This window comes from Shewanella sp. 10N.286.51.B2, from assembly GCF_041469265.1.
Classification (GTDB): domain Bacteria; phylum Pseudomonadota; class Gammaproteobacteria; order Enterobacterales; family Shewanellaceae; genus Shewanella.
Map to the genome: position 1 here is coordinate 57,672 of NZ_JBFRKH010000009.1, position 57,671 is coordinate 115,342.

The window sequence follows — 57,671 nt, forward strand, 5'->3', positions numbered from 1 at the left end:
AGCTCGCAGCAAAACGCATATCCAAGCTCTGAACAAAAACATGGCCAATCAAACCACGGGCAGGGCGATAAATGACAGCCATTGATGCCACACAATCAGTGAAGCTAGCAAAGCAGATGAGTTTAAGTTTTAAGCATAAGCTACTGCTGTTTGTTACTGCCATAGTGACCTTCGTTACTCCAATCGCCGCGGCAAGTTTCGGCGCTGCTAATATCAGTTTTGAACAAGTCGTTAGCTTGTTTGCTAATTTGGCATTAGGTACAGGTGAAACAGATTCACTAACGCAGCGGATTGTGTTTGAGCTGCGTTTTCCAAGAATTATTTTAGCCTTTGTGGCAGGCGCAGGTTTGGCGCTTGCGGGCAGTGTATTGCAAACGGTGACACGTAACCCGTTGGCGGATCCCTATTTATTTGGTATTAGCTCTGGGGCGTCATTTGGGGCGGTATTAGTGCTGAGCTTTTTTGGCAGCCAAGGCTTAGTGCTGCAATGGTTAGCAGAGTCTTCTGGTCATCTTGCCAATGCCATTTTACGTTCAGGCTTATTCAGTAATGATGCCTGGTGGTCTTGGTCATCCATTAGTTTACCAATTGGCGCTTTTATTGGTTCGAGTTTATCTGTGCTGTTGGTATTAGGTTTATCTGGTTTTGGTCGTGCTAGCCAAGTTGAGCGGATGCTATTGTCTGGGGTGGCCACCTCTTTCATGTTCGGCGCGCTAACCAGTTTGGTACTGTATTTTTCAAGCCCTCAAGCGGCGGCTTCAGTATTATTTTGGAGTTTGGGCAGCTTTGCTAAAGCTAGCTGGGCAGGCCTGATTATCCCATCTGTGGTGGTAGTTTGCAGCATATTAATTATTTTAGCTTTTAAGCGTCAGGTATTAGCCATTCAAGCGGGGGATGAAACGGCGCACTCCTTAGGGGTTAACGTCGCCAAAATTCGCTTAGCTATGCTTATTTTGTGTTCATTAATCACCGCCACGCTGGTGGCAAGTTGCGGCGGCATTGGCTTTGTTGGCTTGATGATCCCTCATACCGTGCGGCTGCTCTATCCTGGGCAACAACCTATTATGATGACGGCATTAGTCGGCGGCATATTTATGGTATGGATTGATGTATTAGCCCGTTGTTTATTAGGCAACCAAGAGTTGCCGGTAGGTATTATCACTGCCGCAATTGGTAGTGTATTTTTTCTTTTTGTATTACGTCATCGTCGATGAGATTGCAGTTTTGGAGAGTAAGGGATGTTTGCGGTAGATCCAGTTAGTCATAAATTTGATGATCAAATACAGCATAAAATTAATCAGAAAACTAAGCCGCTAGGGGCGCTAGGGTTACTCGAAACGCTAGCAATGCAGATTGCGCAAGTGCAACTAACGCCACAAGCTAATATGAAACCAAAGTACAATATTAGGCATAAGCTGAGTATTAATAAGCCCGCTATGTTGGTGTTTGCTGGTGATCATGGTATTGCTGCTCATGGGGTATCGATTGCCCCCAGTGAAGTTACTCAACAAATGGTGGCTAACTTTGCTAATGGCGGCGCTGCGATTAATGTCTTTTGCCGTCAAATGGGTTTAAACCTTGAAGTGATTGATTGCGGCATGTTGCAGCCAGTTGATGACCCTCGTATTACTCAGCATCGTTTAGGCAATGGCACTCAAGCCATTCATCAAAAAGCGGCTATGAGTTTATTAGCGGTTAAAGATGGCTTTAGCTATGCAAGTGAAGTGGTGCAACGTCACTATGATTCAGGTTGTAACCTGATTGCGCTTGGTGAAATGGGCATTGGCAATACCTCGTCAGCTGCGGCGATTATGGCCGCATTATTAGGCTTAGATATTAAAGAGTGTGTCGGCCGAGGTACGGGGATTGATGATAGAGCCTTTGCTCTTAAAACCGAGTTATTGGGGGTAGCGCTTAACCTGCATAGAAGTAAATTTACCGATCCGGTTAATGTACTTGCCTGTGTTGGCGGCTTTGAAATTGTGCAAATGACAGGCGCTATTTTAGCGGCCGCTGAGAAAAAGATGCTGGTGGTTATTGATGGCTTTATTGCAACCGCAGCGGCATTAGCCGCAGTTAAATTACACCCTGATGTAAAAGATTACTTAATTTTTGCTCACCAATCAGATGAGCAAGGCCATATTAAAATGCTAGCCGCAATGGATGCTAAACCATTATTGCAATTAGGGTTTAGACTAGGTGAAGGTACAGGCGCTGCGCTATCACTGCCAATCATTGAAGCGGCGGTGAACTTCTACAATGATATGGCTAGTTTTGAAAATGCCGGCGTAAAGTCAGTGGTGTAATTGCGCTGCGAATCGAGAAGTAAATCGAGAAGTAAATAACGCAGTAAATATTAACGCTGTGATAGCCAATTAGCTGTGATAGGCAATTAAAGGAAACGTCATGGAGCAACAGTCGTCATCTGAGGGGGCAAAAAATCAGTCTGATGAAACTGATTATCAAGCGCCTAAAAGTGGAAGTACACTAAAAAAACAACTGAATTTATTGCTTATTGCGTTAAGTTTCTTCACTCGAATCCCTGTGCCAGCTTGGGTTGAGTTTGACAGTGAAAAGCTTAATCAAGCTAGCCGTTATTTTGGCGTAATAGGGTTATTTGTTGGCAGCATAAGCGCAGCGGTGTTTTGGGTGAGTCAGTTTGTGTTGCCTAATGGGGTTGCGGTGATCTTGGCGATGATAACCGGCGTATTAGTCACAGGAGGCTTTCATGAAGATGGCCTTGCTGATACCGCTGATGGTTTTGGTGGTGGCTGGAAAGTTGCTGACAAGCTGCGCATCATGAAAGATTCAAGAATAGGCACTTATGGCACCTTAGCCTTAGTGCTTTGCCTATTATTAAAGTGGCAATTGTTAGTCGAAATTGCCCTTTATAGCCCGATTAATGCGGTCGTCGCCATTGTTGTTGCCCATGGTTTAAGCCGCGTGTTAGCAGGGAGCATTATCTTTTCAGGCCAATATGTTACTGAAGATGATGGCAGCAAATCAAAACCTCTGGCGCAGCATCAGCACATCAATGATTTATTGATTTTATGCTTAAGTGGCTTTGTGGTACTAGCCTGCTTAAACGGCGTAGTCGCCTTTGGGTTGTTATTGCTATTAGTGTTATTACGACAAGCCTTGATATGGGGCGGTAATCGTCAAATTGGCGGCTATACCGGTGACACGTTAGGCGCTGCACAACAGATTGCTGAACTACTGTGTTATGGCGCAATTTTAGTCATAGGGCTAAATTAAATTTTTGAAGTAAAAATTTTAGCTTAGATGAATGTTAATAAAGGAAAAACTGCATGATCCATCTGGTGCTTGGTGGTGCCCGTTCAGGTAAAAGCCGTTATGGTGAATCCCTTGCTGAGCCTTTCGCTTTGCAAGGGCATCGTTGCGTCTATATCGCCACCGCCACCGCACTTGATGATGAGATGAAGCAGCGAATTTTACGTCACCAACAAGACAGAGATAACTCAAATATTGATTGGCAGCTGGTTGAAACGCCGCTAGCCATTGCCCATACCTTAGTTAAATATGACTCCCCGAATACGGTATTGTTTGTCGATTGCCTCACGCTGTATTTAACTAATCATCTTGTGGCCAGTGAAGAGACCCACCGTGATGGTGTTGATGAATTATGGCAACAGCAAAAGCAGGCGTTATTGGCATGTTTACCCACTCTTGAAGCGCAGGTGATATTAATCAGCAATGAAGTGGGCTCAGGCATTGTGCCACTTGGGGAATTAAGCCGTCGTTTTGCTGATGAAGCCGGTTGGTTAAACCAAGCTATTGCTAAAATCGCTGACAAAGTCACCTTAGTGGTTGCAGGCTTACCCGTTGAGCTTAAACGCTAAACCTATGGCTAAGCTATATTCTTACAACAGCGATTGTATAAGCATGGTTAACACTGCCAATACCTCATTCACTTTCTCTAATGTCACGCCATAGCAGCTTAAATGACAGATAAAAATCAACCATGATGCAAATTAAAAACCAAACTAAAACTAGCACAAGCAATACGGGCAGTTCTGGCCATAGCTATCAAGCTGGAGCGGCTAAAACCTTAATGGTGCAAGGCACCACATCAGATGCGGGTAAAAGCACCCTAGTTGCGGGTCTTTGTCGGGTATTTGCTCGCCAAGGTACTAAGGTGGCGCCATTTAAACCACAAAATATGGCATTAAATAGCGCAGTTACCGCAGATGGCGGCGAAATTGGCCGCGCCCAAGCATTGCAAGCCGTGGCGTGTAAGCTTGCGCTGCATACGGATTTTAATCCAGTATTATTAAAGCCAAGTAGTGATACTGGCTCCCAAGTGATTATTCACGGTAAAGCCTTGACCACATTAGAGGCAAAAGCTTTTTTTGGCCCGGAAAGCCGTAACTATAAAACCCTCGCTATGGATGCGGTATTACAGTCTTTTGAGCGCTTGACCCAGCAATATCAGCTGGTGGTAGTTGAAGGGGCAGGTAGCCCTGCAGAAATCAATTTGCGCGAAGGGGATATCGCCAATATGGGCTTTGCAGAAGCGGTCGATTGCCCTGTCATTATTATTGCTGATATTGATAAAGGCGGCGTATTTGCCCACCTTGTGGGCACCTTGTCACTGCTCAGTGGATCTGAGCAACAAAGAGTTAAAGGCTTTGTGATTAATCGCTTTCGTGGCGATATTAGCCTATTACAATCTGGCATCGACTGGCTGGAAAACTACACCCAAAAACCGGTATTTGGGGTTTTGCCTTACTTACATGATTTACATTTAGATGCTGAAGATGCGCTGATTGACTCCCATGGGAAAGTCACAGGTTCGGAAAAGGACTTAGCCATTATCAATCATAAGCTCAAAGTGCTGGTGTTAGTTTTTCCAAGTATCAGTAATCATACCGACTTTGACCCTTTACGGTTGAATCCTTACATTGAGTTTCATTATCTTAGCCTGCAAACCCAATCCAGTAATCCAGATTTCCCCAAAGTGGATTTAATCATATTACCAGGCAGTAAAAATGTCAGAGCAGATTTAGAATTTATGCGTCAACAAGGCTGGGATCTTGAGGTTAATAAGCACTTACGTTATGGCGGTAAAGTCATAGGCATTTGTGGTGGTTATCAAATGTTAGGCCAATATATTCATGACCCCGATGCCATTGAAGATGTGGCAGGTAGCAGTAAAGGCTTAAGCTTACTGCCCATTGAAACCACACTGACGGCAGATAAAACCCTATGTAAAGTAAGTGGTCACTTAGCGCTTAATGAAGCTAAAGCAAGCATTGAAGGTTATGAAATTCACTGCGGGGTGACTCAAAAGCTAACTTCTGCAGATTTGCTAGCGCCTATCAGTCTCACATCACAGCAGAGTGATACGCAGTACGCAGAAGGCCTACTCAGTGATGATAACCAAATTTTGGCAACCTATGTTCATGGTTTATTTGATAGCCCAGATGCCTGTGAGCTTATATTGCAGTGGGCAGGGCTTGCTCAAGCCAAAAGCATTGATATAAACCAAATACGTGAACAACAATTAGAACGATTAGCAGATGTGCTTGAAGCGCATTTAGATATGGATAAATTAACAGGAAGTCTCTCATGAGTGATAATGAAAACCAAAACGAAAGCCAGAGCCAAACCAGTAATATCGATGCCACTAAAGCCCAGCGTCATAAGGCGCGTCAGCAAAAAGTAAAACAAGGGGTTGATGCAAAAATTGCTGCCGCCCAAGATGAAAAAGGCATTTTGCTAGTGCTTACTGGTAACGGTAAAGGTAAATCGACTTCAGGTTTTGGCTCTGTTGCTCGCGCCGTCGGCCATGGACACAAAGCCGCAGTAGTGCAATTTATCAAAGGCACTTGGGCCTGTGGCGAGCGCAATCTGTTAGAAGGCGCAGGGGTTGAGTTTCATGTCATGGGCACAGGCTTTACCTGGGAAACCCAAGATAAAGAAAAAGACACTCAAGCGGCGATGGAAGCCTGGCTTGAAGCTGAAAAACTCTTACAAGATGAGTCAGTTAATTTAGTGCTATTAGATGAGTTAACTTATATGGTGAGCTATCACTACATAGAGGTTGAGCGGGTACTGAATGCGTTAAAAAATCGCCCAGCCATGCAACATGTTATCATTACCGGCCGTGCCTGCCATCGTGAAATCATTGAACTTGCCGATACAGTGTCCGAAGTTCAACCGATAAAACACGCTTTTAATGATGGCATTAAAGCGCAGCTAGGGTTTGATTATTAATCAAATTTATTTGTTGCTTTACCCTTGGTAACATTATGCAAGCCAAAGTGCTTAATACAACAGAATTTTAATAATTTAAAAAGAGAGATAATGATGAAAACAATGACCTGTAAACAGCTTGGTGGCGCTTGTGATGAAGTATTTCGCGCAGAGACATTCGAGCAAATGGTCGCGCAAAGTAAAATGCACGCTATGGCGATGTTTCAGCAGCAAGATGCCCCACACATGTTAGTGATGTCGCAAATGGCGCATTTGATGCAAGATCCTGCAGCGATGCAGCAGTTTATGGACGAGAAAAGACAGCAGTTTGATGCTTTAGCAGACGACTAAGCAGTCTAGCTATTCGGCAAAATGTGACATAAATGCAAAACAGTAAACGGACTTACAAGATCAATGAAATTAGCATTATTAAGTGATGCAACATCAATAGCATCCCAGCAAGCGATAGCAGCTATGGTGGCGACATTGTCGATTGCTGAAAAGCAAGCTGGCGTAGTTTATATAGCATCTGAGCCAGATTCTCAGCGAAGCTATTTTGCGCCAGTAGCTGCCATGTTTAAGGGCCTTGGCTTTGACAAGGTTAACTATATTGATCTTGAAGATGGTTATACCACCGAGTCGGAACGTATTTTACGCCAAGCAGGGCTAATATATTTATCCGGTGGCGATACTTATCGTTTCCTATACTGGTTAAAGCAGCGTGGGCTAGATAAGTTACTCTATCAACTGGCACTGGGTGATATAAGTCAAGATAGCCCGGAAATTGATCGCCTTAGAATTGATCGTCCTGTAAAACACAGTGCAGGAACTAGTACTGCGATTATTGGGATCAGTGCTGGGGCGATGATAATGACGCCATCAATTGATACAGCGCCTTTATGTGGTGATAGTAATCAAGTGGGATTAATTGATACCAGCGCTTTAGCCTTAGTGCCATTTTTATTTGTGCCGCACCTATCGGCCACAGAGATTAATGACGCACAAACGCAATCACTGTTTAAGTCGCTGCCATTAGCTAAACAGCAAGAATTGCTGTGTTGTTCAGATGATGATGCAATTGTGCTAGTCGATAAGCAATTGACTGAGTTTGGTGCACCAACGTGGATTAATCGGAGTTAATATGTCTGTTTCTAATGAGCCAAAACTCAGTCAAACTGGCCCTAAACTGACTCGGGTTGACCATATTCATATTTATGTCAGGGATAGGGCAAAGGCATTCGCTTGGTATCAACAAGTGCTGGGTTTTAGGCTGGTCGAAGCGTTAGCCTTTTGGAGTCAAGGCGACGGCCCGCTAACTATCGAGCATGGTGATATTCATTTAGCGCTTTTTGAAAGTATTAAGCCTAAATTTACCACAGTCGCTTTTGGGGTGGATGCTAATAATTACCAGATGTGGAAACAAAAACTTGCTGAGAATAAGATAAAATATACTGAAAGCGATCATGAAATTACCTGGTCAATTTACTTTGCAGATCCCGATGGCAATCCTTTTGAAATTACCAGTTTTGAATATCAACAAATCACAGATACTAACAGCTAAAAGATCACAGCATTAGGTGGTCTTATTTACGGATTTATTACAGACACTATGACCCCAGCGATTAACACCCTCAAAAAACATAAAACTCCTCACACTATCCATGAATATGAGCATGATAGTAATGCCCAGTCCTATGGTGATGAAGCGGTAGAAAAACTTGGCGTGTCAGCGAGCCAAGTGTTTAAGACTTTAGTGGTTACAATAGACAGCAAGGAATTGGCCGTTGCGGTTGTGCCCATGACATCAATGTTGAGCCTTAAATTACTTGCTAAAGCTCTTGGTGGTAAAAAAGCTGTCATGGCGGATAAAGGGCTAGCGGAAAAAACCACCGGTTATGTATTTGGTGGAGTGAGCCCATTAGGACAAAAACGGCGTTTAAAAACCGTGATAAATAGCTCTGCCAAGGAGCTTAATACCATGTACGTGAGCGCAGGTCGCAGGGGCTTAGAGATCTCATTGGCGCCAGCAGATTTGCAAATGCTAACTCAAGCAACCTTTGCCAACATATGCAGTGAGTAATATCCAAGCGACATTTACAAGGTGATTGCAGCAGTGAGCGGACATTTTTGTATTCGATTACAGTGATAATCATAGCAAATGTTCAACTCGGAAAGTTGAGTCGCTGAATATTGCATTGAGTCACCTCTGTTACGACTATTCCAACGAACTCGATTCAATAAAAAACGGCCTATTTAATAAATAGGCCGTTTTGATATTCAATTCGGTGCAACTATCAGCAGTTAAGTATCATTACCTCAGTAGCTGTAAATCTTAAGAAGCAATGTAATGTGTACGTCTTCTACGACGTCTCATTCTGGCTTCTTTTTCATCTTCAGTCTCTACAACTTCTTCTTTTTTATCGGTAGCTTTCTTATCATTGCTGTTAGCATTCGTTGATTTCACCAGTTGATCTGCATCATCCGGCGTTTCTGACTTTTTTGGCGGTGTCTTAGGATCCCCCTTGAAGACAGATTTGAAGATATTACTCACGCCAGATAGACCAGCCGCTTTTTCTTCAGCTTGAGATTGAGTATCTTCAGCGATGTCTTCAGAGAATTCTATTTTATCAATTTTTGCTTTAGCTTTTTTAGGTGCTACGGCAACAGGATCTAACGATTTCTTCGCTGTCAGTTCTGAGTTGTTGACGTCTTCTACTGCTGACATCATGCTTTCAGCAAGTGCTTTTTGAATTTGATCACTGATTGCAGAGACATTATCAACAGATAAAGCTGCCGAACTTACTGCAGCATCTTTAGCTACAGGAGCTGCGGTAACGGCTTTAGTATCGGTGCCGCTTTCAGCAAGCCGTTTGTTGACTCGTTGATTAAATTCAGTAACAGCTTCATTAACTTCAGTTTTAGCAATTGATAACGCACTAACTAATTCGTCAAATGAGTTTTGTAGCGAATTATATTTGTTTTCAAAAGGACTAATATTATTTTTAACTTCATCATTTAGATTATTCGTTAATTTTTTATAATTAGTAATTTCTTGCTCAAACTCAAGCAGGTAGGCCTTGGTAGAAATAACGCTTTCTTCCATGCTAAGTATTTTTGCTTGTAATGCTTTATCTTTAGCTGCAAATTCGGCGATTAATGCTTGAGGTATTTCAGCTGGTGGTGTCACTGCTGGAACAAAGGCGGCAAATTCGGGAATGCTGCTTGCAGGTTTCCATTGAGTGAATGATGGGTGCCATCCATAACAGTTACCATCACTGAGTAAAAATTCTTTTGCTTCAACTTCTGTAAATGGCCCAGTTATTTTGCCATTTTTGGAAAAAAACCATTTTTTCATAATCGTATTCTTAATGTTTTAGTTATAAACAAATGTTATATGCAAATCAGAGTAATAAGGTTTCTTTACTCAATCAGTTAACACCAGCAAGAGTCTTCTGTAATGCAGCATATTGCTCATTAACGCTTTTTAACGTTGCTTCTACTTTATCGTTTAAATCTTTGGTGGTTTGTTTAAAGCGATTGGTGTCGCGATCAATATCTGCCATTGAACTACTGATAGTTTGAATCGTATTATCTATTCGGCCTAGCGCAGTATTTAGCTCACGCTCTTTAGCTGTGAAATGCTCTATCAGTTGTTGCGGGATTTCCGCCGGTGCAGGTGGTGGAGAGCCAATAACATCGAACTCTTCTATATCACTTACAGGAACCCACTGCGCATAAGAGGGATGCCAAGCATAAACATTTGGATTTGACGCAATAAACTTATTTGATTCTGCCAGCCTTAATGGTCCGCTGATCTCACCATTATTTGAGAAATACCACTCTTTCATAGTCCACTTTTTTCCTTAAATAGTGCAGTAAGCCAAAGTTTTATTAATTTAATCAACAGCTTGTAGGAAGGCTAAAATTTATAACGTAGAAAACGTTAGCTTATTGGGTTGTTATCAATTAAATCGCATATCGTACGAACTTATTACATTAACTGATATTGGTTAACATTTCCACTTGGAAATGGGGATTTTTAAGAGTTTTTATCAGTGCCAAATAGACAGAAAATTGACACTAATTCATTCAATTGTTTAAAACTATTGTTTTATATTGTGATTATTCGAAGTCAGCATTAACTTCAAAGGTTATTCTGTGATTTGTATTAGGGTGAATAATCGACAGCAATTGAGCATGTAAATGCAGTCTTTGTGCATTTTTTCCATATAAATCATCGCCTAAAATTGGCATGTTCAAGCCTTTGGCGTGGGCGCAATGGACTCTTAATTGATGAGTTCTGCCAGTCTTGGGGAATAAGTGAATTAAGCAAGAGTTGTTTAATTCCTGTACTTTGTGCCAATGGGTTTGTGCATTTTTTCCGTGTGAATAACAGACAAGTTGCTTTGGTCTATCGTCTAAATCTACTCTTAATGGCAGTGTAATATCGCCGCGATCAAGCTGTGGGACCCCATCGATCTTAGCGATATAACGCTTGGTGACAGTACGACTGATAAATTGCTGCACTAAATGCTTATTGGCTTCTTTAGACAGCGCAATAACCATTAATCCTGAGGTCGACATATCTAGGCGATGTACTATGAGTGGCCCAGTGGCGTGGGGAAAAGCTTGCTTCATTCTGCTATATACTGAGTCGGTGATATTTTTACCAGGCACAGATAAAAACTCCGCTGGTTTATTCACGATCACAATATGATCGTCTTGGTAAACGATGGGAAGCTCGACCCCTTCAGCAGGGTTGCTAAGTAGTGGATTTTCATCAACCTGTAGGCCTTTAAGCATATGTCCTAAAATTGGGCGGCATTTTCCATGGCATGCAGGGTAATAGTTTTTATGCTGTTTAATTTCAGATTTGGGCGACATGCCCCACCAAAACTCAGCCATAGTGATAGGAGTGAAATTATGTTTAAAGGCATATTGTAGCAGTTTAGGCGCGGCGCACTCACCAGCTCCAGCAGGTGGTAAATGATTGGGCGCATCATTAAAAATCTTATTAAGATCACTACTCTCACCTAGGGCATTTAAAAACTGATAGTGGCTAAATAACTTATGCTGTAGCCCATTAGATAGCTGCTTTCTTTGTTGTTTAATAGCACTAATAGCTTGTTCTAATTCAGCTAATGGCTCAGCAACCAGTTTAGTTTGCCGCTCCCAATGCTCTTTAAGCTCTGCTAAGCAATATTTATCATTAACGCTTTGTCTGCTCATTTCAATTGATAAGGTTTTAAAGTGAGTTTCATTGAGACTTTGCGCTTGAGCTCGCTGAGCTTTGCGATACTTTCTGTTTTCGATCATTTGCGATCGCTGCGCCGCGATGGCATTTTCAGCTTGCTGCTGCGTTAACGCTAGTTTAGTGGTCAACTGCTGTAATAATGGATCGTTTTCTAACTCAACCAGCTGGGCATTGAGTTGATTGATTTCGATATTTTCTTGTTTGAAAAAACTATCTTTACTGAGCATATCAAATACTGGCGGCACGAATTGTGGCCATAGGTTTTTATCAGCTAATTTACCTGAAAAAGCAGCTAAAAAACCCAGTTGTCCCTGAGTATTTTTGACCACTAATACCCCAAACATTTTACCTATGGCAGGAAGGTGTTTTGATGCTTCTCTTCTAAGCAATGCTTCAGTTGGTGCTGACTGATCATGTTCTTTATCGGTAATGCCAAAATTATGCAGCCAATCTGTTTGCTGTTGTAAATGCTCTTGTAGCTGCTCGGCGGCGATAATCGCTAATGGGTGTGGCTGATAATAAAAGGGGAATGTAAATTTTTCCGGCAATGTATATCCATCTACATTGGTGTTAAATGGCACAAAGCAGTGCTGGTTTGTAGTGGAATGGGTTGCGTTATTATCAGTTGGCATCTTCTACAGCTTCTTTTTCAATAAATTACTTTAAATGGTTACTAATCAGCTCTTGGGTGTGCTTGAGTAGTTCTAATCCGCCATTGTTGCCATGACCTGGTACCACAATGATTGCATCATTATAACGGCTTTTGGCTTTATCTAGGGTATTTGGCCACTCAGAAAGTGACGCTTGTGCAATATAGCCCATAGTTTTGCTAGCTTGACTTTTTATTAGGCATCCGCCGAATAGTAATTTCGACTCAGGCAGCCACACCACGAGGTTATCTTCTGTATGGCCTGCACCGAGATATTTTACTTCAATCTGCTTGTGGGCTAATTGCAACTTGTCGCCTGTAAAAGCCTGTTTTGCTAAAGGCTTATTATTGGCTTTTAAGTATGAATTGGTTAATTCAGAGGCGTTAGTATCAACCCCTATGGTATTTAAGTAGCCAATTCCGGCTGCGCGATCATCATGGGAATGAGTTGAAATACTCGCCCGTAGCGTAAAGCCTTGTTGCTTAATCCATCGCACCAGTTGAATGGTATCTTTTTCTGTCCATGGGGTATCAATCAAGTAGGCCTCTGAGCCATCGATAACCACTAAGCCATTAGCTGATACAAAGCCGTAATCTTGAGTTTGGAAGTAAGAGGTAAACTGAAATACATTGTCGATTAACGGCTTGACTGATAATTGGCCTTTTGTTGGTTCAAGCTGATTAGTGGCGCTTTTAAACTGTTCTTGGCTAGCGTGGGTGCTGGGCACTAACAGTAAAATATAAGCGAGGAATAATGCAATGGCCAATTTCATCATGCAGTCTCTGTCCAAGTGGTTACAGGCTAGAGTTTACCCTATTGCTATTAAGATGGTGCAGTCTATTAAGATAGTGTAGCCGCTTACTATTGTGGCTAATTTTACACAGGTAGCGCTTGAGGTTGATAGGCTTCAGTATGAGGGCCTTTGTTGAGCGGCATTATGAGCTATTTTGAGTGAGAGACGCTATTTGAGTTGCTGATGTCAGCCTTTGACAATTTAACAATCACATAGCGAGTATCAAGGCTATGTGATTGTTGGACTTTAAGTCATTTTTCAGTGTTTATCGTGCGGTAGAAATAACTTCAGTCGTTACTATTTTGTATTTACGACTGCGATTATTTTGGAAGTCGATGCAGTACACAAATTTTATTGCCATCAGGGTCGCGTAAATAGGCAAGGTACAAATTCATCGCAGGGTTTGAACGTACTCCAGGCGGTTCTTCACAAGGTGTGCCGCCATGAGCGGCGCCGACTTCATGCCATTTATCGCCCTGAGCAGCATCTTTAACACTAAAACCGATAGTGGTGCCGTTGCCGTGGGTTGCAGGTTCGCCATCGATGGGTTTAGTGATGGCAAAAATACCGCTTTCAGTGAAGTAAAAACAACGACCTTTATCATCGATGACCCCAGGTTCGTAACCTAAAACGGCGAAGGTGGCATCGTAAAATGCTTTTGATTTTTGTATATCGTTACTGCCGATCATGATGTGGCTGAACATGTCACTCTCCTTGTTGAATTATAAGGCGTTTATAAATTTTTTAATAAACGTCACTTTCTTATATGGGACTGTTTTATTATTAAACAAGCCTTTTGGCAATAAACGTCAGCGTTAAGTGCGAATGCTAGATGTTGTTTTGATGGCTTAAATACAGCTGCCTGACATCAATTTTTGCTTTTATGCGAGAGGCAAGTAAGTAGATACCGGCTAACTTGCGATGGATAAAAATCGCATCGGTTGGCGGTGTGTGCCATTCATCTTGTTTGGTGCTCATGGCCTTGGCTGAGTCGGTAATGCGTTTAGCGAGATTACTATTGGCAAAATCATATTCCCCTTCACATCGTAATGGCTCACAGGCTTGATGGAAAATATCGACAATGACTTGTTGCTGCTCTGGGGTAATGTGTTTTTGAAAAAAACCAATTTGCGCTGCAGCCTGGGTCATGAGTGCACTATCACTGGTCATAGCGCCTTGCATTAACATATTATAGCCGCTGGATAAATCATCAGAAATGCTGCGGGTAGCACCAAAATCTAACAGCACAATTTTGTCAGGATCTGCTTGGTACATAAAGTTGGCAAAGTTGGGATCTGTTTGTACCAACTTAAAGGTAAACAGCTCATCTAAAAAAAGACTGAGTAACCGGGTGGCGACCTTATCGCGAATGCTTTGCGCCATATTGAGCACAGATTCTATTGGCACGCCTTCGATAAACTGCATCACTAAAATACTGTCGGTGCTAAGCTGCGAATAAACTCTTGGTACCACAAAGTGTGGCGTATCAGCGACCCAAGTGTAGTATTGCTGCAGTAAATTAGCTTCGTAGTGATAATCAGCTTCGTGGTGTAATTGTGCTTTAGCTTCAGTGAGTAACTTATCAAATTGCACATGGTCGGGCACTAACTGCGCCATTTTTAGCAGGCTCGCGACATTATCAATATCGCTGTCGATACTGTCTTTAATACCGGGATATTGAATTTTAACTGCTAGTTTTTCACCACTGTCTAGATAGGCTAAATGTACCTGACCAATAGAGGCGGCTGCAAAAGGGCGTAATTCAAATTGGGCAAAAGGAGCTAACCAATCTTGTCCCCATTGTTGTTTGAGGATCGCAACCAGTTGTTTATGGGGCATGGCTTTAGCATCATCGCGGAGTTTCGCTAAGATGTCACTGATTTCTGGAGGCAGTAAATCACCACTATCCATAGAGATCATCTGACCCACTTTCATGGCCGCGCCACGAAGTTGAGCGAGCTTTTCAGCCACTTGAGTCATATTCTTGGGAGTAAGTACCAACTGTTGCAACTGAGGTGATTGACCTTTACTGAGTTGTTTGGCGCCTTCAAACAGTACGTTGCCAGCAACCCTTGATGCTAATGAGCCCATTTTACCTAAACGAGATAAACGACTACTGGGGATCTTGGCTACACTGCTCGCGCTATTTCTGTCAGTAACATCTCTATTCATGGGCAACTCCGGTACTTGCTCGCGTTATACTGAGTTAGATAATACGTTGGAAATTTATATTCAGATCAGAAGTTTAAAGCATAAAAAAAGGGTAATGTTATTACCCTTTAATATTGCGCTATTTAGTGTCTTTGGTGTCACTAAAACTCAAAGGTGTCTTGCCAACCGAGTAACACACTTTGTAGGCCATGTTTTTGCTCGTAACGCTCAAGCTTTTCAGGACTGGCATCACCAAGGGCAAGTTCTCGGTATTTCTTGGCAAACTTAAGCGTTCGCAATAACTCTTGGTAAAAATGTTTACCTAAGTCTTGGCGAATGGCCTCTGCTAATGAATCTGGTAACAGTTTCAACGCGCGGTCGGTATGAATTTGAATCACTTCAACACTAAACCACTTATCGTCTAACGCAATTTTACGCAGGCGCTTTTTCATGTCTTCACGTACACGAGCATCATCAAACATCATGCGATAAAGCACGGCTTCAGCCAGCACGCTTTCAAGCCCAAGACTAAATAATGGATCGAGTTCAGTTTTAGCGTAAAAGGTTTCAAGCAATACTTTCGTGGCTTCTTGACTTCTGTGGTCAGTAAGCGCTTTTTGATAATCTTGCCAACCTAGCCACTCATCTGTATCTGGCGGGGTCGAGATTTTTTCCATGAGTATTGGATTGATATCACCATAGAGTGATTTTTCACTGCCATGCATATGCTTACTCACAGTGGTCAACATGCTCCAGCCTTTTTGAAAGCATTTCATTATGCCATCAGGGGTTTTCAGCAAGTTGATTGAGCCAACGGGTTCGTGACCGGTTAGTGCAATAAGCCCTAGGCTAACCACGCCAATGACATCATGGGCTGCTTGCTCCAGCAAATGCATTTTGTGCTTGTTATAAAACTTATCAGCAAGTTTAAGACTCATTAAAATCGCTTTCGATTTTATTTGGGTGACATGCTCATCGGTTAATAGTGCTTCACGGCGGCCATACTCAAGTACCCGACTAAAGTATGGGCCTTGATTGTTATCACGTAATGCTAACTGCATTAACTGGTTTCCTTAATCAAGAAAAGTAAACATATCATCGACTTCAGCGTACTCATCAGCCACTTGGTTTTTATCTTTTGCTTGTAACACCAGCTCATTAACGAATTTACCGATGATTTGTTCCCAACCAGAACTTTCATTACGCAGCAGATTTTTAATCGACTTGGCCACTTCAGGCGCAATTTGTTGAATTAATGCCAATAGGCTGCGGGGATCATCCATCGCTAGGCTATGGGCTTCTTCATCTGCTTGCCAGTTGCTATAACCCACTGTTTCACCATCATCTTCGTCATCATATGAGTCAAAAATAGTGTTGTGGTCTTGCTCGGCTGATGGCGCCAAAATCAACTCAATAAACGGAATTGATAAATAAAACAGCCCAGCAGGATCTTCTGCAATACACTCTAAAATGGCGGCTTGTTTTTCTTCAGTGCCCTGAATACGAATAAGGTAGGTTAAAAACTCAAAGGTATGATGCATTAATTCATCAACATTGGTTTTAATTTGCTCTTCCCAATACAAAGGTTGCTGACACACTATGTCGCGGATTTGCTCTGGGGTCATCAGCTCAGACATGATCGACGGACAAGAAATATCATGATGACTGTTGATTTGAGTTAAGGTAACGATATCCATATGCTCAATGACATCAACAAGCTGCTCATCATTCATTGTGTTAGCAATGATTTCGAAGCGCTTACTGGCTTGTTGTGGCTCAACATCAGCGAGATCTTTAATCTCAGCAGCAGTGATTTCAATAAGATTGTTCATTAACGCTCCTCTTCATCATATTGGTCGTAATAGCCTTCTTCATCTTCGCTTTGGCTGTCGTCATCATTATTATATGGGTCATAACCATCGTCGCTATTGCCACCTTCAGATGAAGCAAAAGACTTACTTGGTGCAACCACGTTATCTTGAGTATTAAGCAGATAAACCACGGCGCAGCTTTCAATTAACAGTTCTTCAGAATATTTACGTACTGCAAGGACTAATGGCACATCGGCATTGTTGAACTGCACCGTGACTTTAAACTCGTCCCATGTTGGCAATACCGCATTATCAATCCAGCCTGCCCATTTCATTTTGGCTTCGTCAGAAAAACGAATGCGATTAAATAAGGCAACCGGTAAATACTCGGGTACCGCAGCTAGCATCGACGGATCGGCTAATAAAATCTCTTTCATTGAGTTGGTGAATTTTGCTAATGCATCAGGGGTATCGGGGTCGTTGTACGATTCGATATTGTCATAGGCATTATTTTTTAACTCATTGATGCGTGAGATATTAAGTGTTTGGCTCATGGGTTTCTCAAGAATAAAATTGGTCCCACAGCTCGGTCATTGCCGCTGTAGGATTGGTCACGATGACATTATTAAAATCTTTAATAAATGCAGTTCTTAATTTTTTATCAGATAAAACATCATAGGCATTTTTAACCCTTTGTAGCTGCTCTGCAGCTTGATGCTTTTCTTCTTCAGATGCGTTAAGCAGTTTATCGGGGTGCAGCTTATTTGATAAACGTTTATAGGCTTTTTTTATTTCGTCTTCTTTGGCACTGGCTTTAACACCGAGGACGGTGAAGTGGTTAATCATATTTTTACCTGTGGCGAATGAACTTGGATAGCGAGTGCTAATCCATTAAATTATGATTATTTGGTTGCAAATAATAACAGAAATACTGTGTTTCCCATAAAACTATCAGTAAGTTTAGCTTAATACAAAATACACAGGTTAGATTTACAGCAATTTATTGACAATCTTGGGAGGATAAATCGAGAAACTAAGTTTGCATGCAGCAGTGTTTAGCGCAAGAAATGCGATTATTTAAGTCCAAATCATGCCCAATGATAAAGGTTACATGGGATTAAATATGACATCTAAAAAGCCATTTGCTTGGTATCAAAGCGCTAACAATCATCCATAAGGCTTTAATTTAGAATTGCTATTTGATCAACTTAAGTAATGATTTAAAGCGCTCGCCTGTCGCTTGATGTTGCAATTCAAATAAACAAGATTCAGTGTTAGTGAGTTTAGCGCCTAGGGCTTGCATCATTTCAATGCCTAAGGCTCTATTGGCCTCAATGCGCGATGACACCGCATCGGCAACTAAATGCACATGGTAACGATTAGCCAACAAATCCTGACAGGTTTGATAAACACATACATGGGTTTCAATGCCCGCGAGAATAATCTGATTGCGATTTAAGCGCGTTAACTGCTGCTGAAACTCCTGGCACTGCCATGCGCTAAAGTGAGATTTAGCAATCACTTGGGTAGTTTTAGATAAATGCTCGCTCAATTGCGCTGAGGTCGGACCTAATTTATCGGGCAGTTGTTCTAGCCATAAAGTTGGAATATCAAATAATTGCGCCCCTTGGATCAAGATAGCGAGCTGATGATGCAGCGCCGAAGATTGCTGCATTACCTGTGCAAGTTTACCTTGCACATCCACAATCACCAGTACAGATTGATCCGCAGTTAACATAAAAACTCCTTTGTTTATGGCTCAATAACTGAGTTAGAGTAAACCCTGTTAGGGCGGACTGACTATAGTCTAAAGGTCGAAGCTTTATCTGCTAGCAAGGATTGATACTATTTTATTACTTAGCAATTATTGCTGTAATTCAAGGAAGATATAATGAAAAAACGTATTGTTATTTGTGCCGATGGCACTTGGAACCGCCCAGAGAAAGACCTTAAAAAAGACTTTCCCACCAATGTGCTACGTATTGCCAGAGGTATTAAACCCATTGCCGATGATGGTGTGGCGCAACAGGTGTTTTACGATTGGGGCGTCGGCTCATATTATGACTCAGTATCTGGTGGCATAACCGGCAGTGGTGTTCAAAAGAACATTATGGATTGTTATCGCTATATCGTGCAAAACTACCACGAAGGCGATGAAATATATCTGTTTGGTTTTAGCCGCGGCGCTTATACCGTGCGCAGTTTATGCGGCTTAATTAATAACTGCGGCATTCTAAAGCGCCCCGATGCCAATCAAATTCAAGCGGCGTTTGAGCACTATAAATCCAAATCAAAACCTTATAAGCCTGATGGCGCAAAATCCATCGCTTTTCGTGAGCAATACAGTTACCCATCAAGGCAGGTCAAATTTGTTGGGGTGTGGGATACCGTCGGCGCCATGGGAATTCCATTCTCATTTTTAGGCTTATTTGAAGATAAAGATGAGTTTTACGACACTAAGCTTGGGCGTAATGTTAGCGTAGCGCGCCATGCTTTGGCCATTGATGAAGTGCGTGACGACTTTAGACCCACCATTTGGCAGCCTCGCAGCAACATGAATATTCAACAAGTGTGGTTTGCAGGGGTGCACAGTAATATAGGCGGCAGTTATAAGCCTGATGATGATCAGAGCTGTTTATCGGATATCGCGCTTAAATGGATGATGCAACAAGCCAGTGAATTTGACTTAGCATTTGAGACCCATTTGCATGACAGTTTGCGCCCTAATCCTATGGCGACCAAGCATAAGTCTAAAAAGCATGTGTATCGTATTCGTGGTGAATATCATCGCCCGCTAACTGACTGCGAGAAACCTATTTGGATACATCAATCAGTGAAACAAAGATGGGATGCTGACATGAAATATAGACCTAAAAACTTACAAGCTTACATCGATACTCACGGTTGGCCTGATACACTCATTGAGTAGCTCATTGACTGAGTTGTTTGAAGTAATAGTCGGTTGCAGATAGAGTCTGGGATAGCATTGACCCAATAACCCCAGTGTAATTTTTCAAAGGAAAAGCATGTTGTCACGAATTTCCATCAGTATCTTTTTTATCATCACCACTGTGGTAAGTCCTTTTTTAGACGCTAAGACAAAAGAAGCCGAACCCGCTAAACGTATCATAGCGCTTTCGCCCCACGCGGTTGAAATGCTCTATGCCATCGGTGCTGGCGAGTCTATTGTTGCCACTACTGATCATACTGATTTTCCAGAGGCAGCAAAGTCTATTCCCAGTATCGGTGGTTACTACGGTATTCAAATTGAGCGAGTGTTAGAGCTAAACCCTGACTTAATCGTGGTGTGGAATAGCGGCAATAAAATGGACGATATCACCCAGCTAACTCAGCTAGGCTTTAAGGTGTTTAATAGCGATCCTAAAAGCCTTGATGATGTAGCCAATGAATTAGAACAATTGGGTGAGCTTACGGGTAATCAAGATAAAGCGGCTAAAGTCGCAGCAAACTATCGTCAGCAGCTAACGGATATCCGCGCTGAAAATCAATTAAAGTCGCCAGTAAAAGTGTTTTACCAGTTGTGGTCAACGCCGTTAATGACAGTATCTAAAGGCAGTTGGATAGAGCATATTATCGAAGCTTGTCATGGTGAAAATGTTTTTATCGATGCAGCCAGTGAATACCCGCAAGTAAGCGTTGAGAATGTATTGCTCACCATGGCAGAAGTGATTTTACAAAGCCAAGATGAGGGCAACGTTATTGGTGTTGATTGGTCACAGTGGCCAGAATTACCCGCAGTTAAAAATCAGCATATCTATCAACTCAATGCTGATGTACTGCATCGCGCCTCCCCACGGGCTATTTTAGGTGTTGAAGCCTTGTGTGGTGCATTGGATAAAGTGCGTCAGCCCTAAAGCGGCTTGAATTAAGCAGTTCAATATAGATTGCCCAAAAGTGTCCGCGCGGACACTTTTTTTGTTTTCGGACACTTCTCATTTTAATGCGGACACTTTACAGGGGGGTCGCGGACACTTTCGATTGTTGGTCGTATAATTAAAATATCTTAAGTATCTAATTAATATCATTATTTAATTTATGGCACAGCCTGTGCTATATCCAATGCAATATGATTGATAAATGCAGCATTGAGCGCATTCTAGGATTAATGATGATTAAAGATACCAGCGGACAAGATAAGGTTATTCAGCCAAAGCTAACCAATAAGCTAAAAATGCCATTAGTGATTGGTACCCTTGGCTTGTTGATGAGTGCGTTGGTGTGGGCAAGCTTAGGACATGACAATAATATTCGCTCAATTGATGCAACTGACTTAAGGCTAGCAACACTGACTCGCGGCACTTTGGTTCTTGATATTGCCACCACCGGGAAAATCGTAGCTGCTAATGCACCTGTTTTATATAGCACTGAACAAGGTGTGGTGACTATGCTGAGCCAACCTGGCGATATCGTTGAACTTGGTCAAGTGGTTGCTCAAATAGAAAGCCCTAAGTTACAAAATTCTTATGAGCAGCAGCAATCATTGTATGGGGCAATGGAAAGTAATTTAGAACGGGCCAAGTTAGATGCTCGCCGAGAACAACTCAGAGTTAGCCAAGTGTTAGACATGGCCAAAGTGGACTTAGAGGCGGCAGATCGTGAAAGTCGCCGCGGCGATCAACTGATTGAAAGCCGTTTGATTAGTCGAATCGATTTTGAAAAGGGTAAGGATGACCTGCATAAAGCAAAATTGCTGCATCAACATGCCATTGCCGAAGTTGACTTAATGGGCGATACCTTAGCATTTGAGCTTAAAAATCGTGCCGAAGAAGTGTCTAGACAATTAGTCGTTGATGATAATCATGCCATTTGTAGCGCTCTGACATTAATGTTGGATATTCATGGCTATAAATCATTAAGCTGCGAAACCCCAGAGCAAGCTTTACAGATTGTGGCAGAGCAAGATATCAGCTTGGTTATTCAGGATATGAACTTCACCCAGGACACCACCTCTGGTGAAGAAGGCCGTCAGTTGTTTTATACCTTACGGGAACAACAACCCAATATACCTATCATCTTAATGACCGCCTGGACTCAGCTAGAAACCGCGGTTGAGCTGGTTAAAGCTGGGGCTGCCGATTACATGGGTAAACCTTGGGATGATGCCAAGCTGCTAAATAGCATCAGTAATTTGTTATCGATATATCACTTATCTAAGCAAAATAACCAATTGTCACGGCTGGATTCAGAACGCATGAGCGCCATCAAAGACGCTGATTTATGCGGTATGGTGTTTGGCAGCGGCGCCATGCAGCGTTGCATAGACTTAGCTCTGCAAGTGGCGCGCTCTGATGTGTCGGTGATGATCACTGGCCCCAATGGCGCAGGTAAAGATAAAATTGCTGATATCGTCCAAGCGAATTCATTGTTAAAAAGTAAGCCGTTTATAAAAGTGAACATTGGCGCATTGCCGATGGATTTATTAGAGGCTGAACTGTTTGGCGCCGAAGCGGGGGCTTTTACTGGCGCAAATAAAGCACGTATTGGCCGTTTTGAAGCGGCGGATGGCGGCACTTTATTTTTAGACGAAATTGGTAACTTGCCTTTATCTGGGCAAGTGAAGTTATTGCGGGTTTTACAAACGGGTGAGTTTGAGCGCTTAGGCAGTCATCAAACTCGAAAAGTGAATGTACGTGTCATCAGTGCTACCAATGCCGACTTAGCCGAAGACATTGCTAATGGTCAGTTTAGAGAAGATTTATTTTATCGCTTAAATGTTATTGAACTAGCGTTAGCGCCGCTTAATCAGCGCATTGATGACATATTACCCTTAGCCAGTTTCTTTGTCGGGGAGACATTTAGTTTTGATAAACAGGCGCAGCAAGCGCTGTTAAATCATCCTTGGTCGGGCAATGTACGTGAGCTTGAAAATGTCTGTAAAAGGGCGGTATTACTGGCTAAATCATCACAACTAAGCTGTGCTGATTTAGGGTTGTCAATGTTGCAAACGCTGACAGAGCAGAATGCACTAACAAAGACTTCATCGCACAACGTACCTCTTACTAAAGAGTTTCCTACTCAAGACCACACAGTTACGTCGACAAACACCACTGTAGAGCCTGATAAGCAACAAATTGAACAAGCGTTAGTGGCGCACAGTGGGGTTATTTCCAGAGTCGCTAAAGCACTGGGGTTAAGCCGCCAAGCACTGTACAGGCGGATGGAAAAGTATGGCTTGTCAGTGAATAAGTAATTTTGCTCAGCAACGTGGTTATGGAAAACCAGTATGAAAATCAACTTAGAGAACAAACCTTAAATGAGCCTACGTAACAAACTGGTACTGTCAAATTTAGTCTGCACCCTAGTGTCGTTGTTGCTGGCTTACGGCCTGTGGCAATGGCTTGGGGATGAGTCAGTATGGGCCGCGGTGGTTGTGAGCTTGGGCCTGTGTTTTCTCATCAGTATGTACCTGACTCGTCAACTGGGCGAAAGTTTACAAGCGCTGGAAGTCGGCTTACTCAACTTTAAAGATAATGAATTTAGTGTGTCATTACCTGAATATGATGAGCCGCAACTGAATGAACTGGCTGATTTATATAATCAAGCTTCAGCAAAACTACGCAAAGAGCGGCAGTTTATTTATCAGCGTGAATTAATGCTCGATAAAGTGATTCAAAACTCACCTAACATCATGTTGCTGGTGGATGATCATCAGCGGATTATTTATGCCAACGATGCTGCCAGACACTTATTTAATCAGGGGATTAGAATTGAAGGCATGTTGCTTTCAGAGCTGATTTCAGTATTACCTAGTGCGTTAAAGCAGGCATTAGAGAGTGAGCATGAAGGCTTGTTTTCCATTGATGCTAATGGCGAAGGGCTAAGTGACGATAGCGCGGGTGAAATCGAAACCTGGCATATCTCACGCGGGCAATTTAATAAAAATAATCAACGTCATCATTTAATTCTACTTAAACAACTCACCAAAGAGCTTAATCGCCAAGAAGTGGCGGTGTGGAAAAAAGTCATCCGCATTATCAGCCATGAGTTGAATAACTCTGTGGCGCCTATTGCTTCAATGGTCAATTCTGGCAGAGTACTCACTAAAGATTTTGATAATGAAAGATTAGCGCTGATATTCGATACCATTGAAAATCGCACCGCCCATTTAAGCCAATTTATTTCCCATTATGCCCAATTCGCTAAGCTGCCTTTACCTAAAAGATCGCCAGTTAATTGGGACAATTTAATCGAGCAGTTAGCCCAGCAGTATCGGTTCAGTTTAACTTCAGCATTGCCGCAACAAGCCATTGCCTTAGACTGTGTGCAATTAGAACAGGTGTTAATCAATCTGCTTAAAAATGCCCATGAATCTGGGACTGATAAAGACGGAGTCACTATAGCGTTTCTAGAGGTCAGTCATCCGCTTACTGGGGTGATGATCACCATTGAAGATAACGGTTTAGGCATGTCTAGCGAGGTGTTATCTCAAGCCTTATTACCGTTTTATTCAACTAAACAATCGGGCACTGGCATTGGCTTACCCTTATGCCGCGAAATAGTTGAAGCTCATGGTGGCCATATCACCATGCAAAATCGTAAAGAGAAAGGCTTAAGCGTTAAATTGTGGCTGCCAAATGAGTAGTCGTACTTAGTTAATAACGGTAAGAATAAAGAAAGCCCAATAGGTAGTCTCTATTGGGCTTTTTTGAAGTGTTAATCATAGTATTAATAACAATATCACTGTTTAAGCGAGTGATGATTGTTATTGATAAGTGCTACGTATAAGAGCTGTTTATAAATACTCAACTTCCAATGAAATCAACATCGCATCATCATCTTCAGAGGTGAACTCGGCTTTTAATACAAAGTCATCACTTTCGACATTAATGATCTCATACCATGCACTGGCTTGATCGCTAAAGTGTGCCAACATAGCTTCACGGGTGGCTGGGATATTAATGGATTTTAAATAAGCCATAAACTGCTCATCAGACTCAATAGGGTAGTTAATACTCTCAGAGAGTTTTACTTTTTGAATGACATTATTGTAATGCTTAACCTGCACATTTTTTGACAGTAAACTCCAAACGCCGTTGTTTGAAAATTGAATAACATTAGGCACAAAACGGTTAACTAGCGCATCGAGCGTGCTGGGTTGATTGTTCTCAGTAGGTAAAAGTACTTCAGTTAACTTTTGGCTATTGAGCTCCGAAAATAATATCTCATCATTATCACGGCTGTATTTTCTTGATTTAAAGGTGAAACCTGTGAGCAGTAATTCAGGCTCATCGCTGGTGATAGAAGAAAACTCATCAAACTCTAACGTCAGTAAGTTTTTATGATTGGAGACGATATATTCTTCAGTACTGGTTTGCTTTAAATAATCAAGCTTATTGCGCACTTGCAGTACTTCATCACGGTATCCGGCTTTATCATCAATCAGCCAGTTATTATCAAACCTTTCGTTGTAGCTAATTAAATTTTTGCCATTGTAGTTAAGTAATGAGCGATCTTTATAGGATATTTGCTGAATTTTATTGTTGTCGATAATAAACCACAGCTCGCGGCCATATAGCCATGCTTGGGATTGATCTTTTAGGGTAAATAAAGCGCTGGCAGGACCTAGTAATTCAATCAGACGTTGGGTTGAATCATCAATGCTAACCCCGTAGGCGCTAGATAGAGTCACATTAGTTGAAGGAAAGCTTGCTTCTCTTGCAAGGCTAGATAATTCTTTTTCTGACAGTATTGTAATCGCAGGGCTAATTTGTGACTGCGCTAAAGTGACTTGTGGCGCAGTGGTCGTTTTGGGTTTAGCTGCAATGCGATTGGTCGTTGCTGCTGTTGAAACCTTAGTGGCTGGCGCCGGTTTTTTAAAGCTAATGGGTTTACGACTAAGTTGATTATAAGCAGTTTTCACCGAAGATAACCGGTCATCTTCGTCGCAAAAATCAATTAAGTCAGCAGTGATAATAATTTTATTGGCTTCAATTAAATTAGTAATAATGACGGCATCGACCCGCTTTTGTTTGGCTTTTTTCTGGATCAGGCGAAAGCTGGTTTCTATTAATTTATCATTTGAGCTATTTTTAAGGGTATTTTCCACATAGATGCCATCGATCACTGTTGGCGTGCACACAGGCAGATGATCGAGTATCGGTGGTAACGATTTAGCTGAAACTTGTAAACTGACAAAGAGTAAAATGAGAACCAGTAATCTGTTCATAATTTAGCGCTTCCTTGTGGGTGTTTTTATTATTATCCATCACGAAATAAACGTCATTACATACACGATGGTTAAAAGTAACTAATCAATTAGCCTTCTTTTTCATGAGGTTATTTTTGTCACTCCAATTCATTATCAGCTGGAGCACAAGCTCTAACTTAACAATTCATTAACAAAGGTGTCAAAAGATTTTTAGGAATAAGTAGTTAAAAAATGTGCATAAAAACAACTGTTGTTGTTTGATAATGATACAGCTAGGGTGGCGAGTATTAGAGTCATAATCTGCCAATGGTTTATCTATTTATTAGCAATGACTGACAAACCCTGAACGCGTGAAGGGTTGCGATCGTGACAGTGGCACAAATTGCAGTGAACAGAGCACTCAGCTAAAGCTTTGATCTAAAGCTTTGATCTAAAGCTTTGATCTAAAGCTTTGAGCTAAAGAATTTAGCTAAAGTATAACTTATCGATATTATGCATAAAATGGTTAGATTTATGCTGTCAGTAGGCTGGGGTTCATTGCTGGAGGATTACCTTTAGTAACCTCAATCAGGGCGCTGTATCAGTTGCATTGGTGAAGCTGTTACTAGGCTGTTATGACTGACAGCTAATTTAACCAAGGTGTGTTTCTGATTTTAAAGGCTTAATAATGAATCACTTTGTTTAAAATAAATTCTGATGACTGTGCATAAGTTAGTAGTAACGGTTTTACAGGGTGGAATGGTCCATGGGTAATCAATTATTTATAAAACATTAGCTGAATAAAACATTGGGCTTAAAAAGTAATTAATGATTTACTAGTAATTAATGACCTTAACTTACTCGGGCTGCTTTTATGCAAACGTTACTGATTTGTCTGTTTATCACAATCTTATTACCCTATTTAGCCAAGGGGCCAGTTGCTGTGGCAATGGCAAAACTCGGCGGTTATGACAATGCACATCCGCGGGCACAGCAAGCCAAGTTAACCGGTTTTGGCGCAAGAGCACTAGCAGGGCATCAAAACGCCTTTGAATCTTTGATCGTTTTTGGTTTATGCAGTTTAACCGCGATCGCAACTGATAATGTTAATGCTACTGTTTCGACGTTAGCTATGGTGCATGTGGTTGCTAGAGTGAGCTATCACTTGCTGTACTTAAAGGGCTTATCAACTATGCGCTCACTGGCTTGGTTTGTGGCAATTTTCTGTTCATTTGGCATTTTTTGGCAAGCTTTTTAAGCTTGGAAAATTTTAAACTTCTTTAATCGATATAAACCTTTCTACAATTTACCTTTAAGGTCAAATACTGGCATTGTAAAAATTTCATCATATAATTCTTATACCTATTGTTATCAATTAGGTTTATTAGAGGCGCTGCTATGTATACCGAGCAATTAATGATGTTAATCGCCGTATTTGAACGGGCAGCCTTAATGCTGATGCTGCTGTTTTTGCTCACTCGCACCCGCAGCTTTCAAAAAATCATCACCAAACCAAATCGAAAACCGATTGAGATGGCGATGATGTCGCTGTTATTTACTTTATTTGCGGTTATGAGCACCTACACCGGCATTGAGGTCGATGGCTCCTTGGTTAATGTGCGTATTATTGCAGTGTTATCTGGCGGTATCCTTTTTGGCCCTTGGGTGGGGATCCCAGCAGGTATCATCTCAGGGCTGCATCGTTACTTAATTGATCTTGATGGCGCGACTTCAACCGCCTGTTTAATATCGAGTATTTTTGCAGGCTTTCTGGCAAGTTGGATACATGTCGGTGTCGATAAAAAACACTATACCTGGTATGGCATTTTAGCGGGGGTTATCTGCGAGGTGCTGACCATGGTGCTGATTGTGGTGTTTTCAGATGATTATGAGCAGGCAATGGTGATTGTGCGTCACATTGGTTTGCCGATGATATTGGGCACTGTGTCCATCGGGCTGATTATCAAGTTAGTGCAAGATATTGACGATGAAAAAGATTGGATTGCTGCGCAGCAGGCAAAATTGGCCTTAGATATTGCCAATAAAACCTTACCTTATTTTCGTCAAAATGATCGTCAGTCGTTAATTGCGGTTTGCCAGATCATCCGCCTTGATACGCAAGCGGATGTGGTGGCGATAACTGATACCACCTCAGTACTGGCTTATGTGGGTATAGGTCAAGAAAACTACCTAGAGCCCCACAATAAAATTAACGAGATGACCGAGCAAGCCGTTGCCACAGGCAAACAAATTATTAGCAATAACCTTGATGCCCATGACTTTCATTCATTGTTAATCATTCCATTAATGGAGAACAATGTCGTTACTGGTACCTTAAAAATATTTTACCGTGAGCCTTATCAAATTAAGTCTTCACTGCGGGAAATGGCGGTGGGATTATCGCAGCTGATTTCTACCCAAATGGAAGTGTCGCGCATCGAACAGTTAAAAACCATGGCCTCAAAAGCAGAGTTTTCGGCGCTGCAAAGTAAAATTAATCCGCATTTTTTATTTAACGCCCTCAATGCTATCTCTACGTTAATACGTATTCGGCCTCAGCAAGCTCGAGAATTGATCGCCAAACTAGCGGATTTTTTGCGCTTTAATTTAGATCACACTGATGAGCTGATAGATATCCAAGAAGAGCTGCAACAGGTGCGGGATTATGCCGCGATTGAGCAGGCGAGATTTGGGCCTAAATTAACCGTCAGCTTTGATATTGATGATGTACACACTTGTGTGCCAAGCTTACTGATACAGCCGCTGGTGGAGAATGCCATTTTACATGGCATTCAGCCTGCGTCTTATCCTGGTGAGGTGCTGATTACGGTTAAAAAGCAGCAAGATGATCGGGTGAAAATTACCATTCGTGATACTGGGGTTGGCATCGATCCGGCTTTGATTGATAAGTTGCACCAAGGAACCATAGACAGCACGAGCATCGGCTTGATGAATGTACACCAAAGGTTAAAGCTACTCTATGGTGCTGGCTTAGAGATTACTGCATTGACAAAAGGCACTGAGATGTCTTTTTTCATTCATTAGAAGGCTATAGGGGGAACTATGTTAAAAGCCTTGATTGTAGAAGATGAATACCTAGCACGAGAAGAGCTGATTTATTTGATCGCAACCCATAGTCAGATTGAAGTGGTAGCGACCTTCGATGATGGTCTTGAAGCTTTTAAATACCTGCAAAGCAATAAAGTGGATGTGATATTTCTTGATATTAATATTCCATCCATTGACGGTATGTTATTGGCGAGAAACATTCATCAATTTTCTGAAAAGCCGCATATCGTGTTTGTGACTGCCTATAAAGAGTACGCCGCAGATGCCTTTGAGTTAGAAGCATTTGATTATTTGCTCAAGCCTTTTAATGAGCAGCGGGCTATTGGGGTGTTGCAAAAACTTGAGCAAGCTCAAAAACACCTACCAGCGGCAGATATCAATGTCGAGTCTTTGCCAGTGAATACCGACAAGCCCAAGCCTAAGGCCAGCAGCCTTAATCGGACCATTAATTTAACCCAAAATAACCGCATTGTGGTCAGCTATATTAATGATATTTATTATGCGGTTGCCAACGAAAAAATCACTGAGGTATATACTCGCGAAGGGGTGTTTCATGTGCCTTATACCATTACTGATTTGATGGAACTTTTACCGAGCGAATCGTTTTTTCGCTGCCATCGATCCTATTGCATTAATATCGATAAAATTCGTGAGATCATCCCTTGGACCAATAGCACCTATCTGTTAAAACTGCGCGATATTGACGGTGAAGTGCTGGTGAGTCGCAGTAACATAAAAACCTTTCGAGCACTGATGAACTTATAACCGCTGCTGTCATTGGCTAGCTAACGAACTATTCAACACCGCCTACCCATAAAGACGACTCAAAAAACGATACAACCACCCTTGCTACTGCAGATAAGCTCACTCAGCATTTAACCCCCATAAATGCATTTCATGCCGATATATTGCATTTGATGCCGCTATTTTACAGCTCATGTTTTAGTTAATTCAGACTCTTGTCTTCCTCTCAAAAAGCCGTATTTTGACCACCATATTGTTAAATTAATCATTAATTATTGCTGTGGAGAGTGACACTATGTCAGCACAAATATCAAACCGAGCGCGTATTATGACGCTTATTGGTACCATTTTGGCGCAGTTTGCCTTGGGTTCGGTATACACATGGAGCTTATTCAATGCCCCGTTAGCTGAGAAACTGTCGCTTCCAGTGAGTAATGTGGCGTTTACTTTCGGTATTTTAAGTTTATCACTAGCCGTGGCTTCGTCAGTGTCAGGCAAGTTACAAGAGCGCTTTGGGGTTCGTAATGTCACCATTGGTGCTGGGCTATTAATCGGCGCGAGCTTATTTCTTACTGCGCATGCAGATAGCCTATTAATGCTATATGTATGTGGCGGCCTGTTAGTGGGTTTTGCTGATGGTACCGGTTACCTAATGAGCCTATCTAACTGCGTTAAATTATTCCCTGAACGTAAAGGTTTAGTGTCTGCTTGTGCTATTGGTGCTTATGGCCTTGGCAGTTTAGGCTTTAAATACATCAACATGTATATGCTGACCCATTCAGGTTTGGCGATGACATTTGATACATGGGCTGTGATTGCCATGGTGCTAGTCATTGCGGGTGGATTAATGATGAAAGATGCCCCCCTTCAAGAAGTCTCAACCGCAGAAAACAGCGTTGCAAACAGAGACTTTACACTGGCGCAAGCAATGAAATCATCACAGTTTTGGGTACTAGCATTAATCTTTTTAACCATCTGTATGAGTGGCTTATACGTGATTGGTGTGGCAAAAGACATTGGCGAAGGTTATGTACATTTAAGTATGGCAACAGCAGCATCTGCAGTGGCAGTGATTGCGGTGGCTAACCTTTCAGGTCGTTTAGTTCTTGGTGTGTTATCTGACAAAATGGATCGCATGAAAGTCATCAGCATTGCGCTTATTGTATGTTTAGCGGGTGTCGGTTCGCTGTTATTTGTTCACTTAAATGCGTGGAGCTTTTACTTAGCCGTTGCCTGTATCGCCTTTAGTTTTGGTGGCACCATTACTGTGTTCCCATCGCTAGTGAGTGACTTCTTTGGCCTTAACAACTTAACCAAAATTTATGGCTTTATTTATCTTGGCTTTGGTATCGGCAGCATCATTGGCTCTATTGTCGCTTCGTTATTTGGTGGCTTTGTTCCGACTTTCTACTTAATGCTAGGACTTATCGTATTATCAACCGTCATCTCTTTCATGGTGAAGTTACCAGAAAACAAGCCTTCTTTAGCCATGGCTAGCTAGTTTTAATTGCGCTATTGGGCCAAGAGGTCTGAATATAGCGTTAAGCTTTTTTCGTTCCAACCTCCTTTACGCCGCAGCAATGCGGCGTTTTTTTATCTGAACTTAAACAGGTCAGCTTAAGTCTTTGAAAAAGTAGTGCACTTTAACTCGCCAAGCTGCTTTCTCATGTTTAGATTGGTGTTATTGGGGTATGATTCATTATTAATCAAAGGCCCTCAATGAGTATTAACCAATCCTCCTATGAATGAAGATATCACCATTGCACTGCCTTCGCTTATTCATCGCATCGGTGGCAGCGCCGCCAAGCAGGCTAAAGATATGGCTACGCAATATGGTTGTGAGCTTAAGCGAGTGCGTCGTTCTCGCAATTGGCAACTCGTGGGAGATGCCATTAATATTCAGTCTTTTGCCGCACAGTTATCAGGGCAAACTAATAATGAGTTTGCCTACCTGATAAAAAAGCTAAACATCGCACTGCTTGAACATAGTGACAAGTTAGAACCATTAGCCGTAAAACTGGTGCGCCTGCTCACTGAACGCCCGAGTACCACCTTAGCTGAGTTGATACAAAGCACCGGCTGCACAGAGGTTGAAGCCAGAGTGGCTCGTTTTGAGGCTGACTCTTAGTGATGATGCTTTAAGGTGTTATAAGCAGGGCAATGTTGCTGTTTAGATGAAGTATTACAATTTGAATTGGCTTCCATGCCAAGCTCACGAGTTCTCGGAATAAAGAGTCTCGATGACCTCAATTCAAATTGAGTCTTTTAGACTTTTAATGTTATAGATTTCTAACGTTAGCTCTTTTATTGCCACGAATGCAGTCAAATCGAAGAGATAATAACCCCTGTGTAGATGCAGCAGCGAGCTTCTGACTGCCAAGGATGGCGGGAACAGTCATTATTTGTCGGGAACAAATATGACCAAAACAGGCATTTGTTGTGGCAAAGTTTATGGGCCTTTTGACTTATATAAAGAGTGCAGCGTCTCGCAGTTGTATCTGCACATAAGGTCGCTGTTTCACATCTAACTCATAGGGATATGGGTTAGATGTCATTATGATGTAGGGAACATCATTGACTATGTGATCGCGACATTCGTATATTCTATATAGCACCTGCGGCAGGCAATAGATTAAACTGAAGTAATGGACTACTGAAAAAGAGCCAATATAAACGAAGTATAAAGTTGGTGGCTGTAACGCATTTATGCCCAATTATGAGCTAGAAACCTGAGTCTAAATCATCTTGATGTGTAAAAAAATAGGTACATTTATAGCTATTTACCGAAGCAGGTTGCAAAGGGCGTTTTTAAGATAGATTTTTCTGTAAATAGACGTATATTGAAAACTAGTTTAGTACTCCGAACGAGACTTAACTTTATCTTTATACTTATGTTATTTTATTTTGATATATAATAATCGGTAACAACTTATGACTTTAATATCAGAGCAAAAAACAGCTATTAATATTGATGATGGGGTTCTGGCCTGGCTTGATAAAGAGACAGGTTTAATGTGGGAAGTAAAAACACAAGAGACTATTGGATACTGGTATTGTTGGCATAAAACATACACACAAGCACTCGATATAACCATGCAGGGGATTCACCCTAATATACATGACTGTACTTCATATGTTGAATGGCTGAACAGTAATAAATATGCTGGTTTTTCAGATTGGAGAATACCAGAAGTATCTGAACTAGAAACCTTACTAGAGCCTTTGGCAGAAACAAAAAAGATCAAACTCGCTTTAAGTCATAACTCCTATCCAGCATATTGGAGTAACACCCCAAATATTGCTTTTAATGTATTTCGAGTATCTGCGAGCTCATATAAGGATACAGCGCATATCCCTGGAGTTAAAATCATCGACTTTGATAAGGGATTTAGAGGAAATTATGCTCCAAGTAATACACTTTGGCTACGCTGTGTTCGAAATGCATAGTTGACCACTTCATATAGATAACTGTATAAAATCAGAAGTGTTATTGAAGCTGCACGCTAAGATAGAAATTGAGATAAGTTAATGATAAACGCGTTGGCTACATTACTAATGAGCTAAAAATAATGCATCCAGAACGTACAGTTCACTGTAGTTTGATGATTGCGGATCTTGATCAAATTCAAAGTGTTTTATTAGAAGCATATAAAGCATCACTATCATTATCTGGCATCGATATTGATCAATTATTAGATGCCTAACATTCGGACATCACCATGAAAAATATTTTGCTTTTAGGTTTTATTTTTGTTTTAGCGGGGTGTGGTTGCTATGAATCGACAGAAGCTGCATGGCAAGCATGTGATGAGAAATATAATGGCAAATGTAGATATTTAGGTTCCGATTTTAAGGTCTGTGATGGAACTGAGTTTAATTTTTTCAATGACAAAAAGTGCATCGATCCAGGGAATTATAGTAGTGCTGCGGAGCAAGACTATTACGAGCATGGGTGCCAATAACACTAATTACACATAATTTTTATTAGCTTAAATAAACCGCTATAAGTCGGAACGTCAACAGCTGCCTATTATTCATGCCTCACAATTTTAACCAACTATTTGCGTCCACTTAAGTGGGCGTTACAAACTCGCTTATGTCCAAAAATAAGCTAGATAAGCTCTAATGTAGTGGCCAGTTTTAGTTAGCCACTACAAAATACTAAAACGTTATATTCACATCCAGCTATGGAGTTAAATTTGAAGATAAATATACTTTGGACATCAGGAATAGAATTAGAAAGCGCCTATGAAGCCGATGGTGTTTCAGACTTTGGAATTTATCAAGTTTATGGTGCTCACCCTGTTTATGGTAATCATGTACTTCTGTATATTGGTCGCTCAAGATGCCAGACATTTGGTGGTCGCTTTTTAAGGCATGAAAAGTGGCCTCTTAACCAAGATAGTAAAAATGTTAAAGTATATTTTGGTCGATTAGCTTCTGAACACGAAGTTACAAATTCAGATTGGGATAATATGATTGACATAGCTGAGAAATTGTTAATTTTCGCTCATCAGCCAGCTTGTAATTCTTCTAATATAAATAGCGCTGGTGAAGAAATCCCAAAGGAAGCACATGTGCTTAATTGGGGGGATAGAGGGTTACTGTTACCTGAAGTCTCCGCAAATAGATTCAATGCTGGTGATGGCTATAATTTGCCACTTGGCTTCGAGGTCATTGAAGATAATTGAATAAAACAAGGAACTTAAACGGAACTAAAACATTTCTGTCCATTAGCGTGTCAGTACGGGTATCTTGGCGGACACGAATCTGCCCCAAAACGAGTTTCAATCTATTGTTATAAGCATAATTAGATCTAATACATGCCACAGTTTGCTTGAAAACATACAAAGCACAGGCCAGAATAACTATGCCACTACACATATGTATAGCCAGAATTAGGTGAAAGGAGTGCCAGATGTTTATGACCTCTAATAACTCTAACAGGGAGACCTTGAACCATGGTAATTTGGAAGCGTAAATTATCAAGTGACGCTGTGAAATAGCGACGTTCGTGTCCACTTGATGGCTTTTTAAATTATTGATAGTAAAATATTATTGTTGGAATTTAATTTTGGAGAATATATTGATGGGTGATTTTGAGGACACTTTTGGTTCGGCAGGGATGTCTGATGGTGGAGTGAGTATTACCGATGGATATTCCAGGGATTATAATCAAAACAAGACTAATGATGTACGCAATCTAAAGCAATCAACATTTAACCTATACGCAGATCAGTTAAATAAAGACGATTTTAGTGCAATAAAGTTGGTCGCTATCGAGCTTGCTAAGGTTGGCATAAAACACAGAATTACCCGTAACGATGAAAAAGGTTATAACATTGAGATCTGGGATAATGACCTTTATTGGTAGTGTCTACAGCGCTTTGAGACTGAAAAGTGTAGTGGTTGTAGTGGATTACTTAAACTGGCCAGTTTCTTGTAGGTGATACTCGTACTTCGTCATAGCTTAGGTTATTCGAAATATGGAACAATTCAAAACTTCGTAACGCGTTTTTGTCCAATAACAAGTTAGGTTAGCTCTGATGTAGTGGCTAGTTTTCGTTAGCTACTACGGATCTTGCTTTAAATCGAGATTAAACACTTTTGAAGTAACGTCTCAATGTTAGGTGGCCCCGGATTGATGACTTTTGTATTGCGGATCGTATACTCATTTTTTTTTGGCTGATGTACATGTCCACATAGCAATAACTTAGGGTGGATCTCTCCATACACAATCGCTGCTCGAAGATTATCGCAGCCCCAATCATCACCCTTTTGCTGGGCAGTTGGTGTTTTTCTCGGTGGTACATGGTGCAGTAAAATATCACACTGGTAAAACCTTGATAAATCCTCACAGTTATACTCGACACAACCGATTTTATGACCCATGAATTCGGTGATGCTGCCATCAATAAAGATCCCGTCTCCAGCCAACTCTCGTACCCAATTTCGAGTCGGAATAGGGGGCATATCTAATGTTGTATCATCAAAATCATCAGCATCAAGAAAGCTCAGATCATCCCAGCCCTCATTCTCAGCAGAGGCTTCTTCAACATCGTGGTTACCAGAGCAGATAAAAACCGGTTTAGGCAACTCCTTTAGAAATGCATTATACCAAGAGATCTGTTGCTCAATCGTCATGGAGCAGTTCGGACTATCATCAAACAGGTCACCGGAGATGCACAAGGCATCACCGATAAAACCCTTCTTGATTTGCTCGCAAACCTTAGTGTCAAAATGCAGGTCGGTAACGTGTAATAGTAGCATTCAATACTCCAAATTATTGCCTGTTTAAAGGCTATCCATCTCTGCTAGCTTAAAGGTTCTCGACACATTTCCAGGGTTAAAAGCACGATCTTCCTTGGGCACGTCAGAAGTAAATTTAAAAGGTTTATGATTGGTACCATTTTTAGGAAGTTTGGTTCCGTTTGGGAAGGTGAGCTCGTAGTGGGGCGTACACCCGATGCCCGTCTCTCCGAAGACTATAGTCGCGTCTTCATAACCGCGAAGGTCAGCGATAGCTTGACGAATATAGGCTGGGTTACGTTTTTTTAGGTCTTTTAAAAATGCAAGGTCTATGATTAGTTTACTCATGATGTATTTCCTTTCTTGTGTTGATATCATTTGAATATATGGCGAATTAGAAAGGCGCAACTTATCCTATACGCCCTAGCTTTGGGCAAAATTTATTGTTGAACTACATCGTACTGCTGTTCATTGTTACTCTTTTTGCGGCCTACCTTTAAACACGGAAATTCTCCGTCAGCTACCATGTCTCTAAACTGCTTCCCAAAGACTCTGCGTGTTGCATCGGGCAACTCAGTCCATTGCACTTCACCGACAATCTTTTTCAGACTAACTTCTGTGCCAGCCGTTAGTTGTGCTGACTGAGTTTTAATTAACTCAATAACATGGGATGGTACATATGAGACGGTGTTATCAGTAAGCCCCTCTGCCATTTCATTTGAGGCATCGATGAGTATCTTTTCAACAAGATCCTGTCGAGTCATACCGCGGTGTGTTGCGATGATACTTAACTTACTCAGATTGATTTCATGCAAGCGGACTGTCATAGGTTTTTTCATAGCTCTCTCCTTATTAGATTCTGTTATTAGAATCACATAACAGAATCTCTTCGTCAATACTTTTTTAAAATATAATTTATCCATAAAGGGCGTATGTGTTGTGAAGCGACTCTGGAATATAAGTGGATTTATCAGTATATCGCCAGCTCACAGATAATGGCCTGAGACTAGTAGGCACTTTGAACTAGATCATCAATATTGGACTGTGAGTTAAGCAACTTTGCCATCTCTTGTGCAAATTCAGGATGAAGGGGTTGAAGCGAATTAGCGGTTTGTATAATTTAAGTTACTTTTGTAATTTGAATCGCCATATTTAGGGTAATTAACCTAAAACATTTCTGTCCAAAAGTGATTTAGGCGCTTAAATAATACTTGCCTACAAACTTCTCTAATACAAAAAAAGCAGCTAACCACGGTTAGCTGCTTTTTAAAATTCTTTAATTCTTATGTGTATTCAGAAGAATAAGTTTCTGAATAAGAATGAGAATATAGTTCAAATAAGTTTCCAAATGGGTCTTCTAAATACACCATTTTGTAAGGCTTATTATCATCTTCTGGATGATAGCGCATGATGTCCATTCTGACTTTACCGCCGAATTTTTCAACTCGCTCGATAACGCCTTCAAAGTCATCTGTTTCTAACGAGTAATGGAAGATACCGATTTTAGTGAAGTCGACATGATGTCTTTCTTCGCGGTCTTTCATTTCAAATAACTCAAAGCCGATGCCATCAGAAGTGACGAGGTGGGCTATGTTAAAACCTTTAAAACCCTCACCAAATACCGCAATACACATTCTACCAATGGCAGTTTGTTTTTCTTCGATGACTGCTGAATTGCCCATGACAATTTCAAGACCTAATGCTTGGGTATAAAACTCGACGGCTTTATCCATGTCACCAACCATAATACCTACATGACTCATTTTCATAATAATCTCGCCTTATACGTTAATTGCTAAGTTGTTGCTTGTTCGTTTTGATGGAAGAAGTATAGGGCGAAGTAATTATTTAATAAAATTATCAAATCTTATAAAGATAATAATATTTTGTTATTAAATGTATAGTTGGATCTAGTGCATGCTTGGGTCAATTGTATGCTTGGGTCAATTGTATGGTTGGAGCCGAAAGAGATTTGCTGAAGCGGTTCGTGGTTAAGGCTTAGCACCTTTCGCCAGTCATCAGCTAACTGGCTTTAAAGGAGGTTTTGAATATAAAAGTAGATTACTGAGCTTTCATTGAGCGCCAAAATAATTCAAAGCTTGCTTGGCGCTGGCTTGGGTCATTGCCCCATTGCGGGTTGTCAGTAAAATAGCGAATAGCGGCAAGGTATTGGCCGTGACAGTTTTCAAGCATTAGCGCAACTGGAAAATCAGCAATAATCTTTTGTTGCTGGCCTTTACTAATAAGCTGCACTACAAAATGCAAAATACCGTTCATGGCTTGACCGCGAATTGCCGCATCAATGTCGCTGGACATAGAAAATTGCAAAAAGAAGCGCTGCTTAATAGGGTGCTTTAAGGCCCAATCAATCGCTTGTTGCCAAAGGTATTCGGCATCGGTTTTTAAATCTTCGCCAGCATTGTCAAAGGTGGACAATGCTTGAGTAATGTCATCAGCAAATTCTTGTTTAATTGAAACAAATAAATGATTGAGCAAATCATCTTTACTGGGAAAGTGATGAAATAATGTCCCAGTGGCGACAGCGGCTTTTTTAGCGATGGATGCGGTGGATGTGCCATGAAACCCTTGCTCAACAAATAGCTGTAAAGCGCTATCGAGTATCGCTTGTTTCTTGTCTACTTTAGGTTTTTTGTTGGCTACAGTTTGGGTCATATGCTGTTCGTATTTTCAATGAGCTATTTATTAATGGGCTCTTTATTAAAGGAGTGTTGATGAATGAGCGATTTATTAATCGGGATTTTGAGCGTGCGAGTTTATCACCAAGGCGATAATCGCACACTCAATTATTGGCATTTATCTAGCGCATTAGCGTAAGAAAAACTTCATCAACAAGGCTTGGATTTTAGTGCCATAAGGCGGGTGCACAAATAAACCTGAATTGAACTTGCCGCTTTTTAACACCGTTTTCGCATGGCTAAAAGTCAAAAAGCCTTCTTTACCGTGATAATGGCCCATACCTGATGGGCCAATGCCGCCAAACGGCGCGTCATCGGCTGCCACATGGAAGATAGTTTCGTTAATACATACGCCGCCAGAGTGAGTTTGTTGGATAATATTTTGCTGGGTTTGACTGTTAAAACTCATGATATAAAGCGCTAATGGGCGTTCATTGTTATTGATATATTCAATGGCTTCATCAAGGTCTTTATACCCGATTATCGGCAGTAATGGCCCGAAGATTTCTTGTTGCATAATGGCCATATCTGCACTGACATTGGTCACTAGCTGTGTTGGTAATTTACGTATTTCGCTATCAATGTTGAACTCAGTCGCTGGGTGAATGGTCGCGCCTTTTTGTTTGGCGTCATCAAGTACCGCGAGTAAGCGACTGTATTGGCGCTGGTTAATCACATTGCCATAGTCTTCATTACTGGCAAAATCTGGGTACATGTTATTAAAACGAGTTTTGTAGGCACTGATTAGCGCATCGATTTTGTCTTCTGGACATAAAATATAATCGGGTGCGACGCAGATTTGGCCTGCATTTAAACACTTACCGTAAATAAGGCGCTCAACAGCAGTATCGATATCAATATCAGGCGCTACAATGACTGGTGACTTACCGCCTAGCTCAAGAGTCACTGGGGTGAGGTTATCAGCAGCTGCGCGCATGACATGGCGACCCACTGTTGTAGAACCTGTAAATAATAGGTGGTCAAAGGGTAGGGCTGAGAATTGCGCGGCAACATCGGCTTCGCCTTCCACTACGACCACTTCATCTTGGCTAAATATCTCTGCTAATAAGCGAATCAATACTTGGTTGGTGGCTGGGGTAAATTCTGACATTTTAAGCATGGCGCGATTACCTGCCGCAATGGCGGTAATTAACGGGCCAACAGCCAGCATGACTGGGAAATTCCACGGCACGATTATGCCAACAACGCCAAGGGGTTGGTAATGCACTGTGACCGAAGAAGGGGACAGTAATAACCCGGCATGGCGTTTATTGGGTTTCATCCATGATTTTAGATGTTTCAGACTGTAGTTGATGTTATTCACACAAGGCATGATGTCTGAAATCATGGTGTCATTGGCTGAGCGATGGCCATAATCTGTGGCTAATGCACTAACAAATTGCTCACTATAACTGAGCAACCCGGCTTTGAGTTTATTGAGTTTATCAACTCTGGATTGGTAACTAGGCGCAGGCATTGACTGATAGGCTTGGCGTTGCTGCTGAAGTAATTGTTGTAATGGACTTTGCTGAACATTATTAGCGGCCATATTCATAAAGCGCTCCTAGAGTGATATTGATACTGACATCATTTCAATAAATTAAAAAACCGACTGATTAGTCGGTTTAGTATGTGCTGAGTTAGGTCTAATTGCAAGCCTTTGGATTCTTGAGCTGGGTCAAGGTGGTTTTTTACTATTTGCACTACACTTTAATTAGGAGGATATTTAAGTAGTTTGTATCTGAAACTATCATGTTAACGATGGTTATTTTTTATAACTATGGTCATGATTACAGTGATGATGCTTATGGAAAAGTGACTGAAATTGTTCATACTTTTAGTTTACTTTATACCGCTAGCTATATTTACTTAAATAAGTGGGATAAGTTTGTTTAATGCTAAAGCTCACTTATTTTATCTACAGGAGGAACTCACATGCGTTCACGTTCAATATTATGGCCAACAGATTTTTCTGAAACGGCATCCCATGCGCTGCGATATGCCATTGAAATGGCCAATTTATATGAAGTGGGTATTCGTATTTTACATGTGGTTTCTCAGCCCCTTGGTGACGAGAACTACATGATTTTGGCTATTACTCCTGAGGAACTCGCTAAAAGCATGGAAGAGGCTGCAGCCACCAAAATGCAAAATTTACTTGCTGATTTAAATACTGACTTGAAGGTCGAAACCGTAATTAGGCGTGGTGATGCCATTGAAGAAATTGTCGATGAGGCCAACAAAGGCGACATTGGTATGGTGGTGATTGCCAGCCATGGACGCAGTGGTCTAGCGCATTTTCTGCACAGTAATGTTGCTGAAGAGGTGGCTAATCAGGCCAGTTGTCCTGTGCTAGTAGTTAAGTAGCGCTAGTTAACAAGTGCTAACTAGCGCTAACTCGCATTGGTTGATCATTTAGTGCCCGCTATTAGTTATTCTTCATTAGCCAATATGCCATTAAGATAAGCGTTTATATCCAATTACGGTAATCTTGCTTAATGGTTTGCATGGCTTTTTCGGCAATGAATAAGGCGTCTTTTTCAGCGATATAGGGCAGAGTTAAGCTGCCGCTAGCTAGGCCAATTTCGATATAGGCATGACCGCTGCGTTGTTGCCCTTTTGTTTGGGTGATAGATACGTGCTGTATTTTTTCATAAGGGATCCGTTTCCAATGATGGCCAAATAAGCCGCTATGTTGCCATAACACTTCATCTTCAATCACATAGCCCCACTGCTTGTACCGCAAAAATGTTAATCCCATAACCGCAGTAGCAATCAATAAAGCCACTTCGGAGATGGGATTTAAGCCTGCAAAAATTAAAATCATGACAGCAGGAATGAACATTAAAAAGCCGCGTCTTAAAAACCATGCCAAAGCAATAGCTTGGTATCGCGCTGGGATATTAGTTGTCCCGCCTGCTAATTGCGGTATTTGCGCCAATATTGCAGCAATCTCAGCAGTTTTAACGCTGGGCAGTAACATATGCTCAGTAGTTTTTTGCTCAACCTCTTGGCCTTTAACCTGCTTAAAGTACAGTGTCCATAAGCCTAATAATTTAGCTAAAAATGGCTGACTAAAGTGCACTAGCTGCACTCGGCGAATAGCTAATGCGTCTTGCTGATGGGAGATCACCCCGCCGCTGCGTTGCAGGGTTTGTTGCTGTTTTTCTAATGTATAAGGATGATATTTAAGTACTGCCGCCACAATAGAAATTATTGAAAACAGGCAATATACCAACAACAATGTCATCATAATGGCAATGGCTTGTAGAGCAATACTTGGGCCGCTATAGCTGACAACAGCGCCCCAAAACTGTTGAATAATAGGAAGCTCCACGATCTGCTCCCATTTAATTTGTCCCATAATGGGGCCTGCTATCACCGCAAACCAAATCAAATTATTTTGATAAAAACCAAATTGGATTAGCTGCTTTAAATTACGCACCACAATCGTTTTGTGGGTTTTATTGCTAGGTGTGTTAACACTATCGGCAGTGTTTTCAGTGCTGATTTCATCGATAGCGTCATTAGTTGCAAGCTGATGCTCGGGGGCGAGTTGCAGTAATTGCTGCTTAAGCTTGCTGGCTTGGGTTGAGTCAAGCGCCGATAAATGCGCTTCGTCATCTTTTGAGCCTGCAGTTTCAACGATTAAGGTGCCGAGCTTAAATGGCTTGAAATAAAATGGCTGGCTGTAACGAATATTTTGAATTTTGTTGAGTGGGATTTCATCTTTACGGGTAAAAAACAGCCCACGTTTAATATTGAGTTGTTGCCCTGAAAGCTTAAAGCGGTATGTTTGCCACTGAATAAATGAAAATATAGTCAGTAAAAGTATTGCCGCAACAAAGCCGAGCAGGCCCATTTGTAAATCAAAACCACTCTGCCAACCGGCATACACAACTGGAATGATGGCGTAACCATTAGATAAAATGGCTTTTGCGCTGCCAAAAATAAAGCTTAGCATTGACCAAGGAGACAGCGATTGCCATTGGGTTAATGCATTCACATTATCGTCAGCTGTAGTGGATTTTGAGGCTGATTCTGAAGCCGCTTGTGTCGCTTGTGTCGCTTGAGTTACTTGTGATGACTCACTCTCAGAGGCTTGCAGTGAAGAATGCGCTACTGAAGTCTTGTTATCTTCTTGAGGCTCATTTGACTGGTTACTCATCTGCAGCCTCTTTTGTTCGCGGCTTTTCAGTGCTTATTACAGTGCTTATATTTGAGCTTGTATCTGAGCTTATATCAGAGGCTATATTAGAGCTTATGTCGGAGCCTAAATTAGAGCTTATATTAGAGCTTGTATCTGAGCTTATGCCAGAGCCTATATTAGAGCTTATGTCAGAGCTTATATCTGAGGAGAGCGGTTGTTGATGATAAGAGGCTTTATTCAGTAAGTGCTGCCTTAACTTTTCTGCCAAGGTAAAGCTCAGTCCCGGGAGGAAAATCTCTGCCGCGCCACTGCCAGCACTGAAGCACTTTATGGTGGCTAAGTTGAAGCGCCTTTGCAATGGGTTTTGCGACAAACTCACATGCTGCAAGCGGCTATAAGGTAAAGCTGTGGTCTTTATCCACCATAAGCCTTGGCGTATTAATATTTCATGTTCAAGTACGCCGTAGCGCAACTTTTTAGCCGCCAAAAAGCGGATCAATGTCAGCACGACTCCGGCAATCAATACTCCACTAATGATGAGGTATTCATTACGCCCTAAGGCTTGGTTTAATGTCATGACGACAACTAACGCGGCTAATATTAACAGTAACAGCCCAATGCTTTGGCTGAATATTTGCTTCGGGTAGTTTTTATCTACCTTGGTTAATGTCACTTCTGTATAGCTCTGCCACTTTGCCTCAGCTATGAGCAGTTTTTCTGAGGTGCTAGCTACTGTCACATCTGATTCTGGTGTGGCCGACATATATAAATCCTTTTGCTAAGTTAGTCGCAACTGTTTGCTAAAAGCTTGTTTACTAAAAGCTTGATTGGTAGAGATTGATGAATAATAAGTGTCAATTAGTCTTTCTTAACCACTCATAATCCATTACTTTAAGCTTATATAGTATATGGGATTGAGTAATATGGAAAAAGTAACTGCTGCAGCGGCTAATAATGGATTTTTAGTGCGACCTGTCTCTAAAGCGCAAAAAGCGTTTTTACGTAAAATCTATCTGGCGGGACTCATTGAGCAGCAACAGCATAATTTGTTGTCATTACAAAAGCAGACCCAAATGCCAAGACGCACCTTGCAAGACAACATAGCAGCTTTCACTGACATAGGCATTGATGTGCAATTTGTACAGCAGGGGCAAAGACACAATGCGGGTTTTTATCAGCTGCTGGATTGGGGGCCGATTAATGGAGCTTGGGTAAACAGTCATTTTGATAAAATTACATTAGCACTTGAGCTATCTTTAACTGGCGACGCTATGGGTTAATACCTGTTCACTATTACATATTCTGTTTCTGCCGGCTCGTTTAGCTTGATATAGGTGTTTATCGGCTTGTTCAATTAAGGCTGGTAATTGATAGATTTCAGCATTACTGGTCACTATGCCAATACTGGCTGTAACCTGCACTTTAACGTGTTGGTGCTGCAAATTGAGTTTGGCAATATTTTCACAAATCCGCATTGCTAAACTATCGGCCTCTTTTGCAGCCGTTTGCGGTAAAAAAACAATAAACTCTTCGCCACCCCAGCGCGCCACAATATCATTTTTTCGTAGGGTATCTCTAATGATAGATGCGACTTTAACCAAGACTAAATCACCAAAAATATGCCCATATTTATCATTAATAACTTTAAACTTATCGATATCAATCATTACGATAGAAGGGGTATTACTCGGCGATTCCATAGTGCCATTGGCTTGATTAAATTGCGGCTCCACTAATTGGTAAAAAGCGCGGCGATTATTAAGCAGGGTTAACGGATCCATTTGAGCCATCTTTTCTGCGATCAGTTTTTCATTTTCGATTCGTCTAAATCGCTCAGTTAATGCTAATGCCAGTAAAAGTACATCAATACCTACCCCTATTTCAGCAGCGCGATAAGTAAAGTCATTAAATGGAATATATGACCACACCGCAAGCGCGGTTATGGCAATACCTATCATTGATGATATTGAAGCCAGTAAAAATAACCGTGCGGAAATATTGCCGAAATTTAATGACAGCACCCCTAATACAATCATCAAGCCACTGAATAACAGCATCAAATCAAAAGCAAAAATCAACCCTAATACTCGGTCTTGCAGTATCACTGCCAACAGCATCAATATTGGAAAAAGTACGCATAAGCTTTTTAAGATCTTATGTAATAGCGGCAGTTGATATCGCAGACGTAAAAAGTGGCACGCGAATACAATGCCACTGGAGCAGAAGGTGACCATAAGGATTGGCACAGCCCATTGTTGCCAATAAGGCGAATTTGGCCAAAGCCATAACGAACCATGACCGCTATATGCCATATTTAATATTAGAAAGTTAAGCAGGTATAGGCAGTAGTAAAAGTAGCTTCTCAGACGTAAGCCTAAAAATAAAATAAAGTTATAAATCAGCAGCGCAATAATCGCGCCGTATAAAAAACCGTAACTATAGGAGTTAAATATACTGTTTTGAGCGCTTTGGCTTTCATCAAATAAATATACCGGAATGACCATGGCATCTAAGGTTTGAAGCCTAATTAATACCGTGGTTATACCTGGTGGATAGCTATATTGAAAATTATAGCTGGGTTGAAAAGTCGGTTGTTTATAAAATAGCGATAGATCACCTTGGTGCTCAAAATGAGCAATTCTATCTGAGCTTAGCCAATAAGCACTGACTTCATCGAGCCAGTAATTATCAAAGTGGATGATGCGGTTTATCTGAGTTTGAGTTGGATTATTAATGGATAGACTAATCCATACAGGGTTAGAGCCGATGCCGTAGTTGCTAATTTCCTCGCTGCCTGACTGGAAGTGGCCATTACGGAATAATTGATAAGCTTGCGATGCGTTAATACGATCTGTTTCGGTGTAATACCCTATAGATTGGCCTATTGGCGCGGTGTAAGTCTCAGTTAAGTTGAGCTTTTCAGCATGGGCATTGCTGATGTTGAACATGGCAATGCTTAAGCTGAACATAATGCTTAGATTGACAAGCAGATCCAATATCCATTTCATAAGTGCAATAAACTACCTTTATCTTTTATAGACTAACAGTGCTAAAACCGCCGATAAGATAGTGGCGGCGCTGCTGCAATGACGGTGTTGGGATAAACATTAAGGCGGTTCACCTAGCTTAATAAAACAGCTTACGTTGTAATTTTAGGCTCTCATAAAGTTTAGTGAGTTAATATTAAAAAAATGTAAAATAATTAATTGGTATACTAAAGGATTAGTCACAAAGTGTCGGTTGTCAACGTTAGCCTCTCTTTAAGAGGCAAAAGGAGGGCGGGGGTGAAACAAATCGAGTTTAAATTATCTGATCAGCACAGCAGTGACAATCAAAATAGCCCCAGCGCTAAATCCAAGAGCCATGGCGCGCCAATAACTGCGCCAATAACGTATATAAAGGGCTTTTTATCACGCGGGGAGCAGCAACAGTTGCTAGCCGATGCCGATAGCTACCCCTTTGAAAAACCGATAATTACGCTTTTTGGTAAACAGCATCCTATCCCTCGCGCTCAAGTATGGTTTGCTGATCCTGGTTGTGAATATCAATATTCTTCTTTATTAATTTCACCGCAGCCTTGGCCACACTTATTAGCAGATTTAAGGCAGCGGCTGCGGGATGAACTGCAGTTTAATTGCAACGGGGTATTGGTTAATCGTTATCAAAACGGTTTAGATTCTATGGGCTGGCATAGTGATGATGAGCCTGAAATAGTAGCCAATAGCGCAATTGTGTCAGTCAGTATTGGCGCCAGTCGAACTTTTGCCTTACGGCATAAAAGCCTCAATATAAAACAAAACGTTGAGCTTGAAAGCGGTGATTTACTCATTATGCATCAAGGGATGCAATCACAGTGGCAGCATGCAGTACCAAAGCGTTTAAAGGTTAAGAACTGTCGGTTAAATCTAACCTTTAGGCAGTTAATTGTCGGCTATCATCAATTGAAGGGATAATTCATCAGCGTAATCTTTAACTTACTAGGTTAGCTTGCATTGTTAACTAAAATTGCCACTTAAATCAGATTGCCGACTGGCTAGTTTGATTTATGGGGAGTTAAGCAGTAGTCTTCAAACTTTAAAATGTAGTTATAAAGAGTTTGTTATGTCAGTTGAACAAATCATTAGCGATAAACTGAACCAGTCTTTTAGTCCGATACATTTAGATGTGCTTAATGAAAGCAATCGCCACCATGTGCCGCCTAACTCAGAAACACACTTCAAAGTGGTGGTGGTGAGTGAGCAGTTTGAAGCGCAGCGATTAATTGCCCGCCACCGAGCAATAAATGCTGTGTTAGCGGATGAGTTAGCCAACGGCGTGCATGCACTTTCCATTAATGCATATACTCAGGCTGAGTGGCAAGCATTAGATGCAGTGCCTAAAACGCCAAATTGTAAAGGTTAATCCATAAGGCCATTTATGGTCATTGTAGATTAAGGCAAACTAGCCAAATTAGCTTAAAAATCAAAACCTCGTCTTTAGATGAGGTTTTTTGCTTTTTAGTCTTTAGTGTTTTAATAAAAGTAATAAGTATCGGTCATCAGTTTGTCACACAGACAGGTTATTACATGAAGATAACTCCGGTTTATCCCATGTTTACATAGCTGTCTGGTTTCAATTTTGATGCTATGATGCCAAACATCTTTTACTTAGCCTTAAGGAATGAGTCATGCCTTTACTTGATAGTTTCACTGTTGATCATACACGAATGGAAGCTCCTGCTGTGCGTGTCGCAAAGCATATGAGTACACCTAAAGGTGACACCATTACGGTATTTGACTTGCGTTTTTGTACGCCAAATAAAGATATTTTAAGTGAACGTGGTATTCATACCCTTGAGCACTTATTTGCCGGTTTTATGCGTGATCATTTGAATGGTGACTCGGTAGAAATTATTGATATATCGCCAATGGGTTGTCGCACCGGTTTTTACATGAGCTTAATTGGTCAGCCGACAGAGCGGGTTGTTGCCGATGCGTGGCTTGCAGCAATGGGTGATGTACTTAAAGTGGTTGAACAAAGTGAGATCCCTGAATTAAATGAGTATCAGTGTGGCACTTATGACATGCACTCACTTGATCAAGCCCAAGATATTGCTCGTGCAATCATTGCCGCTGGTGTAAGTGTCAATCGTAATGATGACCTTAAATTGAGTGACGACATTTTAGGTACGCTATAGGCTAGCTGTTAATCCTAGGTTTTAGTTTGACACCAAAGCGGCTTCGGCCGCTTTGTTTTTTTTGTGGTTAATTTTATTAAAATACTGTTTTTATTTGCATGAAAACGTTATTGTTAAAAGTTAGTAATAGGATGTTATTTATAATAATAAAGGCGTAGCGGATTGCGATGCCGATGATGTATTTTGGGAGTTAACCATGTCTAAAGGCCAATTCAGCTTGTCTGTAATTGCTTCTGCTGTGCTGTTTGTGTGTCATTCTTCAAGTTTTGCTGCAAGCTCTGTGACGGCATCCTTGGATGAATCAAATAATACTGTTGTACTCGACCAGCCTCAGACAGCTCCATTTCATTATCGCAGCAGTACAATACCCCTAGCATTGTCAGGAATGACAATCATGCCTGCTGCCATGGGGCAAACCACTGACATCAGTCATCGCGGCGCGGTCAATGGCATTGCGATTTCTCAAGATAGAGTATCCTTTTCACCGTCTCCTTATTCTGCGCCTCATTTAGTGTTACAACCGAATTTAGCCTTACAAACCCAAGTGACTACAGCCAGCATGACTGGAGTGACAAAAGGCGGTAAAGGGGCTTTTGGTAGTGTGGATTACACCACGGCGCAGATCAGCCCAACAAAATTAGATGCTCAGGCTAACATCGAAATTAATGATAATGGTGGTGGCCGCGTGGGCGCCATTGCCAGTGGCTTAAATAAAGAATACGGCATGCTGTTTGCGGTGGATTACCAAAATACCGCCGAAGAAACAGGTTTTGTGACCAACCTTGATAGCGACCACAGCCAAACCGATATCATGTTCAAAATTAATGCTGATAGTCTTGCTGGCGCTAGAAACCCACAAACGACAGAGTTTATGTACCAATACACTAACTCAGAAAATGATCACTCCAATATCGGTTTAACCAGCCAAGATTGGCAGGCTAAACCGGGTAGGGCGTATTCGGCTACCGAAAATGATAACCGTGAAGGCCAGCGCCATAGGTATCAAGTGAGCCATATTGTTAATCTTAGTGATGGCTCGGTGGTGATGTCCGATTTTTATTACCAATCCTATGATGAGCAAATCTCGCAATTAAACTCGTTATCTGGCGTGTTTATTGGTACAACAGAATTATCAGCGATTTCAGCTTTTGATAAAGCCCCGACTACAGGCGGTTTGGCTTTAGGCTCTATGCTTGAAGATAATCAATATTCGGGCTATGGCTTGCAAACGGAAGGTGTAAGTCAATATGGCGCTCATCAAGTGACCTATGGTGCGCTGTTTCATTCAGATAAAGCCAAAATGCGTTTTGGCCAGCAAGATTGGACCTGGAGCCAAGATAGAAGTCTTGCGAGCACCAATATTGATAATGCGCTGCTAGCTTATATCGACGATGTTAACGTACTCATTACCAGCGCTGACGCCAAACTCAACTATGGCGCTTTGTCGATAAACTTAGGCTTGAGCTTTGAAAGTGTCAGTACTACTCGCGAAATTGACGTTGAAGCCTATGGCATAGAGGCGGCTGATTTTTCTGATGATGGCTGGATCCCGGCAATCGAAATTGCCTATACCACAGGTGCTTGGAAAGCGGCTGTTTCAGCTAAGCAAGCTTGGACAGCTGCATCAGCGGGCAATGCATTGCAACAAGCGCAGGAGTCGCTGCAGTATCAATTAGCACTTGGCTATAGCAATGATGCACTAAATGTTGGTTTAAATGCTTACGTACAAGACTTTGATAATCAACATGTGACTTGTATGTGGAGTATGGCGTGTGATTATTCACAGCGTTATGTACAAGACAATTTTAACGATACGTCCGTTAACGGCATCGACTTGTCGGTCGATTACACTGTCGGCTTTGATAGCTTTTCAATCCCTCTTTCTGCTCAATACCAATACAGCCAAGCTGAGTTTGGAGACTCTGGTTTTAACGACTTAATCGGTCTTTATGTAAAAGGCGAACAACTTCCTTGGGTACCTGAGCAACAATTAGCTTTAAATGCGGGCTTAATAATGGGTCAATTTAGTGTCATCGCCCAAGCTTTATATAAATCAGAAATGGGTTATGCCACTGCCATTAATGGCGGTGAACAAATTGATACACAATGGAAGCTAGACTTAGCAGCTAACTATCATATTTCTAATGTGCACGAAGTTTATTTGCGTATAGAAAACTTACTTGACGAGGATTTAGTCAGTCAACAGTCTAATTTAGGCATTACTTCTCAAGGCGAGATGTTGAGTTACCTTGGATATCAGGCCAGATTTTAACTGTCTCACCTCTTCTTCCTCTTGTAGGTGCTTGTTTTAATTCTGCTTTAGTATGGGCTATTTTAGCTCGTACTAAAGCGAATTTTGTTAACAAATCCGTAAATCACTTCTTATATTATTTCTTTTAAAATTAATGTTATAGTGCCTGTGTTACTGAAATATTGCATTCAATGACGTTAAATCAGACTGTTCCACACCCTATTTGAGTGAATTGTTTAAAAATGAACAATCTAAAAATTCAATCACTGGTTTTTTTCGTGGCGATAGCGCACATTTTGGGGTAAAATGCGCGCGACCAGCGTGATTGCGATCGCATTTTCGTGATAAATCTGCGCTAGCTCAACACTGAAGTGTTTGTTAACACTTTGTTTTCTTTTGGGTAGGAACGCGGCGCATTGTCTTTCCTTCAAACGTAGTGCTTGTGGATATGATTACAATAAAGAAAGGATTGGAACTACCTCTAGCAGGTGGCCCTGAGCAAGTTATCCATAATGGCCCAGCCATTAAGAACGTAGCGACTTTGGGTGAAGAGTATATTGGCTTACGTCCAACGATGAAAATCAAGGTTGGCGAAAAAGTCTTGAAAGGTCAGGTGATTTTTGAAGATAAAAAGAACCTTGGCGTTAAATATACTGCTTTAGCTAGTGGTACTGTATTAGAAATTAACCGGGGTGCGAAACGTGTACTTCAGTCAGTGGTTATTGGCGTTGAAGGTGATGATAAAGTCAGCTTTACTCAATATAGTGCTGATGAACTTAACACGTTAGATGCTAACGTTGTCAGAGAAAACTTGATTGAATCAGGTCTTTGGACAGCTTTACGAACTCGCCCTTTCAGTAAAGTACCTGCTGTTGATTCAGTCGCTGCTGGTATTTTCGTCACCGCAATTGATACTCAACCACTTGCTGCAGATCCTGCTGTAGTGATTGCTGAGCATAAAGATGATTTTGCTAACGGCTTGACGCTACTAGCGAAATTAACAGAAGGCAAACTTTTCCTTGCTAAAGCGCCTGGTGCTGATATCCCTTCTGGCAATGCTCAAGTTGAAGAGTTTGCAGGTATACATCCTGCTGGCCTAGTGGGCACTCACATTCATCATCTTCTTCCTGCTTCTGCAACACGTACGGTTTGGCATATTGGCTACCAAGACGTGATTGCTGTTGGTCAATTATTCACTCAAGGTGAACTTAACACTCAACGTGTTATTGCGATTACTGGCCCTGAAGCTAAAAACCCACGTTTAGTTCGTACAGTATTAGGTGCTAGCACTGTTGAATTAACTGCTGGAGAAATTGAAACTGACAATGTTCGAGTTATCTCAGGTTCAGTATTAAGCGGGCGCCAAGCGGCGGGTCCTCATGGCTATTTAGGTCGCTATCATCAACAACTTAGCTTGTTGAAAGAAGGCAATGAAAAAGAATTATTTGGTTGGGCTATGCCTGGTGCTGATAAGTTCTCTATCACTCGCGCATTCTTAGGTCACTTAAACCGTACAGGTCTGTTCAATATGACCACAACTACGGGTGGTTCAGATCGTGCCATGGTGCCAATTGGTAACTATGAACGTGTTGTTCCATTAGATATCTTACCGACAATGTTACTTCGCGATCTTGTTTCTGGTGATTATGACGGTGCTGCTGCACTGGGCGCACTAGAGCTAGATGAAGAAGATTTGGCATTGTGTACCTTCGTATGTCCAGGCAAGTATGACTATGCATCATATCTGCGTGATTGTTTAGATACGATCGAGAGGGAAGGCTAATGAGCTTGAAAGATTTTATCGAGCGTATTGAACCGCAATTTGAAAAAGGCGGCAAGTACGAGAAGTGGTACGCCCTTTATGAAGCGGCTGCTACTGTGTTTTACACTCCAGGTAAAGTAAACAAAGGCACCACGCACGTGCGTGACAGCCTTGATCTAAAACGTATGATGATTACGGTTTGGGCCTGTACTTTCCCGGCAATGTTCTTTGGTATGTACAACGTTGGCTTGCAAGCTCAAGATGCGCTGATGGCTGGCTTTGCAACTCCTGATGTATGGCAAGTCAGCCTATTCAGCCTATTTGGTACTGAATTAACCGCAAGTTCAGGTGTGCCTGCACTGATGTGGTATGGCGCTTGTTGGTTCCTACCTATTTATGCGGTGACTTTTGCCGTTGGTGGTTTCTGGGAAGTCTTATTCGCGTCTGTACGTGGCCATGAAGTTAACGAAGGTTTCTTTGTAACTTCCATTCTATTTGCGCTGACCTTACCAGCAACTATTCCATTATGGATGGTTGCACTGGGTATTACCTTTGGTGTTGTGGTTGCAAAAGAAGTGTTTGGCGGCACAGGTCGTAACTTCTTAAACCCAGCGTTAGCGGGTCGTGCATTCTTATTCTTTGCGTATCCGTTAAGCATGTCAGGTGACACAACATGGGTTGTGGCTGACGGTTTCTCTGGTGCTACGGCATTGAGCCAAGCTGCACAGGGCACGTTTGAATATACTAGCGCTAACTGGTGGGATGCCTTCTTAGGTTTCATTCCAGGTTCCGTGGGTGAAGTCTCTACCTTTGCTATTTTGCTAGGTGGTGCAGTTATCGTTTATACCCGTATCGCCTCATGGCGTATTATTTCAGGTGTGATGTTGGGCATGATTGCAGTTTCTTACCTACTTAACTTTATCGGTAGCGACACTAATGCAATGTTTGCAACACCTTGGTATTGGCATCTTGTTTTAGGTGGATTTGCCTTCGGTATGATGTTTATGGCGACGGACCCAGTTTCTGCGTCTTTCACTAACAATGCTAAATGGGCTTACGGTATCTTAATTGGTGCAATGGCAGTGTTTATTCGCGTCATTAACCCAGCGTTCCCTGAAGGAATGATGTTAGCCATCCTGTTTGCTAACTTATTTGCACCGTTATTTGACCATTTCGTGGTTCAAGCAAATGTGAAGCGGAGGATTGCTCGTGGCCAGTAATAAAGAATCAATCGGCAAAACATTATTTGTTGTAATCGGCCTGTGTTTTATCTGCTCAATGTTGGTATCAACTGCAGCAGTATTACTTAAGCCAATTCAGCAAGAGAATAAATTGCTAGATAAGCAAAAGTACATTCTTGAAGCGGCAGGTTTAGTGGATACTAAAGCTGGCAAAGTTGAGAAAGACGTTATTATTGCAAAGTATGGTAAGTACGTTGAAGCTCGTCTTGTTGATTTAAAAACCGGTGAGTTTGTTGAAGGTGATGCTGATACTTTTGATGTTGAAAAAGCGGCACGTACGCCTGCAACGTCTTTTAAGCCTGAAAATGACATTGCCTCTGTTAAGCGCGTTGCAAATCAAGGTGTTGTTTATCTAGTTAAAGATGACAACAATGAACTACAAACCGTGATTATTCCTGTTAAAGGCTACGGTTTATGGTCAACCATGTTTGCATTCTTAGCGGTTGAAGCGGATATGAATACCATTCGCAGCTTAGTGTATTACGACTTCACTGGTTCTGGTGAAACACCGGGCCTAGGTGGTGAAGTTCAAAACCCTCAGTGGATTGCTAAGTGGGAAGGTAAAAAACTTTATGACGACAATGGCGACTTAGCTATTCAAGTCACTAAGATCCCGACAATTGCATCTTCAGTTCACGGTGTTGATGCCTTATCTGGTGCGACGTTGACCAGTAACGGTGTTCAGTACTCGCTAACGTTTTGGTTAGGTGAAGAAGGTTTTGCACGCTTTATCGAAAAAGCACGCAATGGAGGACTAGGCTAATGGCTGACGTTAAAGAACTTAAACAGGTTCTGACTGGACCTATCATTAATAACAACCCAATTGCTCTGCAAATTCTGGGTGTATGTAGTGCACTGGCTGTTACCGCTAAAATGGAAACGGCTATTGTTATGACATTAGCATTGACTGCGGTGACCGCGTGTTCGAACTTATTTATTTCGTTACTACGTAATCATATTCCAAGCAGCGTTCGTATTATTGTGCAAATGACAATTATTGCTTCATTAGTAATTGTTGTAGACCAAGTATTGCAAGCTTACGCCTATGACGTAGCGAAGCAATTATCAGTATTTGTTGGCTTGATTATCACCAACTGTATTGTAATGGGTCGCGCAGAAGCATACGCAATGAAAACGCCGCCTCTGATGAGCTTTATGGACGGTATTGGTAATGGCTTAGGCTATGGCGCCATCCTATTATCAGTTGGTTTCTTCCGTGAACTACTCGGTAATGGTTCATTGTTCGGCGTTGAAATCCTCAGCAAAATCTCTGACGGTGGTTGGTATCAGCCTAATGGCTTGTTACTTCTTCCTCCAAGTGCGTTCTTCTTGATCGGTATGCTGATCTGGATTATCCGTACTTATAAGCCAGAGCAAGTAGAAGCAAAAGGGTAGGCGCAATGGAACATTATATTAGTCTGTTAATTCGTTCGATTTTCATTGAGAACATGGCGTTAGCCTTCTTCCTCGGTATGTGTACTTTCTTGGCGGTATCAAAGAAAGTCACCACTGCTATGGGTCTAGGTGTTGCGGTAATTGTGGTACTGGCAATTTCAGTGCCTGTTAACCAAATCATCTATCAAGGTTTACTGGCTCCTGGCGCATTAGCTTGGGCCGGTGTACCTGATGCAGATTTGAGCTTCTTGAAGTTCATTACCTTTATTGGTGTTATTGCTGCATTAGTACAGATTCTGGAAATGGCATTAGATAAGTACTTTCCACCTTTGTACAACGCATTAGGTATTTTCTTACCATTGATCACGGTTAACTGTGCAATTTTTGGTGCGGTTTCATTCATGGTTGAGCGTGATTATAACCTTGGCGAGAGCTTGGTATTCGGTATCGGCTCAGGTGTTGGTTGGGCATTAGCAATTGTATTGCTTGCCGGTCTACGTGAGAAAATGAAGTATTCTGATGTGCCTAAAGGGCTACGTGGTTTAGGTATTACCTTCATCACTTCTGGCTTAATGGCGCTAGGTTTCATGTCGTTCTCAGGTGTGTCTCTTTAAGACACCCGTACGACGTATTAATTTGAACCTTAAAGGATAAGTTAATGGATATTCTTAAAGCTACTCCGATAGATGTTTATCTAGGTGTGAGTATGTTTACCGCGATTGTACTGGTTTTAGTATTAGTGATTTTATTTGCTAAATCTAAACTAGTAGCCAGTGGTGATATCACTATCTCAATTAATGATGATAGCGAAAAAGCAATTAAAACCGGTGCTGGTAGCAAGCTGCTCGGCGCACTAGCTAACAATGGTATTTTCGTTTCAAGTGCTTGTGGTGGCGGTGGCTCATGTGGTCAGTGTCGGGTAAACATTAAGTCTGGTGGTGGTGATATTCTGCCTACTGAACTTGATCACATAAGCAAAGGTGAAGCACGTCAAGGTTGTCGTTTAGCCTGTCAGGTTAACGTTAAAACTGACATGGAAATCGAACTTGATGAAGAGATTTTCGGCATCAAAAAATGGGAATGTGAAGTTATCTCTAACGATAACAAAGCGACGTTCATTAAAGAGCTTAAGCTGCAAATCCCTGATGGTGAGTCTGTGCCGTTCCGCGCGGGTGGCTATATTCAAATTGAAGCCCCAGCTCACCACGTTAAATATGCTGACTTTGATGTACCAGCGCAATACCGTGGCGACTGGGAACACTTTGGTTTCTTCAACTTAGAATCTAAGGTTGATGAAGAAACTATTCGTGCATACTCAATGGCTAACTACCCAGAAGAGTTTGGCATCATCATGTTGAACGTGCGTATCGCTACGCCGCCGCCAAGAAACTTAACTTTACCTTGCGGTAAGATGTCATCGTTTATTTGGAGCCTCAAAGAAGGTGACAAAGTAACGATTTCTGGTCCATTTGGTGAGTTCTTTGCTAAAGATACCGATGCTGAAATGGTGTTTGTCGGTGGTGGTGCAGGTATGGCGCCAATGCGTTCACATATCTTTGACCAACTTAAGCGTTTACAGTCTAAACGTAAGATGAGTTTTTGGTATGGTGCTCGTTCTAAGCGTGAAATGTTCTACGTAGAAGATTTCGATGGCTTAGCGGCTGAGAATGAAAACTTTAAGTGGCATGTTGCGTTATCTGATCCGCAAGCGGAAGATAACTGGGATGGCTACACAGGCTTTATTCATAACGTATTGTACGAAAACTACTTACGTGACCATGACGCACCAGAAGATTGTGAGTTCTACATGTGTGGACCTCCAATGATGAATGCTGCGGTAATTGGTATGCTTAAAGACTTAGGCGTTGAAGATGAAAACATCTTACTCGATGACTTTGGTGGTTAGTGACTAACTGCTAACCCTTTGCAAAAGACATTGAACGTCATAAATTGCAGCTAGCTGACACGGTGGTCACCATTGTTAAGCTAGCTGCAATTTTTATTTTAGGGACTTTGTGGTTTAGTCGTTGTTGCTTTAGCCACTGTTGCTTTAGCTAAGAATGATTTAAACATTAACCATATAAAAATTGAGAATTTGAACATTTACATGATAAAAATTTCGATGAAGACGCTGGCAGTATTTTTTGGTTTGTTGATTTTAGTCGGCTGTGGAACTGAAGATAAGATAGTGTCACTGTCAGGCAATACCATGGGGACCACTTATCATATAAAAGTGGTACGTAATGAGCGCCTGCCAACCACTCAACTACTACAAGCTGAAATTGATATCGCTCTTGAGTTAGTTAATGATCAAATGTCCACTTACAGACCGAAGTCAGAACTATCACGTTTTAACCAGCTAGGTGTTAATCAACGCCTGAAAGTTTCAGCGGATACAGCCAAGGTTTTAAATGAAGGCTTACGCCTTTACGACACGACTCAAGGCGCGCTGGATATTACCTTAGGGCCATTAGTTAACCTATGGGGCTTTGGTCCTGATAAGCGCCCAACAGCGATCCCAAGCGCTGAAACGATTGCCGAGATGAAAGCTAAATCGGATATTCATGGTTTTAGTGTCAAAGATTTAACTGTCACCAAGTTAAGCCCTGATCTCTACATTGATTTATCTTCCCTTGCTAAAGGCTATGGTGTCGATAAAATTGCTGCACTACTAAATAAATACCAAGTAGAGGGATACTTAGTGGAAATTGGTGGTGAGATTAGCGTTAAAGGTGTTAAAAATGACGGCAGCCCATGGCGTGTTGCAGTTGAGAAACCTTCGAGCCAAGGGGCGGCTATTCAACAGGTGATAGAGCCTGGTAATATGGCGCTAGCGACATCTGGCGATTACAGAATTTATTATGAAGAAAACGGCGAGCGTTTTTCGCATTTAATTGACCCTAGAAGCGGTTATC

Annotated in this window: 59 protein-coding genes (2 of these 59 cut by a window edge); 38 read left to right on the forward strand and 21 right to left on the reverse strand. The window is 41.6% G+C overall.

Annotated features, from left to right (window positions below; genetic code table 11):
- The 11 genes from AB4140_RS02015 to ybaK form a co-directional block, all read left to right on the forward strand.
- Positions 1-75 carry the 3' portion of an ABC transporter ATP-binding protein gene (locus tag AB4140_RS02015; RefSeq protein WP_102438676.1) on the forward strand. Its footprint begins 813 nt before the window's first position, so 75 of the gene's 888 nt are visible here — the last part of the coding sequence; the start codon falls outside the window, past its left edge; its stop codon occupies positions 73-75.
- Positions 72-1,214 (forward strand): FecCD family ABC transporter permease, encoded by a 1,143-nt coding sequence (locus AB4140_RS02020; protein ID WP_371999588.1) that lies wholly within the window; start codon positions 72-74, stop codon positions 1,212-1,214. The genes AB4140_RS02015 and AB4140_RS02020 overlap by 4 nt, the downstream gene beginning before the upstream one ends.
- Positions 1,215-1,238: 24 nt before the next feature.
- Positions 1,239-2,306, forward strand: coding sequence for a nicotinate-nucleotide--dimethylbenzimidazole phosphoribosyltransferase (cobT, locus tag AB4140_RS02025; protein ID WP_102438672.1), 1,068 nt, complete (start codon positions 1,239-1,241; stop codon positions 2,304-2,306).
- A gap of 100 nt (positions 2,307-2,406) precedes the next feature.
- Positions 2,407-3,255 (forward strand): adenosylcobinamide-GDP ribazoletransferase, encoded by an 849-nt coding sequence (locus AB4140_RS02030; RefSeq protein ID WP_102476302.1) that lies wholly within the window; start codon positions 2,407-2,409, stop codon positions 3,253-3,255.
- 53 nt (positions 3,256-3,308) lie between these two features.
- Positions 3,309-3,860, forward strand: a complete 552-nt coding sequence (cobU, locus tag AB4140_RS02035) for a bifunctional adenosylcobinamide kinase/adenosylcobinamide-phosphate guanylyltransferase (RefSeq protein WP_102438667.1) — start codon at positions 3,309-3,311, stop codon at positions 3,858-3,860.
- A gap of 212 nt (positions 3,861-4,072) precedes the next feature.
- Positions 4,073-5,593: a cobyric acid synthase gene (locus tag AB4140_RS02040; RefSeq protein WP_371999672.1), complete on the forward strand. Its 1,521-nt coding sequence runs from the start codon at positions 4,073-4,075 to the stop codon at positions 5,591-5,593.
- On the forward strand, positions 5,590-6,237 hold the full coding sequence (gene cobO / locus AB4140_RS02045; RefSeq protein ID WP_371999591.1) for a cob(I)yrinic acid a,c-diamide adenosyltransferase: 648 nt from the start codon (positions 5,590-5,592) through the stop codon (positions 6,235-6,237). Before AB4140_RS02040 ends, cobO begins: the two co-directional genes overlap by 4 nt.
- Before the next feature lie 90 nt (positions 6,238-6,327).
- Entirely contained in the window at positions 6,328-6,567 is a 240-nt protein-coding gene (locus AB4140_RS02050; protein WP_198589317.1) for a hypothetical protein, read from the forward strand.
- Between the two features lie 63 nt (positions 6,568-6,630).
- Entirely contained in the window at positions 6,631-7,356 is a 726-nt protein-coding gene (locus AB4140_RS02055) for a Type 1 glutamine amidotransferase-like domain-containing protein (protein ID WP_371999594.1), read from the forward strand.
- Between the two features lies 1 nt (position 7,357).
- Positions 7,358-7,777 (forward strand): VOC family protein, encoded by a 420-nt coding sequence (locus tag AB4140_RS02060; RefSeq protein ID WP_102438662.1) that lies wholly within the window; start codon positions 7,358-7,360, stop codon positions 7,775-7,777.
- Between the two features lie 48 nt (positions 7,778-7,825).
- Entirely contained in the window at positions 7,826-8,296 is a 471-nt protein-coding gene (gene ybaK, locus AB4140_RS02065; RefSeq protein WP_371999596.1) for a Cys-tRNA(Pro) deacylase, read from the forward strand.
- A 252-nt stretch (positions 8,297-8,548) separates the two neighbouring features.
- On the opposite strand, the gene AB4140_RS02070 is transcribed toward ybaK, so the two are convergent.
- From AB4140_RS02070 to AB4140_RS02120, 11 genes are all read right to left on the reverse strand, one after another.
- Entirely contained in the window at positions 8,549-9,571 is a 1,023-nt protein-coding gene (locus tag AB4140_RS02070; protein ID WP_102438658.1) for a DUF4339 domain-containing protein, read from the reverse strand.
- Between the two features lie 73 nt (positions 9,572-9,644).
- Positions 9,645-10,064: a DUF4339 domain-containing protein gene (locus tag AB4140_RS02075; protein WP_371999598.1), complete on the reverse strand. Its 420-nt coding sequence runs from the start codon at positions 10,062-10,064 to the stop codon at positions 9,645-9,647.
- Between the two features lie 274 nt (positions 10,065-10,338).
- A complete protein-coding gene (locus AB4140_RS02080; protein ID WP_371999600.1) occupies positions 10,339-12,102 on the reverse strand; it encodes a pseudouridine synthase in 1,764 nt (587 codons plus the stop codon).
- A gap of 25 nt (positions 12,103-12,127) precedes the next feature.
- Positions 12,128-12,895, reverse strand: a complete 768-nt coding sequence (gene bla, locus AB4140_RS02085; RefSeq protein WP_102438651.1) for a subclass B1 metallo-beta-lactamase — start codon at positions 12,893-12,895, stop codon at positions 12,128-12,130.
- Positions 12,896-13,233: 338 nt separating this feature from the next.
- Positions 13,234-13,617 (reverse strand): VOC family protein, encoded by a 384-nt coding sequence (locus AB4140_RS02090; RefSeq protein WP_102438649.1) that lies wholly within the window; start codon positions 13,615-13,617, stop codon positions 13,234-13,236.
- Between the two features lie 124 nt (positions 13,618-13,741).
- Positions 13,742-15,085, reverse strand: coding sequence for an AarF/ABC1/UbiB kinase family protein (locus AB4140_RS02095; protein ID WP_102438647.1), 1,344 nt, complete (start codon positions 15,083-15,085; stop codon positions 13,742-13,744).
- Between the two features lie 140 nt (positions 15,086-15,225).
- Positions 15,226-16,125, reverse strand: coding sequence for a hypothetical protein (locus AB4140_RS02100; RefSeq protein ID WP_102438645.1), 900 nt, complete (start codon positions 16,123-16,125; stop codon positions 15,226-15,228).
- Between the two features lie 12 nt (positions 16,126-16,137).
- The gene (locus AB4140_RS02105) at positions 16,138-16,896 is read right to left on the reverse strand and encodes a hypothetical protein (protein WP_076541638.1); all 759 of its coding nucleotides are present in this window, start codon (positions 16,894-16,896) and stop codon (positions 16,138-16,140) included.
- Positions 16,896-17,429, reverse strand: coding sequence for a hypothetical protein (locus tag AB4140_RS02110; protein WP_076541640.1), 534 nt, complete (start codon positions 17,427-17,429; stop codon positions 16,896-16,898). Before AB4140_RS02110 ends, AB4140_RS02105 begins: the two co-directional genes overlap by 1 nt.
- Positions 17,430-17,436: 7 nt before the next feature.
- On the reverse strand, positions 17,437-17,721 hold the full coding sequence (locus AB4140_RS02115) for a J domain-containing protein (protein WP_076541642.1): 285 nt from the start codon (positions 17,719-17,721) through the stop codon (positions 17,437-17,439).
- A gap of 349 nt (positions 17,722-18,070) precedes the next feature.
- Positions 18,071-18,613: a hydrolase gene (locus AB4140_RS02120; RefSeq protein WP_102438643.1), complete on the reverse strand. Its 543-nt coding sequence runs from the start codon at positions 18,611-18,613 to the stop codon at positions 18,071-18,073.
- Between the two features lie 153 nt (positions 18,614-18,766).
- Between AB4140_RS02120 and AB4140_RS02125 the strand changes: the two genes are divergently transcribed.
- The 4 genes from AB4140_RS02125 (at position 18,767) to AB4140_RS02140 (ending at position 24,478) form a co-directional block, all read left to right on the forward strand.
- The gene (locus tag AB4140_RS02125) at positions 18,767-19,804 is read left to right on the forward strand and encodes a DUF2235 domain-containing protein (protein ID WP_102438640.1); all 1,038 of its coding nucleotides are present in this window, start codon (positions 18,767-18,769) and stop codon (positions 19,802-19,804) included.
- Positions 19,805-19,901: 97 nt separating this feature from the next.
- Positions 19,902-20,750 carry a cobalamin-binding protein gene (locus tag AB4140_RS02130; protein ID WP_102438638.1) on the forward strand — a complete coding sequence of 283 codons (849 nt, stop codon included), beginning with the start codon at positions 19,902-19,904 and terminating at the stop codon, positions 20,748-20,750.
- A gap of 869 nt (positions 20,751-21,619) precedes the next feature.
- Positions 21,620-23,086 (forward strand): sigma-54-dependent transcriptional regulator, encoded by a 1,467-nt coding sequence (locus AB4140_RS02135; protein ID WP_371999674.1) that lies wholly within the window; start codon positions 21,620-21,622, stop codon positions 23,084-23,086.
- 63 nt (positions 23,087-23,149) lie between these two features.
- Positions 23,150-24,478, forward strand: a complete 1,329-nt coding sequence (locus AB4140_RS02140) for a PAS domain-containing sensor histidine kinase (RefSeq protein WP_371999605.1) — start codon at positions 23,150-23,152, stop codon at positions 24,476-24,478.
- Between the two features lie 150 nt (positions 24,479-24,628).
- Here the strand turns inward: AB4140_RS02140 and AB4140_RS02145 are convergent, their stop codons facing one another.
- The gene (locus AB4140_RS02145; protein WP_303445753.1) at positions 24,629-26,062 is read right to left on the reverse strand and encodes a hypothetical protein; all 1,434 of its coding nucleotides are present in this window, start codon (positions 26,060-26,062) and stop codon (positions 24,629-24,631) included.
- Positions 26,063-26,897: 835 nt separating this feature from the next.
- Here AB4140_RS02145 and AB4140_RS02150 point away from each other — a divergent pair.
- From AB4140_RS02150 to AB4140_RS02195, 10 genes are all read left to right on the forward strand, one after another.
- Positions 26,898-27,281 carry an MAPEG family protein gene (locus tag AB4140_RS02150; protein WP_102438632.1) on the forward strand — a complete coding sequence of 128 codons (384 nt, stop codon included), beginning with the start codon at positions 26,898-26,900 and terminating at the stop codon, positions 27,279-27,281.
- Between the two features lie 140 nt (positions 27,282-27,421).
- Positions 27,422-29,068: a LytS/YhcK type 5TM receptor domain-containing protein gene (locus tag AB4140_RS02155; protein WP_198589937.1), complete on the forward strand. Its 1,647-nt coding sequence runs from the start codon at positions 27,422-27,424 to the stop codon at positions 29,066-29,068.
- An 18-nt stretch (positions 29,069-29,086) separates the two neighbouring features.
- Positions 29,087-29,857, forward strand: coding sequence for a LytR/AlgR family response regulator transcription factor (locus AB4140_RS02160; RefSeq protein ID WP_371999608.1), 771 nt, complete (start codon positions 29,087-29,089; stop codon positions 29,855-29,857).
- 274 nt (positions 29,858-30,131) lie between these two features.
- A complete protein-coding gene (locus tag AB4140_RS02165) occupies positions 30,132-31,337 on the forward strand; it encodes an OFA family MFS transporter (RefSeq protein ID WP_102438629.1) in 1,206 nt (401 codons plus the stop codon).
- Positions 31,338-31,577: 240 nt separating this feature from the next.
- On the forward strand, positions 31,578-31,964 hold the full coding sequence (locus tag AB4140_RS02170; RefSeq protein WP_102476319.1) for a ribosome recycling factor family protein: 387 nt from the start codon (positions 31,578-31,580) through the stop codon (positions 31,962-31,964).
- An 803-nt stretch (positions 31,965-32,767) separates the two neighbouring features.
- Positions 32,768-33,283 carry a DUF1566 domain-containing protein gene (locus tag AB4140_RS02175; RefSeq protein ID WP_371999610.1) on the forward strand — a complete coding sequence of 172 codons (516 nt, stop codon included), beginning with the start codon at positions 32,768-32,770 and terminating at the stop codon, positions 33,281-33,283.
- Positions 33,284-33,405: 122 nt separating this feature from the next.
- Complete coding sequence (locus AB4140_RS02180) at positions 33,406-33,540, forward strand: hypothetical protein (RefSeq protein WP_371999612.1); 135 nt, start codon at positions 33,406-33,408, stop codon at positions 33,538-33,540.
- 15 nt (positions 33,541-33,555) lie between these two features.
- Positions 33,556-33,798 carry a hypothetical protein gene (locus AB4140_RS02185; protein ID WP_371999614.1) on the forward strand — a complete coding sequence of 81 codons (243 nt, stop codon included), beginning with the start codon at positions 33,556-33,558 and terminating at the stop codon, positions 33,796-33,798.
- A 237-nt stretch (positions 33,799-34,035) separates the two neighbouring features.
- The gene (locus tag AB4140_RS02190) at positions 34,036-34,527 is read left to right on the forward strand and encodes a hypothetical protein (RefSeq protein ID WP_371999616.1); all 492 of its coding nucleotides are present in this window, start codon (positions 34,036-34,038) and stop codon (positions 34,525-34,527) included.
- A gap of 398 nt (positions 34,528-34,925) precedes the next feature.
- On the forward strand, positions 34,926-35,210 hold the full coding sequence (locus AB4140_RS02195) for a hypothetical protein (RefSeq protein ID WP_371999618.1): 285 nt from the start codon (positions 34,926-34,928) through the stop codon (positions 35,208-35,210).
- A gap of 212 nt (positions 35,211-35,422) precedes the next feature.
- Here the strand turns inward: AB4140_RS02195 and AB4140_RS02200 are convergent, their stop codons facing one another.
- The 6 genes from AB4140_RS02200 to AB4140_RS02225 form a co-directional block, all read right to left on the reverse strand.
- Positions 35,423-36,106: a metallophosphoesterase gene (locus AB4140_RS02200; protein ID WP_371999620.1), complete on the reverse strand. Its 684-nt coding sequence runs from the start codon at positions 36,104-36,106 to the stop codon at positions 35,423-35,425.
- 24 nt (positions 36,107-36,130) lie between these two features.
- A complete protein-coding gene (locus AB4140_RS02205) occupies positions 36,131-36,433 on the reverse strand; it encodes a hypothetical protein (RefSeq protein ID WP_371999622.1) in 303 nt (100 codons plus the stop codon).
- A 92-nt stretch (positions 36,434-36,525) separates the two neighbouring features.
- Positions 36,526-36,924, reverse strand: coding sequence for a DUF1413 domain-containing protein (locus tag AB4140_RS02210; protein ID WP_371999624.1), 399 nt, complete (start codon positions 36,922-36,924; stop codon positions 36,526-36,528).
- Between the two features lie 444 nt (positions 36,925-37,368).
- Positions 37,369-37,854, reverse strand: a complete 486-nt coding sequence (locus tag AB4140_RS02215; RefSeq protein ID WP_102520125.1) for a VOC family protein — start codon at positions 37,852-37,854, stop codon at positions 37,369-37,371.
- A 292-nt stretch (positions 37,855-38,146) separates the two neighbouring features.
- Positions 38,147-38,758, reverse strand: a complete 612-nt coding sequence (locus AB4140_RS02220; protein ID WP_102477138.1) for a TetR/AcrR family transcriptional regulator — start codon at positions 38,756-38,758, stop codon at positions 38,147-38,149.
- Between the two features lie 153 nt (positions 38,759-38,911).
- Positions 38,912-40,336, reverse strand: a complete 1,425-nt coding sequence (locus AB4140_RS02225; protein ID WP_371999626.1) for a coniferyl aldehyde dehydrogenase — start codon at positions 40,334-40,336, stop codon at positions 38,912-38,914.
- Between the two features lie 380 nt (positions 40,337-40,716).
- On the opposite strand from AB4140_RS02225, the gene AB4140_RS02230 reads away from it, so the two are divergent.
- Positions 40,717-41,148, forward strand: coding sequence for a universal stress protein (locus AB4140_RS02230; protein WP_102437970.1), 432 nt, complete (start codon positions 40,717-40,719; stop codon positions 41,146-41,148).
- A 103-nt stretch (positions 41,149-41,251) separates the two neighbouring features.
- On the opposite strand, the gene AB4140_RS02235 is transcribed toward AB4140_RS02230, so the two are convergent.
- Positions 41,252-42,949: a PH domain-containing protein gene (locus AB4140_RS02235; protein WP_371999628.1), complete on the reverse strand. Its 1,698-nt coding sequence runs from the start codon at positions 42,947-42,949 to the stop codon at positions 41,252-41,254.
- A complete protein-coding gene (locus tag AB4140_RS02240; RefSeq protein ID WP_371999630.1) occupies positions 42,942-43,694 on the reverse strand; it encodes a PH domain-containing protein in 753 nt (250 codons plus the stop codon). The genes AB4140_RS02235 and AB4140_RS02240 overlap by 8 nt, the downstream gene beginning before the upstream one ends.
- 160 nt (positions 43,695-43,854) lie before the next feature.
- On the opposite strand from AB4140_RS02240, the gene AB4140_RS02245 reads away from it, so the two are divergent.
- The gene (locus AB4140_RS02245) at positions 43,855-44,211 is read left to right on the forward strand and encodes a winged helix-turn-helix domain-containing protein (RefSeq protein WP_102437967.1); all 357 of its coding nucleotides are present in this window, start codon (positions 43,855-43,857) and stop codon (positions 44,209-44,211) included.
- On the opposite strand, the gene AB4140_RS02250 is transcribed toward AB4140_RS02245, so the two are convergent.
- The gene (locus AB4140_RS02250; RefSeq protein ID WP_371999632.1) at positions 44,188-45,879 is read right to left on the reverse strand and encodes a diguanylate cyclase; all 1,692 of its coding nucleotides are present in this window, start codon (positions 45,877-45,879) and stop codon (positions 44,188-44,190) included. The two genes, AB4140_RS02245 and AB4140_RS02250, sit on opposite strands and share 24 nt — an antisense overlap.
- 336 nt (positions 45,880-46,215) lie before the next feature.
- Here AB4140_RS02250 and AB4140_RS02255 point away from each other — a divergent pair, with 336 nt between their 5' ends.
- The 11 genes from AB4140_RS02255 to AB4140_RS02305 form a co-directional block, all read left to right on the forward strand.
- Positions 46,216-46,884, forward strand: a complete 669-nt coding sequence (locus AB4140_RS02255; RefSeq protein ID WP_241903504.1) for an alpha-ketoglutarate-dependent dioxygenase AlkB — start codon at positions 46,216-46,218, stop codon at positions 46,882-46,884.
- Between the two features lie 148 nt (positions 46,885-47,032).
- Positions 47,033-47,332: a BolA family transcriptional regulator gene (locus AB4140_RS02260; protein WP_102437964.1), complete on the forward strand. Its 300-nt coding sequence runs from the start codon at positions 47,033-47,035 to the stop codon at positions 47,330-47,332.
- A 265-nt stretch (positions 47,333-47,597) separates the two neighbouring features.
- A complete protein-coding gene (gene luxS, locus AB4140_RS02265) occupies positions 47,598-48,107 on the forward strand; it encodes an S-ribosylhomocysteine lyase (protein WP_102437963.1) in 510 nt (169 codons plus the stop codon).
- A 196-nt stretch (positions 48,108-48,303) separates the two neighbouring features.
- Complete coding sequence (locus AB4140_RS02270; protein ID WP_371999635.1) at positions 48,304-50,379, forward strand: TonB-dependent receptor; 2,076 nt, start codon at positions 48,304-48,306, stop codon at positions 50,377-50,379.
- Between the two features lie 427 nt (positions 50,380-50,806).
- Complete coding sequence (locus tag AB4140_RS02275) at positions 50,807-52,141, forward strand: Na(+)-translocating NADH-quinone reductase subunit A (protein WP_102437983.1); 1,335 nt, start codon at positions 50,807-50,809, stop codon at positions 52,139-52,141.
- Positions 52,141-53,340, forward strand: a complete 1,200-nt coding sequence (locus tag AB4140_RS02280; RefSeq protein WP_102437961.1) for an NADH:ubiquinone reductase (Na(+)-transporting) subunit B — start codon at positions 52,141-52,143, stop codon at positions 53,338-53,340. The genes AB4140_RS02275 and AB4140_RS02280 overlap by 1 nt, the downstream gene beginning before the upstream one ends.
- On the forward strand, positions 53,330-54,124 hold the full coding sequence (locus AB4140_RS02285; protein ID WP_102437960.1) for a Na(+)-translocating NADH-quinone reductase subunit C: 795 nt from the start codon (positions 53,330-53,332) through the stop codon (positions 54,122-54,124). Before AB4140_RS02280 ends, AB4140_RS02285 begins: the two co-directional genes overlap by 11 nt.
- On the forward strand, positions 54,124-54,756 hold the full coding sequence (locus tag AB4140_RS02290; RefSeq protein ID WP_076542777.1) for an NADH:ubiquinone reductase (Na(+)-transporting) subunit D: 633 nt from the start codon (positions 54,124-54,126) through the stop codon (positions 54,754-54,756). Before AB4140_RS02285 ends, AB4140_RS02290 begins: the two co-directional genes overlap by 1 nt.
- Before the next feature lie 5 nt (positions 54,757-54,761).
- Positions 54,762-55,370, forward strand: coding sequence for an NADH:ubiquinone reductase (Na(+)-transporting) subunit E (nqrE, locus tag AB4140_RS02295; RefSeq protein WP_076542779.1), 609 nt, complete (start codon positions 54,762-54,764; stop codon positions 55,368-55,370).
- Between the two features lie 44 nt (positions 55,371-55,414).
- Positions 55,415-56,662, forward strand: a complete 1,248-nt coding sequence (gene nqrF / locus AB4140_RS02300; RefSeq protein ID WP_102437959.1) for an NADH:ubiquinone reductase (Na(+)-transporting) subunit F — start codon at positions 55,415-55,417, stop codon at positions 56,660-56,662.
- 201 nt (positions 56,663-56,863) lie between these two features.
- Positions 56,864-57,671, forward strand: the 5' portion of a protein-coding gene (locus tag AB4140_RS02305) for an FAD:protein FMN transferase (RefSeq protein WP_371999639.1). Its footprint extends 206 nt past the window's final position; only the first 808 of its 1,014 coding nucleotides appear in the window; it begins with the start codon at positions 56,864-56,866; the stop codon falls past the right edge of the window.

What these genes read in the sequence shown, in the direction of transcription:
- AB4140_RS02020 (WP_371999588.1), top strand. Translation starts at nt 72, where the DNA reads ATGACAGCCATTGATGCCACACAATCAGTGAAGCTAGCAAAGCAGATG.
- cobT (WP_102438672.1), top strand. Translation starts at nt 1,239, where the DNA reads ATGTTTGCGGTAGATCCAGTTAGTCATAAATTTGATGATCAAATACAG.
- AB4140_RS02030 (WP_102476302.1), top strand. Translation starts at nt 2,407, where the DNA reads ATGGAGCAACAGTCGTCATCTGAGGGGGCAAAAAATCAGTCTGATGAA.
- cobU (WP_102438667.1), top strand. Translation starts at nt 3,309, where the DNA reads ATGATCCATCTGGTGCTTGGTGGTGCCCGTTCAGGTAAAAGCCGTTAT.
- AB4140_RS02040 (WP_371999672.1), top strand. Translation starts at nt 4,073, where the DNA reads ATGGTGCAAGGCACCACATCAGATGCGGGTAAAAGCACCCTAGTTGCG.
- cobO (WP_371999591.1), top strand. Translation starts at nt 5,590, where the DNA reads ATGAGTGATAATGAAAACCAAAACGAAAGCCAGAGCCAAACCAGTAAT.
- AB4140_RS02050 (WP_198589317.1), top strand. Translation starts at nt 6,328, where the DNA reads ATGATGAAAACAATGACCTGTAAACAGCTTGGTGGCGCTTGTGATGAA.
- AB4140_RS02055 (WP_371999594.1), top strand. Translation starts at nt 6,631, where the DNA reads ATGAAATTAGCATTATTAAGTGATGCAACATCAATAGCATCCCAGCAA.
- AB4140_RS02060 (WP_102438662.1), top strand. Translation starts at nt 7,358, where the DNA reads ATGTCTGTTTCTAATGAGCCAAAACTCAGTCAAACTGGCCCTAAACTG.
- ybaK (WP_371999596.1), top strand. Translation starts at nt 7,826, where the DNA reads ATGACCCCAGCGATTAACACCCTCAAAAAACATAAAACTCCTCACACT.
- AB4140_RS02070 (WP_102438658.1), bottom strand. Translation starts at nt 9,571, where the DNA reads ATGAAAAAATGGTTTTTTTCCAAAAATGGCAAAATAACTGGGCCATTT.
- AB4140_RS02075 (WP_371999598.1), bottom strand. Translation starts at nt 10,064, where the DNA reads ATGAAAGAGTGGTATTTCTCAAATAATGGTGAGATCAGCGGACCATTA.
- AB4140_RS02080 (WP_371999600.1), bottom strand. Translation starts at nt 12,102, where the DNA reads ATGCCAACTGATAATAACGCAACCCATTCCACTACAAACCAGCACTGC.
- bla (WP_102438651.1), bottom strand. Translation starts at nt 12,895, where the DNA reads ATGATGAAATTGGCCATTGCATTATTCCTCGCTTATATTTTACTGTTA.
- AB4140_RS02090 (WP_102438649.1), bottom strand. Translation starts at nt 13,617, where the DNA reads ATGTTCAGCCACATCATGATCGGCAGTAACGATATACAAAAATCAAAA.
- AB4140_RS02095 (WP_102438647.1), bottom strand. Translation starts at nt 15,085, where the DNA reads ATGAATAGAGATGTTACTGACAGAAATAGCGCGAGCAGTGTAGCCAAG.
- AB4140_RS02100 (WP_102438645.1), bottom strand. Translation starts at nt 16,125, where the DNA reads ATGCAGTTAGCATTACGTGATAACAATCAAGGCCCATACTTTAGTCGG.
- AB4140_RS02105 (WP_076541638.1), bottom strand. Translation starts at nt 16,896, where the DNA reads ATGAACAATCTTATTGAAATCACTGCTGCTGAGATTAAAGATCTCGCT.
- AB4140_RS02110 (WP_076541640.1), bottom strand. Translation starts at nt 17,429, where the DNA reads ATGAGCCAAACACTTAATATCTCACGCATCAATGAGTTAAAAAATAAT.
- AB4140_RS02115 (WP_076541642.1), bottom strand. Translation starts at nt 17,721, where the DNA reads ATGATTAACCACTTCACCGTCCTCGGTGTTAAAGCCAGTGCCAAAGAA.
- AB4140_RS02120 (WP_102438643.1), bottom strand. Translation starts at nt 18,613, where the DNA reads ATGTTAACTGCGGATCAATCTGTACTGGTGATTGTGGATGTGCAAGGT.
- AB4140_RS02125 (WP_102438640.1), top strand. Translation starts at nt 18,767, where the DNA reads ATGAAAAAACGTATTGTTATTTGTGCCGATGGCACTTGGAACCGCCCA.
- AB4140_RS02130 (WP_102438638.1), top strand. Translation starts at nt 19,902, where the DNA reads ATGTTGTCACGAATTTCCATCAGTATCTTTTTTATCATCACCACTGTG.
- AB4140_RS02135 (WP_371999674.1), top strand. Translation starts at nt 21,620, where the DNA reads ATGGGCGATACCTTAGCATTTGAGCTTAAAAATCGTGCCGAAGAAGTG.
- AB4140_RS02140 (WP_371999605.1), top strand. Translation starts at nt 23,150, where the DNA reads ATGAGCCTACGTAACAAACTGGTACTGTCAAATTTAGTCTGCACCCTA.
- AB4140_RS02145 (WP_303445753.1), bottom strand. Translation starts at nt 26,062, where the DNA reads ATGAACAGATTACTGGTTCTCATTTTACTCTTTGTCAGTTTACAAGTT.
- AB4140_RS02150 (WP_102438632.1), top strand. Translation starts at nt 26,898, where the DNA reads ATGCAAACGTTACTGATTTGTCTGTTTATCACAATCTTATTACCCTAT.
- AB4140_RS02155 (WP_198589937.1), top strand. Translation starts at nt 27,422, where the DNA reads ATGTATACCGAGCAATTAATGATGTTAATCGCCGTATTTGAACGGGCA.
- AB4140_RS02160 (WP_371999608.1), top strand. Translation starts at nt 29,087, where the DNA reads ATGTTAAAAGCCTTGATTGTAGAAGATGAATACCTAGCACGAGAAGAG.
- AB4140_RS02165 (WP_102438629.1), top strand. Translation starts at nt 30,132, where the DNA reads ATGTCAGCACAAATATCAAACCGAGCGCGTATTATGACGCTTATTGGT.
- AB4140_RS02170 (WP_102476319.1), top strand. Translation starts at nt 31,578, where the DNA reads ATGAATGAAGATATCACCATTGCACTGCCTTCGCTTATTCATCGCATC.
- AB4140_RS02175 (WP_371999610.1), top strand. Translation starts at nt 32,768, where the DNA reads ATGACTTTAATATCAGAGCAAAAAACAGCTATTAATATTGATGATGGG.
- AB4140_RS02180 (WP_371999612.1), top strand. Translation starts at nt 33,406, where the DNA reads ATGCATCCAGAACGTACAGTTCACTGTAGTTTGATGATTGCGGATCTT.
- AB4140_RS02185 (WP_371999614.1), top strand. Translation starts at nt 33,556, where the DNA reads ATGAAAAATATTTTGCTTTTAGGTTTTATTTTTGTTTTAGCGGGGTGT.
- AB4140_RS02195 (WP_371999618.1), top strand. Translation starts at nt 34,926, where the DNA reads ATGGGTGATTTTGAGGACACTTTTGGTTCGGCAGGGATGTCTGATGGT.
- AB4140_RS02200 (WP_371999620.1), bottom strand. Translation starts at nt 36,106, where the DNA reads ATGCTACTATTACACGTTACCGACCTGCATTTTGACACTAAGGTTTGC.
- AB4140_RS02205 (WP_371999622.1), bottom strand. Translation starts at nt 36,433, where the DNA reads ATGAGTAAACTAATCATAGACCTTGCATTTTTAAAAGACCTAAAAAAA.
- AB4140_RS02210 (WP_371999624.1), bottom strand. Translation starts at nt 36,924, where the DNA reads ATGAAAAAACCTATGACAGTCCGCTTGCATGAAATCAATCTGAGTAAG.
- AB4140_RS02215 (WP_102520125.1), bottom strand. Translation starts at nt 37,854, where the DNA reads ATGAAAATGAGTCATGTAGGTATTATGGTTGGTGACATGGATAAAGCC.
- AB4140_RS02220 (WP_102477138.1), bottom strand. Translation starts at nt 38,758, where the DNA reads ATGACCCAAACTGTAGCCAACAAAAAACCTAAAGTAGACAAGAAACAA.
- AB4140_RS02225 (WP_371999626.1), bottom strand. Translation starts at nt 40,336, where the DNA reads ATGAATATGGCCGCTAATAATGTTCAGCAAAGTCCATTACAACAATTA.
- AB4140_RS02230 (WP_102437970.1), top strand. Translation starts at nt 40,717, where the DNA reads ATGCGTTCACGTTCAATATTATGGCCAACAGATTTTTCTGAAACGGCA.
- AB4140_RS02235 (WP_371999628.1), bottom strand. Translation starts at nt 42,949, where the DNA reads ATGAGTAACCAGTCAAATGAGCCTCAAGAAGATAACAAGACTTCAGTA.
- AB4140_RS02240 (WP_371999630.1), bottom strand. Translation starts at nt 43,694, where the DNA reads ATGTCGGCCACACCAGAATCAGATGTGACAGTAGCTAGCACCTCAGAA.
- AB4140_RS02245 (WP_102437967.1), top strand. Translation starts at nt 43,855, where the DNA reads ATGGAAAAAGTAACTGCTGCAGCGGCTAATAATGGATTTTTAGTGCGA.
- AB4140_RS02250 (WP_371999632.1), bottom strand. Translation starts at nt 45,879, where the DNA reads ATGTTCAACATCAGCAATGCCCATGCTGAAAAGCTCAACTTAACTGAG.
- AB4140_RS02260 (WP_102437964.1), top strand. Translation starts at nt 47,033, where the DNA reads ATGTCAGTTGAACAAATCATTAGCGATAAACTGAACCAGTCTTTTAGT.
- luxS (WP_102437963.1), top strand. Translation starts at nt 47,598, where the DNA reads ATGCCTTTACTTGATAGTTTCACTGTTGATCATACACGAATGGAAGCT.
- AB4140_RS02270 (WP_371999635.1), top strand. Translation starts at nt 48,304, where the DNA reads ATGTCTAAAGGCCAATTCAGCTTGTCTGTAATTGCTTCTGCTGTGCTG.
- AB4140_RS02275 (WP_102437983.1), top strand. Translation starts at nt 50,807, where the DNA reads ATGATTACAATAAAGAAAGGATTGGAACTACCTCTAGCAGGTGGCCCT.
- AB4140_RS02280 (WP_102437961.1), top strand. Translation starts at nt 52,141, where the DNA reads ATGAGCTTGAAAGATTTTATCGAGCGTATTGAACCGCAATTTGAAAAA.
- AB4140_RS02290 (WP_076542777.1), top strand. Translation starts at nt 54,124, where the DNA reads ATGGCTGACGTTAAAGAACTTAAACAGGTTCTGACTGGACCTATCATT.
- nqrE (WP_076542779.1), top strand. Translation starts at nt 54,762, where the DNA reads ATGGAACATTATATTAGTCTGTTAATTCGTTCGATTTTCATTGAGAAC.
- nqrF (WP_102437959.1), top strand. Translation starts at nt 55,415, where the DNA reads ATGGATATTCTTAAAGCTACTCCGATAGATGTTTATCTAGGTGTGAGT.